At 36.6% G+C, this 56,883-nt stretch carries 69 protein-coding genes, 1 rRNA gene and 2 other annotated features (1 of these 72 only partly in view); of the genes, 69 read left to right on the top strand and 1 reads right to left on the bottom strand.

Going from position 1 to position 56,883, the window contains the following annotated elements; translation table 11 throughout:
• The 67 genes from gltX to B7R67_RS12025 form a co-directional block, all read left to right on the top strand.
• Positions 1–1,251, top strand: the 3' portion of a protein-coding gene (gltX, locus tag B7R67_RS12355; protein ID WP_088070840.1) for a glutamate--tRNA ligase. The gene continues 210 nt to the left of window position 1, outside the view; only the last 1,251 of its 1,461 coding nucleotides appear in the window; the start codon falls outside the window, past its left edge; its stop codon occupies positions 1,249–1,251.
• Positions 1,252–1,293: 42 nt separating this feature from the next.
• Positions 1,294–1,509, top strand: a binding site (T-box leader).
• 91 nt (positions 1,510–1,600) lie between these two features.
• Complete coding sequence (cysE, locus tag B7R67_RS12350; protein ID WP_088070838.1) at positions 1,601–2,239, top strand: serine O-acetyltransferase; 639 nt, start codon at positions 1,601–1,603, stop codon at positions 2,237–2,239.
• Positions 2,240–2,244: 5 nt separating this feature from the next.
• Positions 2,245–3,645, top strand: a complete 1,401-nt coding sequence (cysS, locus tag B7R67_RS12345) for a cysteine--tRNA ligase (protein ID WP_088070836.1) — start codon at positions 2,245–2,247, stop codon at positions 3,643–3,645.
• Positions 3,646–3,649: 4 nt separating this feature from the next.
• A complete protein-coding gene (locus B7R67_RS12340; protein WP_088070834.1) occupies positions 3,650–4,063 on the top strand; it encodes a Mini-ribonuclease 3 in 414 nt (137 codons plus the stop codon).
• A 1-nt stretch (position 4,064) separates the two neighbouring features.
• Positions 4,065–4,808: a 23S rRNA (guanosine(2251)-2'-O)-methyltransferase RlmB gene (gene rlmB / locus B7R67_RS12335; RefSeq protein WP_088070832.1), complete on the top strand. Its 744-nt coding sequence runs from the start codon at positions 4,065–4,067 to the stop codon at positions 4,806–4,808.
• A gap of 34 nt (positions 4,809–4,842) precedes the next feature.
• On the top strand, positions 4,843–5,322 hold the full coding sequence (locus tag B7R67_RS12330) for an NYN domain-containing protein (protein WP_088070866.1): 480 nt from the start codon (positions 4,843–4,845) through the stop codon (positions 5,320–5,322).
• Positions 5,323–5,386: 64 nt separating this feature from the next.
• Positions 5,387–6,037, top strand: coding sequence for an RNA polymerase sporulation sigma factor SigH (gene sigH, locus B7R67_RS12325; RefSeq protein ID WP_268876027.1), 651 nt, complete (start codon positions 5,387–5,389; stop codon positions 6,035–6,037).
• An 87-nt stretch (positions 6,038–6,124) separates the two neighbouring features.
• The gene (rpmG, locus tag B7R67_RS12320) at positions 6,125–6,271 is read left to right on the top strand and encodes a 50S ribosomal protein L33 (RefSeq protein WP_088070830.1); all 147 of its coding nucleotides are present in this window, start codon (positions 6,125–6,127) and stop codon (positions 6,269–6,271) included.
• A 78-nt stretch (positions 6,272–6,349) separates the two neighbouring features.
• Positions 6,350–6,532 (top strand): preprotein translocase subunit SecE, encoded by a 183-nt coding sequence (gene secE, locus B7R67_RS12315; protein ID WP_088070828.1) that lies wholly within the window; start codon positions 6,350–6,352, stop codon positions 6,530–6,532.
• 113 nt (positions 6,533–6,645) lie between these two features.
• The gene (nusG, locus tag B7R67_RS12310; RefSeq protein WP_088070826.1) at positions 6,646–7,179 is read left to right on the top strand and encodes a transcription termination/antitermination protein NusG; all 534 of its coding nucleotides are present in this window, start codon (positions 6,646–6,648) and stop codon (positions 7,177–7,179) included.
• 167 nt (positions 7,180–7,346) lie between these two features.
• On the top strand, positions 7,347–7,772 hold the full coding sequence (gene rplK, locus B7R67_RS12305; RefSeq protein ID WP_056467373.1) for a 50S ribosomal protein L11: 426 nt from the start codon (positions 7,347–7,349) through the stop codon (positions 7,770–7,772).
• Positions 7,773–7,887: 115 nt separating this feature from the next.
• Complete coding sequence (gene rplA / locus B7R67_RS12300) at positions 7,888–8,577, top strand: 50S ribosomal protein L1 (RefSeq protein ID WP_088070822.1); 690 nt, start codon at positions 7,888–7,890, stop codon at positions 8,575–8,577.
• 54 nt (positions 8,578–8,631) lie between these two features.
• Positions 8,632–8,767, top strand: a sequence feature (ribosomal protein L10 leader region).
• 44 nt (positions 8,768–8,811) lie between these two features.
• Positions 8,812–9,312 carry a 50S ribosomal protein L10 gene (rplJ, locus tag B7R67_RS12295; RefSeq protein ID WP_088070820.1) on the top strand — a complete coding sequence of 167 codons (501 nt, stop codon included), beginning with the start codon at positions 8,812–8,814 and terminating at the stop codon, positions 9,310–9,312.
• Positions 9,313–9,365: 53 nt separating this feature from the next.
• On the top strand, positions 9,366–9,728 hold the full coding sequence (rplL, locus tag B7R67_RS12290) for a 50S ribosomal protein L7/L12 (RefSeq protein ID WP_088070819.1): 363 nt from the start codon (positions 9,366–9,368) through the stop codon (positions 9,726–9,728).
• A gap of 112 nt (positions 9,729–9,840) precedes the next feature.
• Positions 9,841–10,440: a class I SAM-dependent methyltransferase gene (locus B7R67_RS12285; RefSeq protein ID WP_088070817.1), complete on the top strand. Its 600-nt coding sequence runs from the start codon at positions 9,841–9,843 to the stop codon at positions 10,438–10,440.
• Between the two features lie 247 nt (positions 10,441–10,687).
• Positions 10,688–14,221, top strand: coding sequence for a DNA-directed RNA polymerase subunit beta (gene rpoB, locus B7R67_RS12280; protein WP_088070862.1), 3,534 nt, complete (start codon positions 10,688–10,690; stop codon positions 14,219–14,221).
• 46 nt (positions 14,222–14,267) lie between these two features.
• On the top strand, positions 14,268–17,876 hold the full coding sequence (rpoC, locus tag B7R67_RS12275) for a DNA-directed RNA polymerase subunit beta' (protein ID WP_088070815.1): 3,609 nt from the start codon (positions 14,268–14,270) through the stop codon (positions 17,874–17,876).
• A gap of 250 nt (positions 17,877–18,126) precedes the next feature.
• The gene (gene rpsL / locus B7R67_RS12270; protein ID WP_056467392.1) at positions 18,127–18,549 is read left to right on the top strand and encodes a 30S ribosomal protein S12; all 423 of its coding nucleotides are present in this window, start codon (positions 18,127–18,129) and stop codon (positions 18,547–18,549) included.
• 32 nt (positions 18,550–18,581) lie between these two features.
• On the top strand, positions 18,582–19,052 hold the full coding sequence (gene rpsG / locus B7R67_RS12265) for a 30S ribosomal protein S7 (protein ID WP_088070814.1): 471 nt from the start codon (positions 18,582–18,584) through the stop codon (positions 19,050–19,052).
• 234 nt (positions 19,053–19,286) lie between these two features.
• Entirely contained in the window at positions 19,287–21,365 is a 2,079-nt protein-coding gene (gene fusA, locus B7R67_RS12260) for an elongation factor G (protein WP_088070812.1), read from the top strand.
• A gap of 121 nt (positions 21,366–21,486) precedes the next feature.
• The gene (gene tuf / locus B7R67_RS12255) at positions 21,487–22,674 is read left to right on the top strand and encodes an elongation factor Tu (protein ID WP_088070810.1); all 1,188 of its coding nucleotides are present in this window, start codon (positions 21,487–21,489) and stop codon (positions 22,672–22,674) included.
• A 333-nt stretch (positions 22,675–23,007) separates the two neighbouring features.
• A complete protein-coding gene (rpsJ, locus tag B7R67_RS12250; RefSeq protein ID WP_088003795.1) occupies positions 23,008–23,316 on the top strand; it encodes a 30S ribosomal protein S10 in 309 nt (102 codons plus the stop codon).
• A 33-nt stretch (positions 23,317–23,349) separates the two neighbouring features.
• A complete protein-coding gene (gene rplC, locus B7R67_RS12245) occupies positions 23,350–23,979 on the top strand; it encodes a 50S ribosomal protein L3 (protein ID WP_088070808.1) in 630 nt (209 codons plus the stop codon).
• 27 nt (positions 23,980–24,006) lie between these two features.
• A complete protein-coding gene (rplD, locus tag B7R67_RS12240) occupies positions 24,007–24,630 on the top strand; it encodes a 50S ribosomal protein L4 (protein ID WP_088070805.1) in 624 nt (207 codons plus the stop codon).
• Positions 24,630–24,920, top strand: coding sequence for a 50S ribosomal protein L23 (gene rplW, locus B7R67_RS12235; protein ID WP_088070803.1), 291 nt, complete (start codon positions 24,630–24,632; stop codon positions 24,918–24,920). Before rplD ends, rplW begins: the two co-directional genes overlap by 1 nt.
• Before the next feature lie 31 nt (positions 24,921–24,951).
• On the top strand, positions 24,952–25,782 hold the full coding sequence (gene rplB / locus B7R67_RS12230; RefSeq protein WP_088070801.1) for a 50S ribosomal protein L2: 831 nt from the start codon (positions 24,952–24,954) through the stop codon (positions 25,780–25,782).
• A gap of 57 nt (positions 25,783–25,839) precedes the next feature.
• Positions 25,840–26,118 (top strand): 30S ribosomal protein S19, encoded by a 279-nt coding sequence (gene rpsS, locus B7R67_RS12225; protein WP_088070799.1) that lies wholly within the window; start codon positions 25,840–25,842, stop codon positions 26,116–26,118.
• A gap of 17 nt (positions 26,119–26,135) precedes the next feature.
• Positions 26,136–26,477 carry a 50S ribosomal protein L22 gene (gene rplV / locus B7R67_RS12220; RefSeq protein WP_056467425.1) on the top strand — a complete coding sequence of 114 codons (342 nt, stop codon included), beginning with the start codon at positions 26,136–26,138 and terminating at the stop codon, positions 26,475–26,477.
• Positions 26,478–26,480: 3 nt separating this feature from the next.
• On the top strand, positions 26,481–27,140 hold the full coding sequence (gene rpsC, locus B7R67_RS12215; RefSeq protein ID WP_088014603.1) for a 30S ribosomal protein S3: 660 nt from the start codon (positions 26,481–26,483) through the stop codon (positions 27,138–27,140).
• Positions 27,141–27,142: 2 nt separating this feature from the next.
• Entirely contained in the window at positions 27,143–27,577 is a 435-nt protein-coding gene (rplP, locus tag B7R67_RS12210) for a 50S ribosomal protein L16 (protein ID WP_056467431.1), read from the top strand.
• Positions 27,567–27,767 (top strand): 50S ribosomal protein L29, encoded by a 201-nt coding sequence (gene rpmC / locus B7R67_RS12205; RefSeq protein WP_056467434.1) that lies wholly within the window; start codon positions 27,567–27,569, stop codon positions 27,765–27,767. The genes rplP and rpmC overlap by 11 nt, the downstream gene beginning before the upstream one ends.
• Before the next feature lie 21 nt (positions 27,768–27,788).
• Positions 27,789–28,052 (top strand): 30S ribosomal protein S17, encoded by a 264-nt coding sequence (gene rpsQ / locus B7R67_RS12200; RefSeq protein ID WP_056467437.1) that lies wholly within the window; start codon positions 27,789–27,791, stop codon positions 28,050–28,052.
• A 46-nt stretch (positions 28,053–28,098) separates the two neighbouring features.
• On the top strand, positions 28,099–28,467 hold the full coding sequence (rplN, locus tag B7R67_RS12195; RefSeq protein ID WP_088070797.1) for a 50S ribosomal protein L14: 369 nt from the start codon (positions 28,099–28,101) through the stop codon (positions 28,465–28,467).
• A 56-nt stretch (positions 28,468–28,523) separates the two neighbouring features.
• Positions 28,524–28,835: a 50S ribosomal protein L24 gene (gene rplX, locus B7R67_RS12190; protein WP_088070796.1), complete on the top strand. Its 312-nt coding sequence runs from the start codon at positions 28,524–28,526 to the stop codon at positions 28,833–28,835.
• 28 nt (positions 28,836–28,863) lie between these two features.
• A complete protein-coding gene (gene rplE, locus B7R67_RS12185; protein ID WP_088070794.1) occupies positions 28,864–29,403 on the top strand; it encodes a 50S ribosomal protein L5 in 540 nt (179 codons plus the stop codon).
• A gap of 34 nt (positions 29,404–29,437) precedes the next feature.
• Positions 29,438–29,623 carry a type Z 30S ribosomal protein S14 gene (locus B7R67_RS12180; RefSeq protein WP_056467450.1) on the top strand — a complete coding sequence of 62 codons (186 nt, stop codon included), beginning with the start codon at positions 29,438–29,440 and terminating at the stop codon, positions 29,621–29,623.
• 33 nt (positions 29,624–29,656) lie between these two features.
• Complete coding sequence (rpsH, locus tag B7R67_RS12175; RefSeq protein WP_088003819.1) at positions 29,657–30,055, top strand: 30S ribosomal protein S8; 399 nt, start codon at positions 29,657–29,659, stop codon at positions 30,053–30,055.
• A gap of 30 nt (positions 30,056–30,085) precedes the next feature.
• The gene (rplF, locus tag B7R67_RS12170; protein ID WP_088070792.1) at positions 30,086–30,622 is read left to right on the top strand and encodes a 50S ribosomal protein L6; all 537 of its coding nucleotides are present in this window, start codon (positions 30,086–30,088) and stop codon (positions 30,620–30,622) included.
• Positions 30,623–30,655: 33 nt separating this feature from the next.
• Positions 30,656–31,018 carry a 50S ribosomal protein L18 gene (gene rplR / locus B7R67_RS12165; RefSeq protein ID WP_056467459.1) on the top strand — a complete coding sequence of 121 codons (363 nt, stop codon included), beginning with the start codon at positions 30,656–30,658 and terminating at the stop codon, positions 31,016–31,018.
• A 20-nt stretch (positions 31,019–31,038) separates the two neighbouring features.
• Positions 31,039–31,539, top strand: a complete 501-nt coding sequence (gene rpsE / locus B7R67_RS12160) for a 30S ribosomal protein S5 (RefSeq protein WP_056467462.1) — start codon at positions 31,039–31,041, stop codon at positions 31,537–31,539.
• A gap of 15 nt (positions 31,540–31,554) precedes the next feature.
• Positions 31,555–31,737: a 50S ribosomal protein L30 gene (gene rpmD / locus B7R67_RS12155; RefSeq protein WP_088070790.1), complete on the top strand. Its 183-nt coding sequence runs from the start codon at positions 31,555–31,557 to the stop codon at positions 31,735–31,737.
• A gap of 30 nt (positions 31,738–31,767) precedes the next feature.
• A complete protein-coding gene (gene rplO, locus B7R67_RS12150) occupies positions 31,768–32,208 on the top strand; it encodes a 50S ribosomal protein L15 (RefSeq protein WP_088070788.1) in 441 nt (146 codons plus the stop codon).
• 1 nt (position 32,209) lies between these two features.
• Positions 32,210–33,508 (top strand): preprotein translocase subunit SecY, encoded by a 1,299-nt coding sequence (secY, locus tag B7R67_RS12145; protein ID WP_088070786.1) that lies wholly within the window; start codon positions 32,210–32,212, stop codon positions 33,506–33,508.
• A 60-nt stretch (positions 33,509–33,568) separates the two neighbouring features.
• Positions 33,569–34,219 carry an adenylate kinase gene (locus tag B7R67_RS12140; protein ID WP_088070784.1) on the top strand — a complete coding sequence of 217 codons (651 nt, stop codon included), beginning with the start codon at positions 33,569–33,571 and terminating at the stop codon, positions 34,217–34,219.
• Positions 34,220–34,439: 220 nt separating this feature from the next.
• Entirely contained in the window at positions 34,440–34,658 is a 219-nt protein-coding gene (gene infA, locus B7R67_RS12135) for a translation initiation factor IF-1 (protein WP_056467475.1), read from the top strand.
• A gap of 38 nt (positions 34,659–34,696) precedes the next feature.
• Positions 34,697–34,810 (top strand): 50S ribosomal protein L36, encoded by a 114-nt coding sequence (rpmJ, locus tag B7R67_RS12130; RefSeq protein WP_000868344.1) that lies wholly within the window; start codon positions 34,697–34,699, stop codon positions 34,808–34,810.
• Between the two features lie 21 nt (positions 34,811–34,831).
• On the top strand, positions 34,832–35,197 hold the full coding sequence (gene rpsM / locus B7R67_RS12125; protein ID WP_056467478.1) for a 30S ribosomal protein S13: 366 nt from the start codon (positions 34,832–34,834) through the stop codon (positions 35,195–35,197).
• Between the two features lie 29 nt (positions 35,198–35,226).
• Entirely contained in the window at positions 35,227–35,616 is a 390-nt protein-coding gene (rpsK, locus tag B7R67_RS12120; RefSeq protein WP_088070783.1) for a 30S ribosomal protein S11, read from the top strand.
• Between the two features lie 165 nt (positions 35,617–35,781).
• Positions 35,782–36,726, top strand: a complete 945-nt coding sequence (locus tag B7R67_RS12115) for a DNA-directed RNA polymerase subunit alpha (RefSeq protein WP_056467484.1) — start codon at positions 35,782–35,784, stop codon at positions 36,724–36,726.
• An 87-nt stretch (positions 36,727–36,813) separates the two neighbouring features.
• A complete protein-coding gene (gene rplQ, locus B7R67_RS12110; RefSeq protein ID WP_056467487.1) occupies positions 36,814–37,176 on the top strand; it encodes a 50S ribosomal protein L17 in 363 nt (120 codons plus the stop codon).
• 113 nt (positions 37,177–37,289) lie between these two features.
• On the top strand, positions 37,290–38,132 hold the full coding sequence (locus B7R67_RS12105; protein ID WP_088070781.1) for an energy-coupling factor ABC transporter ATP-binding protein: 843 nt from the start codon (positions 37,290–37,292) through the stop codon (positions 38,130–38,132).
• The gene (locus tag B7R67_RS12100) at positions 38,108–38,974 is read left to right on the top strand and encodes an energy-coupling factor ABC transporter ATP-binding protein (protein ID WP_088070779.1); all 867 of its coding nucleotides are present in this window, start codon (positions 38,108–38,110) and stop codon (positions 38,972–38,974) included. The genes B7R67_RS12105 and B7R67_RS12100 overlap by 25 nt, the downstream gene beginning before the upstream one ends.
• On the top strand, positions 38,971–39,765 hold the full coding sequence (gene cbiQ, locus B7R67_RS12095) for a cobalt ECF transporter T component CbiQ (RefSeq protein WP_088070778.1): 795 nt from the start codon (positions 38,971–38,973) through the stop codon (positions 39,763–39,765). The genes B7R67_RS12100 and cbiQ overlap by 4 nt, the downstream gene beginning before the upstream one ends.
• 12 nt (positions 39,766–39,777) lie before the next feature.
• Positions 39,778–40,521 carry a tRNA pseudouridine(38-40) synthase TruA gene (gene truA / locus B7R67_RS12090; protein WP_088070776.1) on the top strand — a complete coding sequence of 248 codons (744 nt, stop codon included), beginning with the start codon at positions 39,778–39,780 and terminating at the stop codon, positions 40,519–40,521.
• A 157-nt stretch (positions 40,522–40,678) separates the two neighbouring features.
• A complete protein-coding gene (gene rplM / locus B7R67_RS12085) occupies positions 40,679–41,116 on the top strand; it encodes a 50S ribosomal protein L13 (RefSeq protein ID WP_088070774.1) in 438 nt (145 codons plus the stop codon).
• 21 nt (positions 41,117–41,137) lie between these two features.
• Positions 41,138–41,530: a 30S ribosomal protein S9 gene (gene rpsI, locus B7R67_RS12080; protein WP_056467505.1), complete on the top strand. Its 393-nt coding sequence runs from the start codon at positions 41,138–41,140 to the stop codon at positions 41,528–41,530.
• A 218-nt stretch (positions 41,531–41,748) separates the two neighbouring features.
• Positions 41,749–43,020: a cation:dicarboxylate symporter family transporter gene (locus B7R67_RS12075; protein ID WP_088070772.1), complete on the top strand. Its 1,272-nt coding sequence runs from the start codon at positions 41,749–41,751 to the stop codon at positions 43,018–43,020.
• An 18-nt stretch (positions 43,021–43,038) separates the two neighbouring features.
• A complete protein-coding gene (gene aspA, locus B7R67_RS12070; protein ID WP_088070770.1) occupies positions 43,039–44,475 on the top strand; it encodes an aspartate ammonia-lyase in 1,437 nt (478 codons plus the stop codon).
• A 128-nt stretch (positions 44,476–44,603) separates the two neighbouring features.
• The gene (locus tag B7R67_RS12065) at positions 44,604–46,298 is read left to right on the top strand and encodes an NAD-dependent malic enzyme (protein WP_142289552.1); all 1,695 of its coding nucleotides are present in this window, start codon (positions 44,604–44,606) and stop codon (positions 46,296–46,298) included.
• A 117-nt stretch (positions 46,299–46,415) separates the two neighbouring features.
• Entirely contained in the window at positions 46,416–47,720 is a 1,305-nt protein-coding gene (locus tag B7R67_RS12060; RefSeq protein ID WP_088070860.1) for an ATP-binding protein, read from the top strand.
• A 4-nt stretch (positions 47,721–47,724) separates the two neighbouring features.
• Positions 47,725–48,654 carry a response regulator gene (locus B7R67_RS12055; RefSeq protein ID WP_088070766.1) on the top strand — a complete coding sequence of 310 codons (930 nt, stop codon included), beginning with the start codon at positions 47,725–47,727 and terminating at the stop codon, positions 48,652–48,654.
• Positions 48,655–48,879: 225 nt separating this feature from the next.
• The gene (locus B7R67_RS12050; protein WP_088070764.1) at positions 48,880–50,199 is read left to right on the top strand and encodes a phage portal protein; all 1,320 of its coding nucleotides are present in this window, start codon (positions 48,880–48,882) and stop codon (positions 50,197–50,199) included.
• A 154-nt stretch (positions 50,200–50,353) separates the two neighbouring features.
• Positions 50,354–51,622 (top strand): saccharopine dehydrogenase family protein, encoded by a 1,269-nt coding sequence (locus tag B7R67_RS12045; protein WP_088070762.1) that lies wholly within the window; start codon positions 50,354–50,356, stop codon positions 51,620–51,622.
• Positions 51,623–51,861: 239 nt separating this feature from the next.
• Positions 51,862–52,293 carry a DUF2521 family protein gene (locus tag B7R67_RS12040; protein ID WP_088070760.1) on the top strand — a complete coding sequence of 144 codons (432 nt, stop codon included), beginning with the start codon at positions 51,862–51,864 and terminating at the stop codon, positions 52,291–52,293.
• A 58-nt stretch (positions 52,294–52,351) separates the two neighbouring features.
• Entirely contained in the window at positions 52,352–53,062 is a 711-nt protein-coding gene (gene cwlD / locus B7R67_RS12035) for an N-acetylmuramoyl-L-alanine amidase CwlD (protein ID WP_088070758.1), read from the top strand.
• Positions 53,063–53,251: 189 nt separating this feature from the next.
• On the top strand, positions 53,252–54,319 hold the full coding sequence (locus tag B7R67_RS12030; RefSeq protein WP_088070756.1) for an Mrp/NBP35 family ATP-binding protein: 1,068 nt from the start codon (positions 53,252–53,254) through the stop codon (positions 54,317–54,319).
• A 191-nt stretch (positions 54,320–54,510) separates the two neighbouring features.
• Positions 54,511–55,098 (top strand): KinB-signaling pathway activation protein, encoded by a 588-nt coding sequence (locus B7R67_RS12025; RefSeq protein ID WP_088070754.1) that lies wholly within the window; start codon positions 54,511–54,513, stop codon positions 55,096–55,098.
• Between the two features lie 20 nt (positions 55,099–55,118).
• Here the strand turns inward: B7R67_RS12025 and pdaB are convergent, their stop codons facing one another.
• Positions 55,119–55,886: a polysaccharide deacetylase family sporulation protein PdaB gene (pdaB, locus tag B7R67_RS12020; protein ID WP_088070752.1), complete on the bottom strand. Its 768-nt coding sequence runs from the start codon at positions 55,884–55,886 to the stop codon at positions 55,119–55,121.
• Between the two features lie 157 nt (positions 55,887–56,043).
• Here pdaB and B7R67_RS22150 point away from each other — a divergent pair, with 157 nt between their 5' ends.
• Both B7R67_RS22150 and B7R67_RS12015 read left to right on the top strand, forming a co-directional pair.
• Complete coding sequence (locus B7R67_RS22150) at positions 56,044–56,220, top strand: hypothetical protein (protein WP_158095087.1); 177 nt, start codon at positions 56,044–56,046, stop codon at positions 56,218–56,220.
• 249 nt (positions 56,221–56,469) lie between these two features.
• A 16S ribosomal RNA gene (locus B7R67_RS12015) occupies positions 56,470–56,883 on the top strand; the annotation flags it as partial.

The following is a 56,883-nucleotide window of genomic DNA, read 5'->3' as shown; positions in this document are numbered from 1 at the left end:
AATGAAGGTCCAGATAAAGGCGGCAAATTCGGTCCTTATCGTCAATTAGAAAGATTAGACTTATACAAACAGTATGCAAATGAACTGATTGAAAAAGGACATGCATACAAATGTTATTGTACAGAGGAAGAACTAGCAGCGGAACGTGAAGCGCAGTTAGCTTCTGGACTTCCAACTACTCGCTATAACGGAAAATGCCGTCATTTATCAGCTGAAGAAAGAGCTGCAAAAGAATCTACAGGTGCGGAATATACAATTCGTTTTGCAGTACCAGCTAATGATACGTATGAGTGGGAAGACATCGTTCGTGGAAACATTAAATTCGAATCAAAAGACATTGGTGACTGGGTTCTTGTTAAAAAGAACGGTATTGCAACATACAATTATGCAGTAGTAGTTGATGATGCATTAATGGAAATTAGTCATGTCCTTCGTGGAGAAGAGCATATTTCAAACACGCCTAAACAAATAATGGTTTATCGTGCATTAAATTGGAATGCTCCAGATTTCGGTCATATGGCAGTTATTGTAAATGAAAACCGTAAAAAGCTTTCAAAACGTGACGAATCTGTATTACAATTTATTGAACAGTATCAAAATCTTGGTTATTTACCAGAAGCTTTATTCAACTTTATTGCTCTACTTGGTTGGTCACCTGTTGGTGAGGAAGAAATTTTCAGCAAGGATGAATTTATTAAAATTTTCGATCCTAGCCGATTAAGTTCTGCACCAGCTATGTTTGATAAACAAAAATTAACTTGGATTAACAACCGATACATTAAAGAACAACCATTAGAAAAGGTTGTAGAAATTTCATTACCTCATTTAATTAAAGCGGGTTATGTAAAGGAAGAGCGTACTGCAGAAGAAAATCTGTGGGTAACAAATCTAGTTGCTTTATACCAAGACCAAATGAGTTTTGGTGCTGAAATTGTAGAATTATCTAGCTTATTCTTCAAAGATGAATTATCATTTGGAGAAGAAGAGCAAGCTGTTATTTCTGAAGAGCAAGTGAAGGAAGTACTTTCGACATTAGTTGGAGAACTTAATGCTTCTGAGGAATTCACAGTTGATTCAATTAAAGCGGCAATGAAATCAGTTCAAAAAGCAACTGGTCAAAAAGGTAAAAAATTATTCATGCCAATTCGAGTTGCTACAACTGGCCAATGTCACGGTCCTGAATTACCAGCTGCAATGACTTTATTAGGAAAAGAAAAAGTAATTGCTCGTTTACAACAAATAATTGGTTAACATTTTGAAACAATTGTAATATATATAAGTAATATTCATACAGGTAAAATGTTGATAGGGAAAAGTACATGGATACTCGTTACTCAGAGAGAATCACATTGGTGGAAGTGATTTTAACGATAGTCATGGAAGTGCCCCCTTGAGTCCTTAGCCGAATGTTTTAGTAGGCTAGGGCGGTGGAAACCGTTACATTACATGAGTTGAGATAATGCAAAATTATCTAAACAGAGTGGAACCGCGCATCAAAGCGTCTCTGTGTATTTATTACACAGGGACGCTTTTTATTTTTAGACAGAGATAAAGATTAGCAAGAATCAATTTTTAATAAATTCTTTAAGGGGAAATGAAGATGCTAAGGTACATGAAGGAAGATGTAGCGACGATATTTGAACGCGATCCAGCCGCTACTAGCTATTTAGAAGTTATTCTTACGTATGCCGGCTTACATGCATTATGGCTTTATCGATTTGCACATTATTTCTATCGAAAAAAATGGTACTTTATTGCAAGAAGTATTTCACAGTTTGCTCGATTCTTAACAGGTATTGAGATCCATCCTGGCGCAAAAATTGGGAGAAGATTTTTTATTGATCACGGTGCAGGGGTTGTTATTGGAGAAACTTGTGAAATAGGCGACGATGTTACAATTTATCAAGGAGTAACATTAGGCGGAACGGGGAAGGAAAAAGGTAAGCGACATCCAACGTTATTAAGTGGTGTACTAGTTGCTACTGGAGCAAAAGTACTAGGGTCAATTACAATCGGAGAAAATGCAAAAATCGGTGCAAATTCAGTTGTACTAAAAGATGTCCCAAATAATACGACCGTTGTTGGTATACCTGGTAAGATAGTTGTTCAAGATGGAATTAGAGTAAATAATCAATTTGATCACTGCGATTTACCTGACCCAGTAGCGGATCGATTACTTCAACTAGAAGCAGAGTTAGAAGAACTAAGAAGTTTAATGAGTATAACTGAAAGGAAGTAAATCAAATGGCAATTCAAATTTATAATACGTTAACAAGGAATAAAGAAGATTTTAAACCTTTAGAAGAAGGTAAAGTGAAAATGTATGTCTGTGGTCCTACCGTTTATAATTATATCCACATTGGAAATGCAAGACCTGCTATCGTATTTGATACAGTAAGACGCTATTTTGAATACAGAGGTTATGAAGTAAACTACGTTTCAAATTTCACGGATGTAGATGATAAGTTAATTAAAGCTGCAAATGAATTAGCTTCAGATGTACCTACGATTGCAGATCGATTTATTAATGCTTATTTTGAAGACGTTCAAGCTTTAGGTTGCAAAACAGCAACAAATCATCCTCGTGTGATGGATAATATGGATATCATCATTGAATTTATCGATGAATTAATTAAAAAAGGGTATGCATATGAGTCTGAGGGCGATGTTTACTATAAAACAAAGGAATTTAATGGTTACGGAAAACTTTCTCATCAATCAATAGAAGACCTTCGTATAGGTGAAAGAATTGAAGTTGGTGAAAAGAAAGAAGATCCATTAGATTTTGCATTATGGAAAGCTGCGAAGCCAGGCGAGATTTTCTGGGAAAGCCCATGGGGTAAAGGTAGACCAGGATGGCATATTGAGTGCTCAGCAATGGCTAAAAAGTATCTTGGTGAAACAATTGATATTCATGCAGGTGGTCAAGATCTATCTTTCCCACACCATGAGAATGAAATTGCTCAATCAGAAGCTTTAAGTGGTAAAACATTTTCTAACTACTGGATGCATAATGGTTATATTAATATCGACAATGAGAAAATGTCTAAGTCACTTGGGAATTTTGTTTTAGTACATGACATTATTAAGTTAATTGATCCAATGCTTTTACGTTTCTTTATGTTATCTGTACACTACCGTCACCCGATTAACTATAGTGAAGAACTTTTACAAGAAGCTCGTAATGGATTTGACCGAATTAAGACTGCTTATCAAAATCTTAAGCACCGTCTAGAAAGTAGTACGAATTTAACAGAAGATGACAATAAGTGGATAAAAGAAATTGAAGATGAAAAAGCTGTTTTCAAAAAGGTAATGGACGATGATTTTAATACAGCTAATGCGATTTCAGTATTGTATCAATTAGCGAAATCAGCTAATCAGTACTTATTGGAAACACACACTTCTACTAATGTGATCAATCAATTTTTAGGTGCTTTTGATGAATTATCTAGTGTACTTGGCATTACGCTAGTTAAAGAAGAAGCGATTTTGGATGATGAAATTGAAGCGTTAATTCAAAAGCGTACAGAAGCTCGAAAAAATCGCGATTTTGCTTTAGCTGACCAAATTCGTGATCAATTAAAAGAGTTGAATATTATCATTGAAGATACTCCACAAGGTATTCGTTGGAAAAGAGGATAACTTCATGATTGAAAGTAGTCATAATATTGATGTTAAACAACTTAATAGTTTAGCACTTGCTTATATTGGTGATGCTGTGTATGAAATTTATGTACGCCATCACCTCCTTGAAAAAGGAACGGTTAGACCAAATCAACTTCATAGAGCAGCAACGAGATTTGTTTCTGCGAAAGGACAAGCTAAAGTAATCAGAGAAATGCTTTCAGCGGATTTTTTAACAGAAGAAGAAATTGCTGTTGTAAAAAGAGGGCGTAATGCGAAATCGGGAACAATCCCAAAAAATACTGATGTTCAAACGTATCGATATGCGACCGCAGTTGAAGCGTTAATCGGTTATCATTATTTATTAAAAAATGAAGAAAGACTCAATATAATTGTCCAGTATGCTATTCAATTTATTGAGAATGAAGGAGTATAACATGTCTGAGGAATTTATTATTGGGCGTAATCCTGTTATGGAAGCAATACGTTCAGGTCGAGATATTAATAAAATTTGGGTAAGTGAAGGCGCAAATAAGGGACAAATCCATAAGTTGCTAGAAATGGCAAACCAAAATAAGGTTCTTGTCCAAACAGCTCCAAATAAGAAGTTAGATGGAATGGTTAAGGGGAATCACCAAGGTGTTATTGCTCAAGTAGCTGCATATGAATATGCGGAAATTGACGATTTATTTGAAATTGCAAATAGTCGTAATGAGCAACCATTCTTTTTAATTCTTGATGAAATTGAAGATCCGCATAATTTAGGTTCAATTATGCGAACTGCCGATGCAGTTGGTGCTCACGGTATTATTATTCCAAAAAGAAGAGCAGTTGGTTTAACTTCAGCAGTTGCTAAATCTTCGACTGGTGCAATCGAATACATCCCAGTTGCACGAGTAACGAACTTAGCTAGAACAGTTGATGATCTAAAACAAAGAGGAGTTTGGATTTTTGGTACAGATGCAAAAGGTGCAGATGACTATCGAAACATGGATGGCCAAATCTCACTAGGGTTAATTATTGGTAGTGAAGGTAAAGGTATGAGCAGGATACTAAAAGAAAAATGTGATTTCCTTATAAAGCTACCAATGGTTGGTAAAGTTACATCATTAAATGCTTCAGTTGCGGCTAGTTTATTAATGTACGAAATCCATCGAAAGAGACATCCGCTTGGATCATAAAAAGAAAGAAATCCTAATCGTTGATGGTTATAACATGATTGGAGCTTGGCCGAATTTAAGAAAACTTCGAGAAATTGATTTTGATAAATCTCGAGATTATCTTATTACACTGCTTGCTGAATATAAGGCTTATACAGGGATGTATATTATCGTTGTATTTGATGCTCATTTTGTAAATGGGATTGAGAAAGTTGATAAACTTTCTAAGGTAGAAGTGATTTTTACAAGGAAAAATCAAACGGCTGATGAAAAAATAGAAAAGCTTGCAATCGAGCTTCGTCATGTTAATCATCAAATTTATGTCGCGACATCGGATTTTACTGAGCAATGGCAAATTTTTGGACAAGGTGCACTACGTATACCTGCTATGGAGCTATATCGATCGGTGACACAAAATAAAAAAGTGATAAGTCACCAAATTAATGAAATACCTGACCAAAGACTGACAATTAGCAAAACTTTAAATTCAAAACAAACAGAAATTTTAGAAAAATGGCGAAGAGGGGAACGATGACTTATTGTTTCCTTTTTCTTTGTGCGTTATAATTGAATAAATTGTATGGTCGGGGGTGCTAATTTTGAACGTTGAGCAGGAATTGAAGCTAATGGTAGAATATGGTCCTTTAGAAGATGAAGTAATTCTCGAATATGTTCGAGAAGGTGATCAAGAAGCACTAACATTTTTAATCCAAAAGTACCGCAATTTCGTAAAAGCAAAATCTAGATCTTATTTCCTAATTGGTGCTGACCGCGAGGATATTATTCAAGAAGGTATGATTGGATTATACAAGGCAATTCGTGACTACAAAGAAGATAAGCTTTCGTCCTTTAAGGCGTTCGCAGAATTATGCATTACCAGGCAAATAATTACAGCAATTAAAACCGCAACAAGACAAAAACATATACCACTAAACTCATATGTTTCGTTGGACAAGCCTATTTATGATGAAGAGTCTGACCGAACATTATTGGATGTGTTAACAGAAACAAAAAATATGGATCCAGAAGAACTTGTTATTAATCAAGAAGAGAATGTGGACATAGAGCTTAAAATGTCTGAATTATTGAGCGATTTAGAAAGAAAAGTATTATCACTCTATTTAGACGGCCGTTCTTACCAAGAAATTTCTGAAGAGTTGAATCGACATGTAAAATCGATTGATAATGCATTGCAAAGGGTAAAAAGAAAACTTGAAAGATATATGGAGATAAGAGAATTATCAGTATGAAGCCAATAGAGAATTCAGTTTGACAGTTCAATGCACACATGGTACATTTTTAATGGATAATTATAGATGAAATAGGTTGGTGTCACCATGAGAAAAAAAGTTGTCCTGTCGTGCACTAATTGCAATAATAGAAACTACTCCACGATGAAGAACTCCTCTTCTATAGAACGTTTGGAGATGAAAAAATTTTGTAAAACGTGCAATGAGCATACTACGCATAAAGAAACGAAGTAATTGAAGTAAGATAAATGCGGACAAAAGATGGGCTGGTACGCGTTTCTCTGAACAAGTATATATATGGGGGTTGCATCAGTGGGTCGTATCGGTAAGTTTTTTCGTGAAATAAAAAGTGAAATGAAAAAAGTTTCATGGCCTAAAAGAAAAGAATTAGTTAATTCAACAATTACAGTAATAGCTACAGTATTTTTCTTTGTAGTGTTTTTCGCTGTACTTGACACAGGGATTTCTAATTTAATTCGACTTATTCTTGAATAAGTTAAATCTAATTGTGCTATAATGAGTGATAATGTTTAAAAAAAGCCCGGTGACGGGTTTTTTAATTTGCAAAGAAAGTTGACCGGGGAGGGAAGGACGAGTAGTCCTCTAACATGGAAAAAAGATGGTATGTAGTTCATACTTACTCAGGATATGAGAATAAAGTAAAAGCGAATTTAGAAAAACGTGTAGAAACAATGGGAATGCAGGATAAAATTTTCCGCGTAATTGTTCCAGAAGAATCTGAAGTAGAAATGAAGAACGGTAAAGAGAAAGTTACGAAACGTAAAGTGTTTCCAGGTTATGTACTAGTTGAATTAGTTATGACAGATGATTCTTGGTACGTTGTTCGTAATACACCTGGTGTAACTGGTTTCGTTGGTTCAGCAGGATCTGGTTCAAAACCGACACCACTTTTAGAAGAAGAAATTACGCACATTCTAAAACACATGGGTCTTGATGAGCAAATAATTGATGTTGATTTAGAAGTGAACGAAGTTGTTCGTTTAAAAGAAGGACCGTTTGCAAACTATACTGGATCAATTAAAGAAATTGATTTCGAAAAGAAAAAAGTTACTGTATTAGTAGAATTCTTTAACAAAGAAACTCCTGTTGAGTTGGATTTACATCTTGTTGAAAAATTATAATACTAGACCTTGCATTTTTATTTTGAAAGTGTTAGACTTTTAAAGGTCAATATGCATCGAATAGATGGTATTAACTTCTGTATAAGAATATGCATGAGAATGCAAAACGATATGAGTGGGAGGGGAATCCCCTATTACCACATCACGGACTTAAGGAGGTGTGTCTCGTGGCTAAAAAAGTAATTAAAATGGTAAAATTGCAAATTCCTGCAGGTAAAGCAAACCCAGCACCACCAGTTGGTCCTGCATTAGGACAAGCAGGTGTTAACATCATGGGATTCTGTAAAGAGTTCAACGCTCGTACAGCTGACCAAGCTGGTCTAATCATTCCTGTTGAAATCACTGTATTCGAAGATCGTTCGTTTACATTTATTACGAAAACTCCTCCTGCTGCTGTACTTCTTAAAGTAGCGGCTGGTATCGAGTCTGGTTCAGGTGAACCAAATCGTAAGAAAGTAGCAACAGTAAAACGCGACAAAGTGCGTGAGATTGCTGAACAAAAAATGCCTGACTTAAATGCTGCTTCTGTAGAAGCTGCTATGCGTATGGTTGAAGGTACTGCACGTAGTATGGGTATCGTTATTGAAGACTAATCCCATCTTCAATAAGGTGTGATTGAGGAGGTTGCGAACATCTTTTGATGTATTTTATCGCAACCTTTATTCGTGGGAGGAAAATCCGTTAAAACCACATTAGGAGGAATAAAACATGGCTAACAAAGGTAAAAAATACCAAGAAGCTATTAAATTAGTAGATCGTACAGCAGTTTATGCAGTAAACGAAGCTGTAGAACTTGTTAAAAAAACTACAACTGTTAACTTCGATGCAACAGTTGAAGTAGCGTTCCGTTTAGGAGTAGATCCAAAGAAAGCTGACCAACAAATTCGTGGTGCAGTAGTTCTTCCACACGGTACTGGTAAAGTACAACGTGTATTAGTATTCGCTAAAGGTGAAAAAGCTAAAGAAGCTGAAGCTGCTGGTGCTGATTTCGTAGGCGATGCTGACATGATCAACAAAATCCAACAAGGTTGGTTCGACTTTGATGTAGTAGTAGCAACTCCAGACATGATGGCTGAAGTTGGTAAATTAGGACGTGTATTAGGACCTAAAGGTTTAATGCCAAACCCTAAAACAGGTACAGTTACATTTGATGTAACAAAAGCTGTTAACGAAATCAAAGCTGGTAAAGTTGAATACCGTGTTGATAAAGCTGGTAACATTCACGTACCAATCGGTAAAGTATCTTTCGAAAACGAAAAGTTAGTAGAAAACTTTACAACAATCTTTGAAACAATGTTAAAAGTTAAACCTGCTGCTGCTAAAGGAACATACATGAAGAACGTAGCAATTACTTCAACTATGGGCCCTGGTATCAAAGTAGATACAGCTAGTTTCTAAGATAAAAACAAAACTTGACAATTCGACAAGAACTCTCTATAATGGAGATTGTCTTGCTAATTAAATAGACTACCGTAGACAGTAGGTGCTTTTGCTTAATATCCTACCGAGGTGTATAACTGATAAATTCGTGCATATACAACCTCCATGTCTTTTTTTGAAAAATTCGTGGAGGTTTTGTTATGGGTTACACTTTTGCGGTATACACACTAAAATCCACAGGAGGTGTAATAAATGAGCGCAGTATTAGAAGCAAAAAAACAAGTTGTATCTGAAGTAGCTGCTAAATTACGTGATAGCAAATCAACAGTAGTTGTTGACTACCGTGGTTTAAATGTTGCTGAGGTAACTGAATTACGTAAGCAATTACGTGAAGCTGGCGTTGAGTTCAAAGTTTACAAAAACACTTTAACTCGTCGTGCTGCTGAAGAAGCTGGTTTAGCTGGTTTAAACGAATCATTAACTGGTCCAAACGCAATCGCGTTTAGTATGGAGGATGTAATTGCTCCTGCTAAAGTAATCAACGATTTCGCTAAAAAACATGATGCTTTAGAAATTAAAGCTGGTGTAATTGAAGGAAACGTTGCTACAGTTGAAGAAGTTAAAGCTCTTGCTGAACTTCCATCTCGCGAAGGTTTACTTTCTATGTTGCTTAGCGTGCTACAAGCACCAATCCGCAACTTCGCTCTTGCAACTAAAGCAGTTGCAGAACAAAAAGAAGAACAAGGCGCTTAATGCCAAGATCGCTTAAAATATATTATAAGGTATAAACAAGGAGGAAATTTACAATGACTAAAGAACAAATCATTGAAGCAGTTAAAAACATGACTGTATTAGAATTAAATGACTTAGTAAAAGCAATCGAAGAAGAGTTTGGCGTAACTGCTGCTGCTCCTATGGCTATGATGGCTGGTGGCGGTGCTGAAGCTGCTGCTGAACAAACTGAATTTGATGTAGTGTTAGCTGGCGCTGGCGACCAAAAAATCAAAGTTATCAAAGTAGTTCGTGAATTAACTGGTTTAGGATTAAAAGAAGCTAAAGAATTAGTTGACAACACTCCTAAAGCTCTTAAAGAAGGAATCAGCAAAGAAGACGCTGAAGAAATGAAAGCTAAACTTGAAGAAGTTGGCGCTTCTGTAGAAGTTAAGTAATTTCGAAATACTTTTTTAAAAAAGCTCGCATTTATGCGAGCTTTTTTTGTACATATAGAATTACTTTTGGGAAAACTATGGATAAGAAGTATATATGGAAGAAGGATTTATAATGGCAGATCATTATTTTACAAATCAACCAAATAGTAAGACTGATAAAAAAATATTTTCATTTACTTTGAGAGGTAATGATTTAAAGTTTCAGTCAGATTCGGGTGTCTTTTCGAGAAATGAAGTTGATTTTGGGTCAAGAGTACTGATAAATGTATTTACATTCCCGGAAATTGAAGGGAATATTTTAGATGTTGGTTGTGGTTATGGTCCAATTGGTTTGTCGATCGCCAAAGACGATCCTGATCGTACAGTCGAAATGATTGATGTAAACTTAAGAGCGATCGAATTAGCGAAAGATAACGCTAAAGTGAATAAGATTGAAAACGTGAATATCTATGAAAGTAGTATTTATGAAAATGTAACTGGTAAATATGCGGCTATTTTAACAAATCCGCCAATTCGAGCTGGGAAAAGTGTTGTTCATGAAATTTTAAGAGGTGCACATGAAAAATTGCTTCCAGGAGGAGAACTTTGGGTAGTAATTCAAAAGAAACAAGGGGCGCCTTCAGCAATCGATTTAATGAATGAGATCTATGATGAAGTAGAGGTCGTAAAAAAAGATAAAGGGTATTATATCATAAAAAGTAAAAAAGATTGACTCTAAATTTCCCTTGTGATAGTATTATTAAATGCCAATATATATTTATTTTCAAAAATGAATTTTTTGGAAATGGGTATATTTCTATATTCTTTGGAAATGATAGTAAAATGACTGTCGTTTGAGTTTAATAAATGGTTTTCATTTTGAAACCATTTTATTTTTTGTTTAACAAGTGAGTAGTTTTTGTACTTATTTGTTACTATTTTTTTGTTTTAAATACTCTTGATTTAAGGGGTGAAATATGTTGACAGGTCAACTAGTTCAATATGGACGACACCGCCAACGCAGAAGTTATGCTCGTATCAGTGAAGTTTTAGAGTTACCTAACTTAATTGAAATCCAAACTGCATCTTACCAATGGTTCTTAGATGAAGGTTTGAGAGAAATGTTCCAAGACATTTCACCAATTGAGGACTTTACAGGTAATCTATCATTAGAATTCATTGATTACAGTTTAGGTGAGCCGAAGTATGTTGTAGAAGAATCAAAAGAGCGTGACGTAAACTACGCTGCTCCACTTCGAGTAAAAGTTCGCCTATTAAATAAGGAAACTGGCGAAGTTAAAGAGCAAGATGTTTTCATGGGAGATTTCCCATTAATGACGGACACTGGTACATTCATTATTAATGGTGCTGAACGTGTTATCGTTTCACAATTAGTACGTTCTCCAAGTGTGTACTATAGTGGAAAGATTGACAAAAATGGTAAAAAAGGTTATACGGCTACAGTTATTCCAAACCGTGGTGCTTGGTTAGAGTACGAAACGGATGCGAAAGACGTAGTATATGTACGTATTGACCGAACTAGAAAATTACCTGTTACTGTCTTACTTCGTTCGCTTGGGTTTGGAACGGACCAAGAGATTCTAGACTTACTAGGCGAGAATGAGTACCTACGTAATACACTTGAAAAAGATAACACAGATAGCACTGAAAAAGCGCTTCTTGAAATCTATGAAAGATTACGTCCAGGGGAACCACCTACAGTAGAAAATGCTAAGAACTTATTAATTACTCGCTTCTTTGATCCGAAGCGTTATGATTTAGCTAGCGTAGGTCGCTACAAAATCAATAAAAAATTACACATTAAAAACCGATTATTTAATCAACGTATCGCTGAAACACTAGTAGATCCTGAAACAGGTGAAATTATTGTTGAGAAGGGGACAACTCTTGATCGTCGTACGTTAGATCGCATTCTTCCGTTCTTAGAGAAGAATATCGGTGAAAAAGTAGCTCAACCAGCTGGTGGCGTTTTAGAAGATGAGATTACATTACAATCTATTAAAATCTACGCTCCTGTTGAAGGTGATGGCGAACAAGTTATTCAAGTTATCGGAAATGCGAATGTAAGTAAAAGTGTGAAAAACATTTCACCTGCTGACATTATCGCTTCTATTTCTTACTTCTTTAACCTGCTACATAATGTAGGTGACACAGACGATATCGATCATTTAGGAAATCGTCGTTTACGTTCAGTTGGAGAATTACTTCAAAACCAATTCCGTATCGGTTTATCTCGTATGGAACGTGTTGTTCGTGAACGTATGTCAATTCAAGATACAAATGCAGTTACTCCACAGGCGTTAATTAATATCCGCCCAGTAATTGCTTCAATTAAAGAATTTTTCGGTAGCTCACAGCTATCTCAATTCATGGACCAAACAAACCCACTAGCAGAACTTACTCATAAACGAAGACTATCAGCGCTAGGACCAGGTGGTTTAACACGTGAACGTGCAGGATTCGAAGTACGTGACGTACACTACTCTCACTATGGTCGTATGTGTCCGATTGAGACACCTGAGGGACCGAACATCGGATTAATTAACTCACTTTCTTCTTATGCAAAAGTTAATCAATTTGGTTTCATTGAAACACCTTATCGTCGTGTAGACCCTGATACAGGTCGTCTAACAGATAAAATTGATTATTTAACAGCTGATGAAGAAGATAACTACGTTGTAGCCCAAGCGAATGCTCGTTTAGGCGAAGATGGTAGCTTCTTAGATGAAGATGTAGTAGCTCGTTTCCGTGGAGACAACACTGTTGTTAAACGTGAACGTATTGACTACATGGATGTATCTCCAAAACAAGTAGTATCAGCTGCGACAGCATGTATTCCTTTCTTAGAGAACGATGACTCGAACCGTGCCCTAATGGGAGCGAACATGCAACGTCAAGCAGTTCCATTATTAAATCCTGAATCACCAATCGTTGGTACAGGTATGGAATACGTTTCAGCAAAAGACTCAGGTGCTGCGGTTATTTGTAAACACCCTGGTATTGTTGAGCGTGTTGAAGCGAAAGAAGTTTGGGTTCGTCGTTACTTAGATGTAGATGGACAAAAAGTTAAAGGTGACCTTGATAAATATCGTATGTTAAAATTCGTACGTTCTAACCAAGGTACTTGTTATAACCAACGCCCGATTGTAAGTGTTGGTGACGAGGTTGTAAGAGGTGAAATTCTTGCAGATGGACCTTCAATGGAAAAAGGTGAATTAGCACTAGGACGTAACGTATTAGTTGCATTCATGACATGGGATGGTTACAACTACGAGGATGCGATCATTATGAGTCGCCGTCTTGTTAAAGAAGATGTTTACACTTCAGTTCATATTGAAGAATATGAATCAGAAGCTCGTGATACAAAATTAGGACCTGAAGAAATCACTCGTGATATTCCAAACGTTGGTGAAGATGCGCTTAAGAATCTTGATGAGCGTGGAATTATCCGAATTGGTGCAGAAGTAAAAGATGGAGACTTATTAGTTGGTAAAGTAACACCTAAAGGGGTTACTGAGTTAACTGCTGAAGAACGTCTTCTACATGCAATCTTCGGTGAAAAAGCTCGTGAAGTTCGTGATACATCTTTACGTGTTCCACACGGTGGAGGCGGAATTATTCTTGATGTTAAAGTATTCACTCGTGAAAACGGTGATGAATTACCACCAGGAGTAAACCAACTTGTTCGTGTTTACATCGTTCAGAAACGTAAAATCTCTGAAGGGGATAAAATGGCTGGACGACATGGTAATAAAGGGGTTATTTCTCGAATATTACCAGAAGAAGATATGCCATTCTTACCTGATGGAACGCCAGTTGATATCATGTTAAATCCTTTAGGGGTACCTTCTCGTATGAACATCGGTCAGGTATTAGAGCTACACTTAGGTATGGCTGCAAGATATCTTGGCATTCATGTTGCTTCTCCAGTATTTGACGGAGCGCGTGAGGAAGATGTTTGGGGAACAATTGAAGAAGCTGGTATGGCAAGAGACGCGAAAACTGTACTTTATGATGGACGTACAGGTGAGCCATTCGATAACCGTGTATCTGTAGGTGTCATGTATATGATCAAACTTGCGCACATGGTAGACGATAAGTTACATGCTCGTTCAACAGGACCATACTCACTTGTTACGCAACAACCGCTTGGTGGTAAAGCACAATTCGGTGGACAACGTTTCGGTGAGATGGAGGTATGGGCACTTGAAGCATACGGTGCTGCTTACACATTACAAGAGATCTTAACAGTTAAATCTGATGACGTAGTTGGACGTGTGAAAACATATGAAGCAATCGTTAAAGGTGAAAACGTACCGGAACCAGGTGTTCCTGAATCATTCAAAGTATTAATTAAAGAATTACAGTCACTTGGTATGGATGTTAAGATGATGTCTGCTACAGATGAAGAAATTGAAATGCGCGATACTGAAGATGATGATGATCAAGCTTCAGAGCATTTAGCAATGGATATGGAATACGTAAAAGAATAAGTATTATATAGGGTAAAACCTTAGGACAGAAAGGGAGGTAGGCCCCTTGATAGATGTAAATAATTTCGAGTATATGAAGATCGGACTTGCATCGCCTGACAAAATTCGCTCGTGGTCATACGGGGAAATTAAAAAACCTGAAACAATTAACTACCGTACATTAAAACCTGAAAAAGATGGTCTTTTCTGTGAACGCATTTTCGGTCCTACGAAAGATTGGGAATGTCATTGCGGTAAGTATAAACGTGTACGTTATAAAGGTGTAGTTTGTGATCGTTGTGGAGTTGAAGTAACTCGTGCTAAAGTACGTCGTGAACGTATGGGTCACATTGAATTAGCTGCACCAGTATCACATATTTGGTATTTCAAAGGTATTCCAAGCCGAATGGGACTTGTTTTAGACATGTCCCCTCGTGCCCTGGAAGAAGTAATCTACTTTGCTTCTTACGTAGTAACTGAAGCAGGAGATACTCCTTTAGAAAAGAAACAATTGCTTTCTGAGAAAGAATTCCGTGCTTATCGTGAGCGCTACGGTCAATCTTTCCAAGCATCTATGGGTGCAGAAGCGATTAAAAAATTATTAAGCGATATTAATCTTGAGAAAGATGTTGATTCTTTAAAAGAAGAATTAAAAACTGCTCAAGGTCAACGTCGTACAAGAGCAATTAAACGTTTAGAAGTTTTAGAAGCATTCCGTAACTCTGGAAACGAGCCTTCTTGGATGATCCTAGATGTGCTTCCAGTAATTCCACCTGAATTACGCCCAATGGTTCAATTAGATGGTGGACGTTTTGCAACTTCAGATCTAAATGATTTATATCGTCGTGTAATTAACCGTAACAACCGTTTAAAACGTTTATTAGACCTTGGTGCACCAAGCATTATCGTACAAAACGAAAAACGTATGCTTCAAGAAGCTGTTGATGCGTTAATTGACAATGGTCGTCGTGGCCGTCCAGTTACTGGACCAGGTAACCGTCCATTAAAATCTCTTTCTCACATGCTTAAAGGTAAGCAAGGACGTTTCCGTCAAAACTTACTTGGTAAACGTGTTGACTACTCTGGTCGTTCGGTTATCGTTGTAGGACCAAACTTACAGATGTATCAATGTGGATTACCTAAAGAAATGGCGATTGAGTTATTCAAACCATTCGTGATGAAAGAATTAGTAGAGCGTGGATTAGCACACAACATTAAATCTGCGAAACGTAAAATTGAACGTTTACACCCAGAAATTTGGGATGTATTAGAGTCAGTAATTCGTGAGCATCCAGTGTTACTTAACCGTGCCCCAACTCTACACAGACTTGGTATTCAGGCGTTTGAACCTACATTAGTAGAAGGTCGTGCGATTCGTCTACATCCGCTTGTATGTACTGCATACAATGCCGATTTTGACGGTGACCAAATGGCCGTTCACGTTCCGTTATCAAGTGAAGCTCAAGCAGAAGCTCGTATTCTAATGCTTGCAGCACAGAACATCCTGAATCCGAAAGATGGTAAACCAGTAGTTACACCATCTCAAGATATGGTATTAGGTAACTATTACTTAACACTTGAGCGTGCAGGCGCTGTCGGTGAAGGTATGGTATTTAAAGATATCAATGAAGCTTTAGTTGCTTACCAAAACGGATATGTACACTTACATTCACGTATTGCTGTAGCAGCTGGAACATTAAATAACGAAACATTCACTGAAGAACAAAATAATTCATTACTAATAACAACAGTTGGTAAGCTTGTCTTTAACGAAATCTTACCTACATCGTTCCCTTATATTAATGAACCAACTCAAAGCAATCTTGAAAAAGAAACGCCTAAGATGTACTTTGTTTCAAAAGGTGCGAATGTTAAAGAAATTATTGAAAGCAGAGAAGAAATTGCTCCTTTCAAAAAGAAAATCCTAGGAAATATTATTGCTGAAGTATTTAAACGTTTCAAAATTACTGAAACATCTAAAATGCTAGACCGCATGAAAGATCTTGGATTTAAATACTCTACTAAAGCTGGTATTACGGTTGGTGTATCCGATATCATCGTATTACCTGAAAAGCAATTAATTATTGATGAAGCTCAAGAAAAAGTAGATAAAGTATTAAAACAATTCCGTCGTGGTTTAATTACAGAAGATGAGCGTTACGATCGTGTAATTGCAATTTGGAGTGACGCGAAGGATGTAATTCAAGGAAAGCTGATGGCTTCCCTAAACAAACGTAACCCTATCTTTATGATGAGTGACTCTGGTGCCCGTGGTAACGCATCGAACTTCACTCAGCTTGCAGGTATGCGTGGTCTGATGGCCAACCCGGCTGGACGTATTATTGAGTTACCGATTAAATCTTCATTCCGTGAAGGTCTGACGGTACTTGAATACTTCATCTCTACACACGGTGCACGTAAAGGTCTTGCCGATACAGCACTTAAAACAGCCGATTCAGGTTACTTAACTCGTCGTCTAGTTGACGTTGCACAAGATGTAATCGTTCGTCAAGATGATTGTGGTACTGACCGTGGATTACATGTTAAAGCAATTAAAGAAGGTAACGAAATTATTGAAGGATTATATGATCGTCTAGTTGGTCGTCATTTACGTTCAACTCTACGTCACCCAGAAACTGGTGTATTACTTGCACAAGAGAACGATTTAATTACAGAAGACTTAGCTCGTGAAATCATCGATGCAGGTATTGAAGAAGTTAATATCCGATCTGCGTTTACATGTAATACTCACCATGGAGTATGTAAAAAATGTTATGGCCGTAACTTAGCTACGGGTGCTGAGGTAGAAGTTGGTGAAGCAGTTGGTATTATCGCTGCTCAATCAATCGGTGAACCAGGTACACAGTTAACGATGCGTACATTCCATACAGGTGGGGTAGCGGGAGACGATATCACTCAAGGTTTACCTCGTATTCAAGAGCTATTTGAAGCGCGTAACCCTAAAGGTCAAGCGGTTATTTCGGAAATCGATGGTATTATTTCTATTTCTACTGACGCGAAAGATAAACAAGAGATTGTTGTTCAAGGCTCAGTTGAATCTAGAAGCTATCCAGTTCCTTATGGCGCAAGACTTAAAGTTCAAGAAGGTGAAGCGATTGAACGCGGTCAAGTAATGACTGAGGGTTCAATTGATCCGAAAGAACTTTTAAAAGTAAAAGGTACAAATGCTGTTCAAGAATACTTACTGCGTGAAGTTCAAAAAGTATACCGTATGCAAGGGGTAGAAATTGGAGATAAACACGTAGAGGTTATGGTACGTCAAATGCTGAAGAAAGTTCGTGTAATGGATGCTGGTGAAACTGATTTATTACCAGGTACATTACTAGAATTACATCAATTTACTGAAGCGAATAAAGAAGCTTTATTTGCAGGTAAACAACCAGCAACTGCTCGTCCATTATTACTAGGTATTACAAAAGCATCATTAGAAACAGACTCATTCCTATCTGCTGCATCATTCCAAGAAACGACGCGTGTATTAACAGACGCGGCAATAAAAGGAAAACGCGATGAGTTGCTAGGATTAAAAGAGAATGTTATTATAGGTAAGTTGGTTCCAGCTGGTACGGGTATGAACAGATACCGTAAAGTAGATCTTGTTAAAGATTTAAACGAATCAGTTGAAATGAATGAAGAAGTATTAGTTGAAAAATAAACTTAAAATATTTTAAAACTTGAGTTGACATCATTTGATGAAAAATGATAAGATATTCAAGGTTGCTCCTAGACAATAGCACTGCTAATCTTTGGCAGGTTAGATCCGGGGCTAATTTAGGAATATACAGTTAAAACTGTTTTTGTGAGAAGGAAGATACCTTTCTTCCTTCTTGCAAAAACTTTGTTTTCAACTAATTATGAACCACCTGGATGTGTGGTCTTATAAATATTTGAAGGGAGGAAAACTCATGCCTACTATTAACCAGTTAGTGCGTAATGGACGTACTTCTAAAGTATGGAAATCAAAATCACCAGCATTAAACAAAGGTTTCAACTCATTAAAGAAAAAATCAACAGATTTATCAGCTCCACAAAAACGTGGTGTTTGTACTCGTGTTGGTACAATGACTCCAAAGAAACCGAACTCAGCATTACGTAAATATGCTCGTGTACGTTTAACTAACCAAATCGAAGTAACTGCTTATATCCCAGGTATCGGACACAACTTACAAGAGCACAGTGTTGTTCTTATCCGTGGTGGACGTGTAAAAGACTTACCGGGGGTACGTTACCATATCGTTCGTGGTGCTTTAGATACTGCAGGTGTTGACAAGCGTATGCAAGGTCGTTCTAAATACGGAACTAAGAGACCAAAAGCAGCTAAGAAGTAATAGATAACAACTACTCGAAAGGAGGAAAACACATGCCACGTAAAGGTCCTGTTGCAAAAAGAGATGTATTACCAGATCCACTTTATAACTCAAAATTAGTTTCTCGTTTAATCAACAAAATGATGATTGACGGAAAAAGAGGTAAATCTCAAGCTATCTTATACGGAGCATTTGAATTAATCCAAGAACGTTCTGGTAAAGAACCAATGGAAGTATTCGAAGCAGCTCTTAAAAATATCATGCCAGTTCTAGAAGTTAGAGCTCGTCGTGTTGGTGGTTCTAACTACCAAGTACCAGTTGAGGTGCGCCCTGAGCGTCGTACAACTTTAGGTCTTCGTTGGTTAGTAAACTATGCTCGTCTTCGTGGAGAAAAAACGATGGAAGAGCGTTTAGCTAATGAAATTCTTGATGCAGCTAACAACTCAGGTGCTGCAGTTAAGAAACGTGAAGATACTCACAAAATGGCGGAAGCGAACAAAGCGTTTGCTCACTACCGTTGGTAAGATTAAAAGCAATTTAGTTATTTCTGCACATAATGAATGTTGGTTAAGTCGTTCACCTATTTATTATTTAGCTTGCTAGATTAAATAGGTGAACGTCGGATTACATAAATTAGGATGACATAATATTTCCTTGCATGTAGTGATTGCTTAACTTAATAACATGAAGTATGTACAGGAATAACTTTTTCTTGTACTAAAAAACCTAACTATTACTGGAAGGGAGAAAGAACCCTGATGACTAGAGAGTTCTCCTTAAATAACACTCGTAATATCGGGATTATGGCTCATATTGATGCTGGTAAAACAACAACAACAGAGCGTATCCTTTACTACACAGGTCGTATTCACAAAATTGGTGAAACTCATGAAGGAGCTTCACAAATGGACTGGATGGAGCAAGAGCAAGAGCGTGGTATCACAATCACATCTGCTGCTACAACAGCTCAATGGAATAACCACCGTGTAAATATCATTGATACTCCAGGTCACGTAGACTTCACTGTGGAAGTTGAACGTTCTTTACGTGTACTTGATGGCGCAGTAGCAGTACTTGATGCACAATCAGGTGTTGAACCTCAAACTGAAACAGTTTGGCGTCAAGCAACTACTTACGGAGTTCCACGTGTAGTATTCGTTAACAAAATGGATAAAATCGGCGCGGATTTCTTATACTCTGTAGGTACATTACATGATCGTTTACAAGCTAACGCTCACCCAATCCAATTAGCGATGGGTGCTGAAGATAACTTCTGGGGTATTGTTGACCTTGTTGAAATGAAAGCTATTAAGTACAACAACGACTTAGGAACTGACATTGAAACAATCGAAATTCCAGAAGAATACAAAGAACAAGCTGAAGAATACCGTGGTCGTTTAATCGAAGCAGTAGCTGAGCTTGATGAAGAATTAATGATGAAATATCTTGAAGGTGAAGAAATCACAATTCCTGAATTAAAAGCTGCTATTCGTACAGCTACATGTTCAGTACAATTCTACCCAGTAGTATGTGGTTCTGCTTTCAAAAACAAAGGTGTTCAATTAATGCTTGATGCTGTAATTGACTACTTACCATCACCTTTAGATGTACCAGCAATTAAAGGTACATTACCTGATACTGATGAAGAGAAAGTAGTTCCTTCAAGTGATGAAGAGCCTTTCGCTGCATTAGCATTCAAAATCATGACTGACCCTTATGTTGGTAAATTAACGTTCTTCCGTGTATACGCTGGTACGTTAGAATCAGGTTCATACGTTCAAAACTCTACAAAAGGTAAGCGTGAGCGTGTAGGACGTATCCTACAAATGCATGCTAACTCTCGTCAAGAGATTTCGAAAGTATACGCTGGGGATATCGCTGCTGCTGTAGGTCTTAAAGATACTACAACTGGTGATACTTTATGTGACGAAAAGAATTTAGTAATTCTTGAATCAATGGAGTTCCCTGATCCAGTTATCTCAATTGCGATCGAACCAAAATCTAAAGCTGACCAAGATAAAATGGGTCAAGCATTAGTAAAATTAACTGAAGAAGATCCAACATTCCGTGCACATACTGACCAAGAAACTGGTCAAGTAATCATCGCTGGTATGGGTGAACTTCACCTTGATATCATCGTTGACCGTATGCGTCGTGAATTCAAAGTAGAAGCTAACGTTGGTGCTCCTCAAGTAGCATACCGTGAAACTTTCCGTTCTTCTGCACAAGTAGAAGGTAAATTCGTTCGTCAATCAGGTGGACGTGGACAATTCGGACACGTTTGGATTGAATTCTCACCAAACGAAGAAGGAAAAGGCTTCGAATTTGAAAATGCAATCGTTGGTGGTGTTGTTCCTCGTGAATACATCCCAGCTGTAGCTGCAGGTCTTGAAGATTCACTTAAAAATGGTGTATTAGCTGGTTTCCCACTAATCGACATTAAAGCGAAATTATTCGATGGATCTTACCATGATGTTGACTCGAATGAGATGGCGTTTAAAGTAGCTGCTTCATTAGCTCTTAAAAACGCTGTTAAGAAATGTAACCCAGTTCTACTTGAACCAATCATGAAAGTAGAAGTTGTTATCCCTGAAGAATATTTAGGAGATATCATGGGTGATGTTACTTCTCGTCGTGGACGCGTTGAAGGTATGGAAGCACGCGGTAACGCTCAAGTTGTTCGTGCTATGGTACCACTTTCAGAAATGTTTGGTTATGCAACTTCATTACGTTCTAACACTCAAGGTCGTGGAACGTTCTCAATGGTATTTGACCATTATGAAGATGTACCAAAATCAATTTCTGAAGAAATCGTTAAAAAATTTAAGGGTGAGTAATTGATTTATTAATTCTCATCATGTATAACTATTTATGTTAGCTGTGAAGGGGACTTGCCCCTTTGCGGCATAATAATAAAAACTAAAATTAATTTTCTTAATTATAAGGAGGATTTTTACAATGGGTAAAGCTAAATTCGAACGTGTAAAACCACACGTTAACATTGGTACAATCGGACACGTTGACCATGGTAAAACTACATTAACTGCTGCTATTACAACTGTATTAGCTAAAGTAGGTGGAGCTGAAGCTCGCGCTTACGATCAAATTGACGGTGCTCCAGAAGAAAGAGAACGTGGTATCACAATCTCTACTGCACACGTTGAGTACGAAACAGAAACTCGTCACTATGCACACGTTGACTGCCCAGGTCACGCTGACTATGTTAAAAACATGATCACTGGTGCTGCTCAAATGGACGGCGGTATCTTAGTAGTATCTGCTGCTGATGGTCCAATGCCTCAAACTCGTGAGCACATTCTTTTATCTCGTCAAGTAGGTGTACCTTACATCGTAGTATTCATGAACAAATGTGACATGGTTGACGACGAAGAGTTACTTGAATTAGTTGAAATGGAAATCCGTGATCTATTATCAGAATACGAATTCCCTGGCGATGACATTCCAGTAATCAAAGGTTCTGCACTTAAAGCTCTTGAAGGAGATGCTGAGTGGGAAGCTAAAATCCATGAATTAATGGCTGAAGTTGATTCTTACATCCCAACACCAGCTCGTGAAACTGACAAGCCTTTCTTAATGCCAGTTGAGGACGTATTCTCAATCACTGGTCGTGGAACAGTTGCTACTGGTCGTGTTGAGCGTGGTATCGTTAAAGTTGGTGACGTAGTAGAAATCATCGGTCTTGTTGAAGAACCAAAATCAACTACTGTAACAGGTGTTGAAATGTTCCGTAAACTTCTTGACCAAGCAGAAGCTGGAGACAACATTGGTGCACTTCTTCGTGGGGTTGCTCGTGATGACATCCAACGTGGTCAAGTATTAGCTAAACCAGGTTCAGTTAAACAACACACTAAGTTCAAAGCTGAAGTTTACGTTTTATCTAAAGAAGAAGGTGGACGTCACACTCCATTCTTCGCTAACTACCGTCCACAATTCTATTTCCGTACTACTGACGTAACTGGAATCATCCAATTACCAGAAGGCGTTGAAATGGTTATGCCTGGCGACAACATCGAAATGACTGTTGAGTTAATCAACGCAATCGCTGTTGAAGAAGGAACTAAGTTCTCTATCCGTGAGGGTGGACGTACTGTAGGCGCTGGCGTAGTTGCTACAATCGTTGAATAATTAAACTTAAAAGCTTAGAAGATCATCTCTTCTAAGCTTTTTTTATTAATTGGAAATAATTTTTAATTAGAAGTTCACCTATTCTTGCTTGATTTTAATAGATGATAATAATATAATTACAAAGTACTTAAGACGACAAAAACATTATTTCAATTAAACTAATAACTAATGCTTGCAATAGCATTATTTTTTATGTATAATAGATGATGTTGGTCTTTGACTGCGTAGAAATGGAAGGTTGCTGATACACCCGGCCGCTTTGCCATGGCGAGTGTAAGGAAATTTCCATGGAGTATGTCTATTATTTAAATAGGCGAAAAAGGAGGGAAAATTATGGCAAAAGAAAAAATTCGTATTCGTTTAAAAGCTTATGATCACCGTATTTTAGATCAATCTGCAGAGAAAATCGTTGAAACTGCGAAACGTTCTGGTGCGTCTGTATCTGGTCCGATTCCATTACCAACTGAGAAATCAATTTACACGATTCTTCGTGCGGTTCATAAATACAAAGATTCTCGTGAGCAATTCGAAATGCGCACTCACAAACGTTTAATCGATATCGTGAATCCAACTCCACAAACAGTTGATTCATTAATGAGACTAGATTTACCATCTGGCGTTGATATTGAAATCAAACTTTAATAACTATATATATAAATTCAGGAGGTGTGACTTATGACTAAAGGAATCTTAGGGAAAAAGATCGGTATGACACAAGTATTTGCTGAAAACGGCGAGTTAATTCCAGTAACTGTAATCGAAGCTACTCCAAACGTGGTTTTACAAAAGAAAACTACTGAAACTGACGGTTATGAAGCAATCCAAATCGGATTCGCTGACAAACGTGAGAAATTAGCTAACAAACCAGAAAAAGGGCACTCTGCTAAAGCAAACACTGCACCTAAGCGCTTCGTTCGTGAACTTCGCAACGCTGACGTATCAGCTTATGAAGTTGGTCAAGAAGTCAAAGTAGATATTTTTGCAAATGGTGACATCGTTGATGTGACTGGAACTTCAAAAGGTAAAGGATTCCAAGGTAGCATTAAGCGCCACGGACAATCTCGTGGACCAATGTCTCACGGTTCTCGTTACCACCGTCGTCCAGGTTCAATGGGTCCTGTTGCTCCGAACCGTGTATTCAAAAACAAAGCTCTTCCAGGTCAAATGGGTGGAGAAAAAGTAACTGTACAAAACCTACAAATCGTTAAAGTTGACGTTGAACGTAACTTACTTTTAGTAAAAGGTAATGTACCAGGTTCTAAAAAATCTTACGTAACAATCCGTTCTGCGGTTAAATCTAAATAATTAATTTAGAAGAAAGGAGGAAACGAAATGCCTAAAGTTACTATGTTTAACCAAACAGGTGCTCAAGTAGGAGAAATCGAATTAGCAGATGCAGTATTCGGAATCGCTCCAAACGAACACGTTTTATTTGATGCTGTAATGATGCAACGTGCGTCTTTACGTCAAGGAACTCACAAAGTAAAAACACGTTCTGAAGTACGTGGTGGTGGTCGTAAACCATGGAGACAAAAAGGAACTGGCCGTGCGCGTCAAGGTTCAATCCGTTCTCCACAATGGCGTGGTGGTGGTATCGTATTCGGTCCAGCTCCAAGATCATATTCATATAAATTACCTAAAAAGGTACGTCGCTTAGCGATTAAATCTGCTTTATCTACTAAAGTATTAGAGCAAAGCATGTTAGTGCTTGAAGATTTAGCGTTAAACGCACCAAAAACAAAAGAAATGGTTGCTGTATTAACTAACTTATCTGTTGCTAAGAAAGTTTTAATCGTAACAGCTGACCTAAATGAAAACGTAGCTTTATCAGCTCGCAATATCCCTGGAATCACAGTTCTTGCTGCTAATGAAGTAAACGTAATCGACGTTTTACATCATGATACATTAATCATGACTAAAGCTGCGGTGGAAAAAGTAGAGGAGGTGCTTGCGTAATGAAGGATCCTCGTGATATTATCAAACGCCCAGTTATCACTGAAGCTTCTATGGAAGCAATCGCTGAGAAAAAATACACTTTTGAAGTTGATGTAAAAGCTAACAAAACTGAAGTTAAAGATGCTGTTGAAGCAATCTTCGGTGTTAAAGTAGAAAAAGTTAACGTAATGAACTACAAAGGTAAGTTTAAACGTATGGGTAAACATGCTGGTTACACTAACCGTCGTAGAAAAGCAATCGTTAAATTAACTGCTGATAGCCAAGACATTCAATTATTCGAAGGCGTTTAATACTAACTACTAGAAAAGGAGGGAAATTACGATGGGAATCAAAAAGTATAAACCAACCACTAACGGTCGCCGTGGTATGACTTCTAATGATTTTGCTGAGATCACTACTGATAAACCAGAAAAATCGTTATTAGCACCACTTAACAAAAAAGCTGGCCGTAATAACCAAGGTAAAATTACTGTTCGTCACCAAGGTGGTGGACACAAACGTCAATACCGTATCATCGATTTCAAACGAGATAAAGATGGTATACCAGGACGCGTTGCTACAATCGAGTATGATCCAAACCGTTCTGCAAACATTGCGTTAATTAACTACGCTGATGGAGAAAAACGTTACATCCTAGCTCCTAAAAACTTAGTAGTAGGAATGGAAATCGTTTCAGGTCCTGAAGCTGATATTAAAGTAGGTAACGCTTTACCACTTGTTAACATTCCAGTAGGTACAACAATCCACAACATCGAATTAAAACCAGGTCGTGGAGGACAATTAGTACGTTCTGCTGGTACTTCAGCTCAAGTATTAGGTAAAGAAGACCGTTATGTACTTGTTCGTTTAAACTCTGGTGAAGTACGTATGGTATTAGCTACATGCCGCGCGACTGTAGGTCAAGTAGGTAATGAGCACCACGAACTTGTTAACATCGGTAAAGCAGGTCGTTCTCGTTGGATGGGTAAACGCCCAACTGTACGTGGATCTGTAATGAACCCAGTTGATCACCCACACGGTGGTGGTGAAGGACGCTCTCCAATCGGACGTAAATCACCAATGTCTCCATGGGGTAAACCAACTCTTGGTTACAAAACTCGTAAGAAAAACAAAGCGTCAGACAAGTTTATCGTACGTCGTCGTAAAAAATAACGCGGTTGTACTACGGTTCACTAGAACCGTAGGCCAATCACGAAGGGAGGTACCACAATGGGACGCAGCCTAAAAAAAGGTCCATTTATTGATGATCACTTATTAAGTAAAGTGGAAAAATTAAACGAAACTGAATCAAAACAAGTTGTAAAAACTTGGTCTCGTCGTTCAACAATTTTCCCACAATTTATCGGACATACTATTGCAGTGTACGATGGTCGTAAACACGTACCTGTTTATGTAACAGAAGATATGGTAGGTCACAAACTTGGTGAATTTGCTCCAACTCGTACTTATAAAGGTCACGATGCGGATGACAAGAAAACTAGAAGATAATGAGAGGAGGCACTCCAATGCAAGCTAAAGCCGTACTGAGAACAGTTCGAATCGCTCCTCGTAAAGTTCGTCTAGTAGTCGATTTAATCCGAGGTAAACAAGTTGGCGAAGCGATCGCAATCCTTCGACACACACCAAAAACTGCTTCTCCTGTTGTAGAAAAATTATTAAAATCAGCTATTGCTAACGCAGAGCATAACTATGATATGGATGTAAACAACTTATACATCGAAAAAGTATTCGTTGATGAAGGTGCTACTTTAAAACGTTTCCGCCCTCGTGCGCAAGGACGTGCTAGCGCAATCAACAAACGCACAAGCCACATTACAATCGTGGTATCAGAGAAGAAGGAGGGATAATCGATGGGACAAAAGGTAAATCCAGTCGGACTTCGTGTTGGTATTATTAAAGATTGGGAATCTAAATGGTACGCTGAAAAAGATTACGCTGATCTTTTACACGAAGATATTAAAATTCGTGAGTACATTAGCACACGCTTAAAAGATTCTGCTGTATCTAAAGTAGAAATCGAAAGAGCTGCTAACCGTGTAAACATTACTGTTCACACAGCTAAACCTGGTATGGTAATCGGTAAAGGTGGTTCAGAAGTTGAAGCTTTACGTAAAGCTTTAAACAACTTAACTGGCAAACGTGTTCATATCAACATCATCGAAATTAAAAGAGCAGATCTTGATGCTAAATTAGTAGCAGAAAACATCGCTCGTCAATTAGAAAACCGTGTTTCTTTCCGTCGTGCTCAAAAGCAAGTACTTCAACGTGCTATGCGTGCTGGTGCATTAGGTATTAAAACACAAGTTTCTGGTCGTCTTGGCGGAGCTGATATTGCTCGTGCAGAATCATATAGTGAAGGTACAGTGCCACTTCATACATTACGCGCGGATATCGATTATGCAACTGCAGAAGCAGATACAACATACGGTAAACTTGGCGTAAAAGTATGGATTTACAAAGGTGAAGTTCTTCCTACAAAAAAGAAAGCTTCTGAGGAAGGAGGAAATTAATTATGTTAATGCCTAAACGTGTTAAATATAGAAGAGAACATCGTGGAAAAATGCGTGGACGTGCCAAAGGTGGTACTGAAATTGCATTCGGTGAATTCGGTTTACAATCAACTGAAGCTTCTTGGATTACTAACCGTCAAATTGAAGCAGCGCGTCGTGCAATGACTCGTTACATGAAACGTGGCGGTAAAGTATGGATTAAAATCTTCCCTTCTAAGCCTTACACAGCTAAACCTCTTGAGGTTCGTATGGGTAGCGGTAAAGGTGCTCCAGAAGGTTGGGTAGCAGTCGTTAAACCAGGAAAAATTATGTTCGAAATCGCTGGTGTATCTGAAGAAGTAGCTCGTGAAGCACTACGCTTAGCAGCTCACAAATTACCAGTTAAATGTAAGTTTGTAAAACGTGAAGACAATGGTGGTGATTCTAATGAAAACTAATGAGATTCGCGATCTTACCACTGCTGAAATTGAATTAAAAGTGAAATCTCTTAAAGAAGAGTTATTCAACCTTCGTTTCCAATTAGCTACAGGACAATTAGAGAACACTGCTCGTATCCGCGAGGTTCGTAAAGCAATTGCTCGTATGAAAACTGTAGTACGTGAAAGAGAAATTAACTCTAATAATTAATCATGAGGGGAGGTTTGCACAGTGAGCGAACGTAACCAACGTAAAGTTTACACAGGACGTGTAGTTTCTGATAAGATGGATAAGACAATTACTGTTGTAGTTGAGACTTATAAAACACATAAACTATACGGAAAACGCGTTAAATATTCTAAAAAATATAAAGCGCACGATGAGCTAAACACTGCAAAAGTTGGCGATATCGTAAAAATCATGGAGACTCGTCCATTATCAGCTACAAAACGTTTCCGTTTAGTTGAAATCGTAGAAGAAGCTGTTATTATCTAATAGATGATCGGATATCACTCTTAATCCGAAAGGAGGTCAATTTGACATGATCCAACAAGAAACTCGTTTAAAAGTTGCTGACAATTCAGGCGCACGTGAATTACTTACTATTAAAGTATTAGGTGGTTCAGGCCGTAAAACTGCAAACATCGGTGATATCATCGTATGTTCAGTAAAACAAGCAACACCAGGTGGCGTTGTTAAAAAAGGTGATGTAGTTAAAGCCGTTATCGTTCGTACGAAACGTGGCGTTCGTCGTCCAGATGGTACTTACATCCGTTTTGATGAAAACGCAGCTGTTATCATTAAAGATGATAAGAGCCCACGTGGTACTCGTATTTTCGGACCAGTTGCACGTGAATTACGTGATAGCAACTTCATGAAAATCGTATCATTAGCTCCAGAAGTACTTTAATTAATGTACTTTAATAAATACTTCAGAAAGCCTTATTAAGGAGGTGCACGAAGAAGATGCATGTAAAAAAAGGTGATAAAGTTCAAGTTATCTCTGGTAAAGACAAAGGAAAACAAGGTGTTGTCCTTGCTGCTTTTCCAAAGAAAAACCGCGTACTTGTTGAGGGTGTAAACATCATTAAAAAACACTCAAAACCTACTCAAGCTAACCCACAAGGTGGCATCATCGAGAAAGAAGCACCAATCCATGTTTCTAATGTTATGGCATTAGATCCAAAAACTGGAGTACCTACACGTGTAGGTTACCAATTAGTGGATGGTAAAAAAGTACGTATTGCAAAAAAATCAGGCGAATTACTTGATAAATAATAGAAATTTATGAAAGGAGGTCTACTGAATGAACCGCCTAGTCGAGAAATATCAAAATGAAATCACTCCTGCTCTAGTGAGCAAGTTTAACTATAAATCAGTTATGCAAGTGCCAAAAATTGAAAAGATCGTCATCAACATGGGTGTTGGTGAGGCTGTTTCAAATTCAAAAGCATTGGATACTGCTGTTGAGGAATTAACTTTAATCGCAGGTCAAAAACCTGTTGTAACTAGAGCTAAAAAATCAATCGCTCAATTCCGTCTTCGTGAAGGAATGCCTATCGGTGCTAAAGTTACATTACGCGGTGAGCGTATGTACGAATTCTTTGAAAAATTAATTGCTGTAACTTTACCTCGTGTACGTGACTTCCGTGGAATCTCTAAAAAGTCATTCGATGGCCGTGGAAACTACACTTTAGGTGTTAAAGAGCAATTAATCTTCCCAGAGATCGATTATGATAAAGTAAACAAAGTACGTGGTATGGACATCGTTATTGTAACTACTGCAAATACTGATGAAGAAGCTCGTGAAATGCTAACATTATTCGGAATGCCTTTTCAAAAATAATGAAAGCCAGCGCTAAAGAAGAGGAGGCGAAAACGTGGCTAAAAAATCAATGATTGCGAAACAAAAACGTGCTCAGAAATTTAAAGTACAAGAGTATACACGTTGCGAACGTTGCGGACGTCCACACTCAGTATTACGTAAATTTAAACTTTGCCGTATTTGTTTCCGTGAACTTGCTTACAAAGGACAAATCCCTGGCGTTAAAAAAGCTAGTTGGTAATTCTATAGATATTAGGAAGGAGGTTATCTGAACATGGTCATGACAGATCCTATTGCAGATATGCTTACTCGCATTCGTAATGCGAACATGGTACGTCACGAGAAATTAGAATTCCCAGGTTCTAACCTAAAGAAAGAAGTTGCTGAAATTCTAAAACGTGAAGGTTTCATCCGTGACGTTGAGTACATTGAAGATGATAAACAAGGTATCATCCGTATTTTCTTAAAATATGGTGTGAACAACGAACGTGTTATCACTGGATTAAAAAGAATCTCTAAGCCTGGCTTACGCGTTTACGCTAAAGCTGACGAAGTACCTCGCGTACTTAACGGTTTAGGTGTTGCAATTCTTTCAACATCTAAAGGTGTAATGACAGATAAAGAAGCTCGTCAAGCTAAAACTGGTGGCGAAATCTTAGCATACGTTTGGTAATAAAACACAGAGAGAATGGAGGTGTAGTGAATGTCTCGTGTTGGTAAAAAAGAACTTGTAATTCCAGCTGGAGTTACTCTTACTAATAACAACAATACTATTACAGTAAAAGGACCTAAAGGCGAGTTAACTCGTACTTTTAGCCCTGATATGACAATCGAAGTTAACGAGAACGTATTAACAGTTGCACGTCCAACTGATAATAAAGAGCACCGTGCTCTTCATGGTACAACTCGTGCTATCTTAGGAAACATGGTTGAAGGTGTAACTAATGGTTATACTCGTAACCTTGAACTAGTTGGGGTAGGTTACCGTGCTACTAAAACAGGTGATAAACTTGTTCTAGCTGTTGGTTATTCTCACCCAGTTGAGATCACTCCTGAAAATGGTGTTGAAATCGAAGTACCTTCTAACACTAAAATCAGTGTTAAAGGTATCGACAAAGAACGTGTAGGCGCTCTTGCAGCTTACATCCGTCAAGTACGTCCACCAGAGCCTTACAAAGGTAAAGGTATCCGTTACGAAGGCGAAATGGTTCGTCGTAAAGAAGGTAAAACTGCGAAGTAATCTATAACTAGATAAGAGAAAGGAGTGACCAAGATGATCTTTAAGGCTGATAAAAATGCAGTACGTAAAAAAAGACATGCTCGTGTTCGTACTAAATTATCTGGTACTCAAGAACGTCCACGTTTAAACGTTTATCGTTCAAACAACCATATCTATGCTCAAATCATTGATGATGTTAATGGTGTAACATTAGCAAGTGCATCAACTTTAGATAAAGAATTAACTTTAAATGGTACTGGTAATATCGATGCAGCAACATTAGTTGGTAGTTTAGTTGCAAAACGCGCTACTGAAAAAGGTGTTACTGAAGTTGTATTCGACCGCGGTGGTTACTTATATCATGGTCGCGTAAAAGCTTTAGCTGAAGCTGCTCGTGAAGCTGGTTTACAATTTTAATAAAAGAAGGAGGGACATACATGCGTCGCATTGATCCTAATAAATTAGAGCTTGAAGAACGCTTAGTTACGATCAACCGTGTTGCTAAAGTTGTAAAAGGTGGTCGTCGTTTCCGCTTTGCAGCATTAGTAGTTGTTGGTGACAAAAACGGTCATGTAGGTTTTGGTACTGGTAAAGCTCAAGAAGTACCAGATGCTATCCGTAAAGCTGTTGAAGATGCTAAGAAAAACCTAATTAATGTACCAATCGTTGGAACTACAATTCCTCACGTAATTACTGGTCGTTTTGGAGCTGGTGAAGTATTCTTAAAACCTGCTTCTGAAGGTACTGGAGTTATCGCAGGAGGTCCTGTTCGTGCGGTATTAGAACTTGCTGGAGTACATGATATTTTATCTAAATCTCTTGGTTCAAACACACCGGTAAACATTGTACGTGCTACTATCGAAGGTTTAAGTAACTTAAAACGTGCGGATGAAGTTGCTAAATTACGTGGTAAATCTGTAGAAGAATTACTAGGTTAATAAGGAGGGATAACGATGGCTAAACAGTTAGAAATTACCCTTACTCGTAGTGTTATTGGTCGTAAACAAGATCAAATCGCAACAGTTCGTGCTTTAGGTATAACTAAAACAAACCAAACTGTTGTTAAAGAAGATAACGCTGCAATGCGTGGGATGATTAACAAAGTTTCTCACCTTGTATCTGTAAAAGAAATTTAATGAAACATGAATAAGTAAGGAGGTGCCCTAATGAAACTTCATGAATTAAAACCTACAGAAGGTTCTCGTAAAGTATCGAAACGTATCGGTCGTGGTATTGGTTCTGGTACTGGTAAAACTGCTGGTAAAGGTCATAAAGGACAAAACGCTCGTTCAGGTGGCGGTGTTCGTCTTGGATTTGAAGGTGGTCAAACTCCTTTATTCCGTCGTTTACCAAAACGTGGTTTTACTAACATCAACCGTAAAGAATACGCAATCGTTAATGTTGAAACGTTAAATCGCTTCGAAAACGGAACTGAAGTAACTCCTGAGTTACTAATCGAAACTGGTATTGTTCGTAAAGAACTAGCTGGTATTAAGATTTTAGGTAAAGGTAAGTTAGAAGTTAAACTTACTGTTAAAGCTCACAAGTTCTCATCTTCTGCAGTAGAGGCAATCGAAGCAGCTGGTGGAAATGCTGAGGTGATCTAATATGTTCCGGACAATCTCCAACTTTATGCGCGTTGCAGATATTAGAAAGAAGATTTTCTTCACGTTATTAATGTTAATTGTATTTCGTATAGGGACGTTTATACCTGTTCCAAACGTCAACGCTGATGTGCTTGCCTCTCAAGACAGCTCAATGAGCGTCTTTGGAGTACTAAATACATTCGGTGGAGGAGCTCTCAAACAGTTCTCGATTTTTGCAATGGGTATAATGCCTTACATTACAGCTTCAATTATCATTCAGTTACTTCAAATGGACGTAGTTCCTAAATTAACTGAATGGTCGAAGCAAGGTGAGATTGGTCGACGTAAACTAACTCAACTGACTAGATACATCACAATTATTCTTGGTTTTGTAGAAGCAATTGGGTTATCGATCAGTATGAACAATGTTACTGGCGGAATGTTAATTGAAAATCCAGGTTGGTCAACCTATTTATATATAGCTGTTGTACTTACAGCTGGAACATCTTTCTTGTTGTGGTTAGGTGAGCAGATTACTGCTAAAGGTGTAGGGAACGGTATATCTATTATCATCTTTGGCGGTATAGTTGCTGCTATACCTAATACACTTCATCAAGTCTACCAGCAACAATTCAAAGATGCTGGAGATGCGCTATTCTTAAATATTGTAAAAGTTGGCTTAGTGTTTTTAGTTTTACTTTTAGTAATCGTTGCTGTAATTTACATCCAACAAGCTACTCGTAAAATTCCAATTCAATATGCTAAACGTAACAATGGAAATAATAGCTATGTCGGAGGACAATCTACTCACTTGCCGTTAAAAGTAAATGGTGCTGGGGTTATTCCGGTAATCTTCGCTGTTTCATTTTTAATTACTCCATCAACAATTGCATCGTTCTTACCAAGTAACAATGTAACTGAGTGGATTAAAACGCACTTTACGTATAATAATCCGTGGGGTATGGCATTTTATTTAATCTTGATCATTGCTTTCTCGTACTTTTACACGTTTGTTCAGGCTAATCCGGAACAAATGGCTGAAAATCTACAAAAGCAAGGTGGCTACATCCCAGGCATCCGCCCAGGTAAGAGCACTCAAGAATATATCATTAAAGTTTTATATCGTTTAACTTTCGTAGGATCAATATTCTTAGCTGTAATTGCATTATTACCAATTGTATTTGGTAAATTTGCGAACTTACCACCTTCAGCTCAAATTGGAGGAACAAGTTTACTAATCGTTGTCGGAGTTGCGCTTGAAACAATGAAACAATTAGAAAGTCAGCTTGTGAAGAGAAACTACAAAGGCTTTATAAAATAACGAGCGTTAGGGAATTCGTATATTTCCCTTTTGCTCATCTAATTTTGAGGAGGATCAACCATGAATTTAATATTAATGGGACTTCCTGGTGCAGGCAAAGGCACACAAGCTGAGAAAATTGTCGAAAAATACGGCATTCCTCATATATCTACTGGTGATATGTTCCGTGCAGCTATTAAAGATGGCACAGAACTAGGTCTTAAAGCAAAATCGTTTATGGATCAAGGTCATCTTGTTCCTGATGAGGTAACAATTGGTATTGTACGTGAACGATTAGCTAAAGATGATTGCCAAAACGGTTTTTTATTGGATGGCTTTCCTAGAACAGTTGCGCAGGCTGAAGCACTAGAAGAGACACTGAAAATAATGAATCGAAAAATTGACTTCGTGTTAAACATTCATGTAGACCAACAACTTTTAATTGAACGTTTAACAGGTCGTCGTATTTGCAAAGAGTGTGGAGCAACATACCACTTAATTTTCAACCCTCCAACTGAAGAAGGTATTTGCCCTAAATGTGGTGGAGAACTTTATCAACGTGCGGATGATAATGAAGAAACTGTTGCAAACCGCCTTGAAGTAAATATCAAACAAACTCAACCTTTACTTGATTTTTACAATAACCTTGGTTATGTAAAAACAATCGAAGGTGACCAAGAGATTAACAAAGTCTTTACCGACATTGATAATCTATTAAAAGAGTTAGTTTAAAATGAACGATAAGATCGTCGTTCCACGTGTATGACGTTTTGTCGTTTCGTCAAAACTGATACTATGATAAAAGCTAACATAGCTTTGCTTGGAACGAATGATATAAAAGGTCTTTTCTAGACCTATTAATCTCCAACATATCAGAGCACTTTGGCTTCATGTTCCTAAGCATATGTTTGCCTCAAGCAAGCTACTGATTTGAAGAAAGGAGAATGCCCTAATGGCGAAAGATGATGTAATTGAAATTGAAGGTACCGTTACGGAAACACTTCCGAATGCTATGTTCAAAGTTGAATTAGAAAATGGTCATGTTGTTCTAGCACATGTTTCTGGTAAAATACGCATGAACTTCATTCGTATTCTTCCAGGTGACAAGGTAACTGTTGAACTATCTCCATATGATTTAACTCGTGGACGTATTACGTACCGTTTTAAATAATAATTATGCACTCCGTAATCTACAAGGAGGTTTAAATCATGAAAGTGAGACCATCAGTAAAACCAATCTGTGAAAAATGTAAAGTTATCCGCAGACGTGGTAAAGTAATGGTAATTTGTGAAAATCCAAAACATAAACAAAAACAAGGTTAATAAAGAAGGAGGTGCACTAGAATGGCTCGTATTGCTGGTGTAGATATTCCTCGCGACAAACGCGTGGTTGTTTCTTTAACTTATGTATACGGAATCGGTCGTGCAACTTCTGAAAAAATCTTAGCTGAAGCTGGTATTTCAGAAGACACTCGTGTGCGTGATTTAACAGAAGAAGAATTAGGTAAAATTCGTGAATTAATTGACAAGTTAAAAGTTGAAGGGGATCTTCGTCGTGAAGTTTCTTTAAACATTAAACGTTTAATCGAAATCGGTTCATATCGTGGTATTCGCCACCGTCGTAGCTTACCTGTTCGTGGTCAAAACACTAAAAACAATGCTCGTACTCGTAAAGGCCCACGCCGCACAGTAGCGAACAAGAAGAAATAATAATATTTAAGTAAAGGAGGGTATTCAACATGGCACGTAAAACAAACGTACGTAAACGTCGTGTGAAAAAGAATATTGAAGCTGGTACAGCTCATATTCGTTCAACTTTCAATAACACAATCGTAACAATTACTGATGTTCATGGTAACGCAATTTCTTGGTCAAGTGCTGGTGCATTAGGTTTCAGAGGTTCTCGTAAATCTACACCTTTTGCTGCTCAAATGGCTGCTGAAACTGCTGCTAAAGCTTCAATGGAACACGGTTTAAAATCTCTTGACGTAACAGTTAAAGGTCCTGGTGCTGGTCGTGAGGCTGCTATCCGTGCTCTTCAAGCTGCTGGTCTTGAAGTAACTGCTATCAGAGACGTTACTCCAGTTCCACATAACGGATGCCGTCCACCAAAACGTCGTCGTGTATAATTTGTCTGTATAAATTTTCAAAAATTGTCTATAATGGATTATGATATATGTTTGGCAAATATTAACAGACATCTCTTGTTGTGCACAATTAGGAACTGCCTAATGGGGACTTTCGGTTAGCGCTGCTAACCGAGGGTTTCGACGTTTTGAAGGAGGGTTTAAAAAATGATTGAAATCGAAAAGCCGAAAATCGAAACGGTTGAGATCAGTGACGATTCCAAATATGGTAAATTCGTTATTGAACCACTTGAGCGTGGATATGGTACAACGCTAGGTAACTCCTTACGTCGTATCCTTTTATCCTCACTTCCTGGTGCCGCTGTAACTGCTATTCAAATTGATGGCGTGTTACATGAGTTTTCTACAGTTGAAGGAGTTGTAGAAGACGTTACAACAATTATCTTAAATGTTAAAAAGCTTGCTCTGAAAATTTATTCAGATGAAGAAAAAACATTAGAAATTGATGTACGCGGTGAAGGACCAATTACTGCAGCTGACATTACGCATGATAGTGATGTTGAAGTTCTAAATCCAGATCTTCACATTGCAACTCTTGCTAAAGATGCTCATCTTCGTATGCGTCTAACTGCTAGACGTGGTCGTGGATACATCCCTGCAGACGGTAATAAAAGAGAGGATCAAGCAATAGGTGTTATTCCTATCGACTCGATTTACACTCCAGTGTCTCGTGTCACATACCAAGTAGAAAATACACGTGTGGGACAGGTTTCAAATTTCGATAAGTTAACACTTGATGTTTGGACTGACGGAAGCATTGGACCAAAAGATGCAATCGCACTAGGTTCAAAAATTCTTACTGAACACTTAAACATTTTTGTAGGTTTAACTGACGAAGCTAAAAATGCAGAAATCATGGTCGAAAAAGAAGAAGATCAAAAAGATAAAGTCCTTGAAATGACGATTGAAGAACTTGATCTTTCTGTTCGTTCATATAACTGTTTAAAACGAGCTGGTATTAATACAGTACAAGAGCTTGCTAATAAGACAGAAGAAGACATGATGAAAGTACGTAACTTAGGTCGTAAGTCTTTAGAAGAAGTGAAACATAAGTTAGAAGAATTAGGTTTAGGCCTACGTAAAGAAGACTGACTGTTGCTTTTATAAAGGGAGAGGCGTTCTCTTCATCTAGTCTATATGACCCAATTTTGATACTACCTACAAAGGAGGGAACTAGAAATGGGATACAGAAAATTAGGACGTACTAGTTCACAACGTAAAGCTATGTTACGTGACTTAGCTACTGACTTAATCATTAACGAACGTATTCAAACAACTGAAACTCGTGCGAAAGAATTACGTTCTGTTGTAGAAAAAATGATCACATTAGGTAAACGTGGAGACTTACACGCTCGTCGTTTAGCTGCTGCTTACATCCGTAATGAAGTTGCTAATGCTGAGAACGGTCAAGACGCTTTACAAAAATTATTCGCTGACATTGCTCCTCGTTACACTGAGCGCCAAGGTGGATACACTCGTATCGCTAAAATTGGTCCTCGTCGTGGAGACGCAGCACCAATGGTTGTTATCGAATTAGTTTAATATTCGAATGCAAAAGGGCTCGACGTTTATTGTAAACATGTCGTTGCCCTTTTTTTCTATTTACTTTTAGACTATTATATATCTATAAACAAAGAAAAATTATAGGTGAAAAGATGAGAAAAGATAGTATTAAAGTAGATAACATATCTTTTAAATACCCACAGGCACAGTCTAATGCTGTACATTCTGTGTCGTTTAATATTAAAGAAAACGAATGGATTGCGATTGTTGGTAGAAATGGGTCTGGTAAATCAACATTAGCAAAACTATTAAATGGTTTAATATTACCTGAAGAGGGCGAAATCATTATTGATGAAGAAGTTAGCCTATCGGAAGAAACAATATGGGAAGTCCGAAAAAAAATAGCAATGGTCTTTCAAAATCCAGATAATCAGTTTGTTGGTACTACCGTAATTGATGATATAGCATTCGGTTTAGAAAATCATGGAATCAAAAAAGAAGAGATGGATCGACGAATTGAATCGGTTCTAGACATCGTTAATATGTGCGATTTTAAACTTCATGAGCCACACTCTCTTTCTGGTGGGCAAAAACAAAGAGTAGCAATTGCTGGTGCTTTAGCAATTCAACCAAGTATATTAATCTTAGATGAAGCGACATCGATGTTAGATCCTTTTGGCCGAAAAGAAGTTATCGAAACCATTCGTAACTTACATAAAGGTATTAATATGACTGTTATTTCAATTACACATGATATAGAAGAGGCAATACACGCAGACCGAATTTTAATTATGCATGATGGTCATTTAATTCAAAGTGTTACTCCAGAAGAACTTTTGAAAACAGAGTATTCTTTAGAGTCACTTGGATTAGCATCTCCTTTTACAAATAACCTTTCTAATTTATTAATCGAAAAAGGTTTACCTTTGAAGCAAGACCATCTAGAGCAAGAAAGCTTGGTGAACGAATTATGCAAATTACTTTTGAAAAAGTAGGATACACTTATCAGCCAAATACACCGTTTGAACATCGTGCTCTGCACGATATCGATGTAACGATCCCTGCTGGGGCTTACTATGCTGTAATTGGTCACACAGGCTCAGGTAAATCTACTTTTCTACAACATTTAAATGGCCTCTTACAACCAACTGAAGGAATCGCCAAAATTGACGATATTACCCTCGTTTCAGATAAGAAAAATAAAAAATTAAAGTCATTAAGAAAAAAAGTCGGTTTAGTTTTTCAGTTTCCTGAACAGCAGTTATTTGAAGAAACGGTTGAGAAGGATATTTGTTTTGGACCGATGAATTTTGGTGTATCCGAAGAAGAAGCAAAGAAACGGGCTAAAGATTTAATCGAAAAAGTTGGCTTAAGTGAAGAATATTTATTGAAATCACCATTTGAATTAAGTGGTGGTCAAATGAGAAGAATTGCAATTGCTGGAGTATTAGCTATGGAGCCAGAAGTGCTAGTATTGGATGAACCTACTGCAGGATTGGATCCAAGTGGTCAAAAAGCCTTAATGGATATGTTTTATCAATTACATAAAGAAAAAGGACTTACGATCATTCTAGTGACACATAGCATGGAAGATGCTGCTAGGTATGCTGATACAATTCACGTGCTTCAAAAAGGTACTACCTATTTAAAAGGTAGTCCATTAGAGGTATTTTCATTTGAAAAGGAATTAGAGGAAATTGGGTTGCAGCTTCCTCTAGCTTTAAAATTCCATCAAGAATTAAATCAAAAATTAGGGATTAACGAGAAAGCTACAAGTTTAACAATTGAACAACTTGCTGACTATATAGCTAATCTTTATAATGGGGAAACAAAATGAATAGTCTAATTATCGGTAGATATATACCAATCGATTCACTTATTCATCGACTAGATGCTAGAGCAAAACTTCTAACAATGTTCATCTTTATTTTTATCGTATTCTTTGCAAATAACTTTATGACATATGGTATTTTACTACTATTTACGATCGTAACCGTATTACTATCAAGAGTACCTTTTAATTATTATTTAAAAGGATTAAAAACAATCTGGTTATTAGCATTATTTACATTTTTATTGCATGTTTTTACGAATAAAGAAGGACCACTAATTTATCACTATGGTTGGATTGAAATTCATAAAGGAGGAATTATCCAAGGGATTTACATCTCAGTTAGATTTCTTCTTTTAGTTTCTATTACAACCTTACTAACGCTAACAACTAACCCAATTGAAATTACAGATGGACTTGAATCCTTATTTAATCCATTTAAAAGATTTGGCCTACCAGTCCACGAAATGGCGTTAATGATGTCAATTTCATTGCGTTTTATTCCAACGCTTATGGAAGAAACTGAAAAGATTATGAAGGCACAATCATCTAGGGGAGTAGATTTCTCTTCTGGTCCTATAAAAGAAAGATTAAAAGCCCTAGTCTCATTACTCGTTCCGCTATTTATTCATTCGTTTAAACGTGCTGAGGATTTAGCAATTGCGATGGAAGCGAGAGGATATCAAGGTGGGGATGGAAGATCAAAATTTCGCGTAATGAAATGGCATATACGCGATACAGCATGTTTAGTTACTTTGCTGATATTATTTTTATTATTATTGTTTTTACGCAATTGATGGAGAATAGATATGAATCGAATTAAATGTATTATTTCATATGATGGTACACTGTTTAATGGATATCAAGTACAACCTAACCAAAGAACAGTACAAACAGATATCGAAACCGTCCTAACTAGGATGCACAAAGGTAATACAAAACGGATCCATGCCTCTGGTAGAACTGATACTGGCGTACATGCTGTAGGACAGGTTATTCATTTTGATAGTGAGTATAATCTTGCACCAGATCAATGGAAAAAAGCGTTAAATGCGCAATTACCTAAAGATATTTATATTAAATCGGTAGAAATCGTCGAACCAAACTTTCACGCAAGATTTGATGTTGTTCGAAAAGAATATCGATATTTTATTTGGAATGAAAAAGATGAAAATGTTTTTTCAAGAAACCAACATTATTTTTTTCCATTTGAACTCGATCTTGTTAAAATGCAGGAAGCACTTAACTGTCTATTAGGTACGCATGATTTTAGTTCATTTTGTGCATCAAATACGGATGTAAAGGACAAAGTACGTACGATTTACAAAGGAACAATTAATAAAACCGAACAAGGAATTGTCATTGCCCTCGAAGGAAATGGTTTTCTTTATAATATGGTAAGAATAATTGTTGGAACTTTAATTGAAGTAGGTCAAGGAAAGCGTGATATTTTAAGTGTAAAAAACGCATTAGTAGCACGTGATCGAGCTACGGCTGGCAAGACTTCACCGGCTAATGGATTATTTTTATGGAAAGTAGATTATAACAACTAATCCTGGTGTAACATTTGCTTGACATTAGAGAGTAGAAAGTTTAATATTAAATACGGTATTGTTTTAAGAACCACGATTAGCCCCGGAACCAGTCGTGTTAAAGATAAACAATAAAAACAATTTTACTTTATGTATATTGTATTAGGAGGAAAATAGAATGCGCACAACTTATATGGCAAAAGCTAGCGAAGTTGAACGTAAGTGGTTCGTTGTAGACGCTCAAGGTAAAACTTTAGGTCGTCTTGCAACTGAAGTAGCTACTTTACTTCGTGGTAAACACAAACCAACTTTCACACCACACGTTGATACAGGTGATAACGTAATCATCATCAACGCTGAGAAAGTTGAATTAACAGGAAACAAATTAAACGACAAAATTTACTACCGTCATACTATGTATGCTGGTGGTTTAAAAGAGCGTACTGCTTTAGAAATGCGTACTAACTACCCAGTTAAAATGCTTGAGTTAGCTGTTAAAGGTATGCTTCCAAAAGGACGTCTTGGACGTGCTCAAATTAAAAAGTTACACGTGTATGCTGGTAATGAGCATCCACACCAAGCACAAAAACCAGAAGTTTACGAACTTCGCGGATAATTATAAAAGGAGGGCATTCACATGGCACAAGTACAATACTATGGCACAGGACGTCGTAAAAGCTCAGTAGCTCGTGTACGTTTAGTTCCTGGCGAAGGACGCGTTATCATTAACGGTCGTGATTTTGAAGATTACATCCCATTCGCTGCATTAAGAGAAGTTGTTAAACAACCACTTGTTGCAACTGAAACTTTAGGTAGCTATGATATTCTAGTAAACGTTAACGGTGGTGGATACACTGGTCAAGCTGGTGCAATCCGTCACGGTATCTCAAGAGCTTTATTACAAGTTGATCCTGAGTACCGCGGAACATTAAAACGTGCTGGATTATTAACTCGTGATGCACGTATGAAAGAGCGTAAAAAATACGGTCTTAAAGGTGCACGTAGAGCTCCTCAGTTCTCAAAACGTTAATTTTTGTACGTTCAAAAATCCTTTCCATTATGGAAAGGATTTTTTTTATTTCCAAAACATATAACCCCCCTTCCCTTAGTCTTTCCTAACCTTAACTGATCTTTTTAAAATTTTTTAGAATAAATTTGTAGGTTTTTGTATTGTTTTGTAGGTTTGCCTATACAATTGGGGAGTATTTTTACCAAATGTTTGAAAGCGTTAACAAAAGGGGGATTTTTATGAAAAAATTTGGATTAGCTACGCAAATTTTTATTGCTTTAATATTAGGAATTGGGGTTGGAGCTTTAGTTTACGGGAATGACACTGCAATTTCTTATATACAGCCAATTGGTGATATATTTATACATTTAATTAAAATGATTGTTATGCCAATTGTAATATCGGCACTTATTGTTGCAGTTGCTGGTGTAGGCGATATGAAGAAATTAGGTAAGCTTGGAGGTAAAACTCTACTTTACTTTGAAATTATAACTACACTCGCACTTGGTATTGGTTTACTTGCAGCAAATCTATTCCATCCAGGTAAAGGAGTAGACATGAATCATCTGCAAAAAGGTGATATTTCTGCTTACCAACAAACAGCGGAAGCTACACAGCAAGGTGGCTTTGCAGAGACGATTGTTCATATCTTCCCAAAAAATGTGTTTGAATCAATGTCGCAAGGTGATCTTTTACCGATTATTTTCTTCTCTGTTTTATTCGGTCTTGGTGTTGCTGCAATTGGAGAAAAAGGAAAGCCTGTTCTTGGATTTTTTGAAGGTGTATTAGAGGCTATGTTCTGGGTGACAAATCAAGTAATGAAAACTGCACCAATTGGAGTATTTGCATTAATTGCTGTAACGGTTGCAAAATTCGGTGTAGGTACATTATTACCACTTGGTAAGCTTGTATTAGCTGTTTATGTAACAGTAGTATTTTTTGCTATTGTAATTCTAGGTATAAATGCTAAAATGACAGGGACAAATATTTTTACGCTTATTAAAATTTTAAAGGAAGAACTTATACTTTCTTTTACAACAGCAAGTTCGGAAGCAGTTCTTCCAAACATTATGAAAAAAATGGAACAATTAGGTTGTCCAAAAGCAATTGTTTCATTCGTTATACCAACTGGGTACACATTTAATTTAACAGGATCTGCAATTTATCAAGCTCTTGCTGCATTATTTGTTGCACAGATGTATAATGTCAAAATGTCCTTTATGGAACAAATCACATTATTATTTGTTCTAATGCTTACTTCAAAAGGTATGGCAGGCGTTCCTGGTGCATCGTTCGTAGTTGTACTGGCAACACTAGGTTCAATGGGATTACCTATAGAAGGAATCGCTTTAATTGCGGGTATTGACCGTATTTTAGATATGGTTCGCTCTTCTGTAAATGTATTAGGTAACTCATTAGCTGCTATTACTATGGCAAAGTGGGAAGGCGAATTCGATCAAGATAAAGCGCAGCGATATATCGATTCTATAAAGGAATCAAAAGCTGCGTAATAAAAGGGAGAGAATAAAATGGCAGCGACTGAAATTAAACCAAACATACGAATTGAAAAAGATTTTTTAGGGGAAAAAGAAATTCCTGCAGATGCTTATTATGGTGTTCAAACATTACGAGCAGTTGAAAATTTTCCAATCACTGGATACAAAATTCACGAAGAACTTATTAAAGCTTTAGCAGTTGTAAAAAAAGCTGCTGCACTTGCCAATGTTGAGACAAAACGTCTTTATGAAGGAAATGGTAAAGCGATTGCAGAGGCTGCTCAAGAAATTATAGATGGTAAATGGCATGATCAGTTTATTGTTGACCCTATTCAAGGTGGAGCAGGTACATCAATGAACATGAATGCAAATGAAGTTATCGCTAACCGTGCGCTTGAATTGCTTGGTAAAGAAAAAGGTGACTACTTCTGTATTAGTCCAAATACCCATGTAAATATGTCGCAGTCTACAAATGATGCATTTCCAACTGCTATCCATATTGCGACTTTAAATATGTTAGAAAAATTATTAAATACAATGGAATATATGCATGATGTATTCGAGATGAAGGCAAAAGAGTTTGACCATGTTATTAAAATGGGTCGTACTCACTTACAGGATGCAGTACCGATTCGTTTAGGTCAAGAGTTTGAGGCTTATTCAAGAGTCCTTGCACGCGATATAAAGCGTATTAAACAATCACGTCAGCACTTATATGAAGTAAACATGGGTGCTACTGCAGTCGGAACAGGATTAAACGCTGATCCTCGATATATTGAACTTGTCGTTAAACAGCTTGCTGAAATTAGTGGATTATCACTTGTTGGTGCTGAGCATCTAGTTGATGCTACTCAAAACACAGATGCTTACACAGAAGTATCAGCAGCTCTTAAAGTATGTATGATGAATATGTCTAAAATTGCAAATGATTTACGTTTAATGGCTTCTGGCCCACGAGCAGGACTTGGTGAAATTACATTACCTGCGCGCCAACCTGGTTCATCAATTATGCCAGGTAAAGTTAATCCTGTAATGGCGGAAGTTATTAACCAGGTTGCATTCCAAGTAATTGGTAATGACAATACAATTTGCTTAGCTTCTGAAGCTGGACAGTTAGAATTAAACGTAATGGAGCCTGTTCTTGTATTCAATTTACTACAATCAATTAACATTATGAATAATGCATTCCGTGCATTTACAGATAACTGTTTAAAAGGTATTGAAGCTAATGAAGATCGAATGAAAGAATATGTTGAAAAGAGCGTGGGCCTTATTACAGCGGTTAATCCACATATTGGTTATGAAGTTGCTGCAAGAATTGCGAGAGAAGCGATTCTTACTGGACAACCAATTCGTGAATTATGCTTAAAATATGATGTGTTATCAGAGGAAGAACTTGATTTAATATTAGATCCTTTTGAAATGACTCACCCAGGTATTGCTGGTGCAGTTTTATTAGATAGACAGTAAAATAACTGTCAGAGAATCTGATATATAGGACTTTATTTACACACTAAAAGAGGGCATAGAAGCCCTCTTTTGCTTAACTTGAAATTTTTAAAAAGTAGAAAATGAATAGAAAAAAGGATGGAGATTATATGCATAAATTCAGGGTAGATTCGAATGGTGAAGTGGAGACTACCTTGCGAGGTGCCGAATTAATGGCTATACCATTGTTAAATAAAGGTGTCGCATTTACTCAAGAAGAGCGTGAGGATTTAGGATTAACAGGTTTGTTACCACCTGCAGTTCTAACACTTGAAGAACAAGCGCGACGAGCTTATGAGCAATTCTCTTCTCAACCTACTGATTTGCATAAAAATGTTACACTATCGGCATTACATGACAGAAATGAGATATTATTTTACCGAGTATTAACTGATCACTTACCAGAAATGCTTCCAATCGTATACACTCCAACTGTTGGTGTAGCTATTCAACGTTATAGCAATGAATATAGAAGACCACGCGGAATGTATTTATCAATTAATGATGCTGATAGTATTGAACAAGCATTTGATAATTTCAGAGCAAATTCAGATGAAATTGATCTAATTGTTATTACTGATGGAGAAGGTATATTAGGAATTGGCGACTGGGGAGTTGGAGGTATTAATATCGCAATTGGTAAATTAGCGGTATACACAGCAGCTGCTGGTATTGATCCTGCACGTGTAATGCCTGTAATTTTAGATGTAGGTACTGATCGTGAAGAGCTATTAAACAACCCGTTTTACATTGGAAATCGTCATCCTCGTATACGTGATAGTCGCTATGATGCATTTATTGATAAGTTTGTAAGTACAGCTGTGAAAAAATTCCCTAATGCATTACTTCATTGGGAAGATTTTGGCTCTCAAAATGCGCGAAGAATATTAGATAAGTATCGATATGAAGTATGTACATTTAACGATGATATACAAGGTACTGGAGCTGTTTCACTTGCAGCTGTGCTAGCGGCAGTTCGTGCTTCAGGAATCCCGTTAAGTGAACATCGTGTTGTAGTATTTGGAGCGGGAACAGCTGGTATTGGGATTGCTGACCAGGTTCGAGATGCAATGGTACGTGAAGGACTTTCTTTTGAAGCAGCGAATCGTAGATTTTGGTGTATTGACCGAAATGGTTTGTTAGCAAGTGATATGGAAGGACTGTATGACTTCCAAGTGCCTTATGCACGTCCAGTTGAAGAAAATAATTCAGGTGCAAGTTTAGCTGAAGTTGTAAATCAGGTTCACCCAACGATTCTAATTGGTACTTCAACTGTTGCAGGTGCTTTTACAGAAGAGATTGTAAAAGACATGGCAGCACATGTTGAAAGACCTGTGATTTTACCGATGTCGAACCCAACACCGCTTGCAGAAGCAAAACCTGCTGATTTAATAAAATGGACAGAAGGAAGAGCGTTAGTTGCAACTGGTAGTCCTTTTGCTCCAGTAACATATAACAAAACAGTTTATGTAATCGGGCAATCAAATAATGCGCTTATTTTCCCTGGTTTAGGTCTTGGAACGAACGTTTCTCGTGCAAGTATTATTACTGATGGAATGTTTGCAGCGGCAGCAGAAGCTGTAGCAGACATGATCGATGTAAGTAAACTTGGTGCACCTTTACTTCCACAAGTAGAGAATCTTCGTATGATTTCAGAAGTAGTTGCAATTGAAGTAGCAAAGGCTGCAGTTGCTGATGGCGTGGCAAGAATTGTGCCTGATGACATTGAGCAAGCTGTTCGAAATGCAATGTGGGAACCAGCATACCGAACGATAAAATCTGCTAAAGAAACTGTAACTAGATAATGATAAAAATACAGCTTGTTAATAAACAAGCTGTATTTTCTTATGATACCTAGTTGTATGTGGAGGAACATTGTGTTAATAACTACAAGAAGATATACTAGTAGCAAAAATCAGGAAGTGGCGGATTTGAACTTTAAAGAACTGCAATATAAAGATTTCTGGATCGTTATTGCACTTATGGTAATTATCCCGATTGCGGGTGAGTTGAACTTTCATCCATTTGACAATATATTTCGGGTTAGTTTCGGAACGCCAATTTTCTTCTTTTCTTTATTATACTTTAGGAAAATTCCTTCTGCAGTTTTAGGGCTATTTGTCGGAGCTTCAGTATTTATATTTCGTGTTGGATTAGACTGGCTAGTTGCAACAGATTTTAATTTTTCTTCATCACTAACGGTTAGATTTCCTACATTTTTATATTATTTCTCGTATGCCCTATTATTTTATTTGATGAAGGTTAATCGATTTCAACACCCTATGCTGATTGGGATTTTTGGCATTACGATTGAAATCACTTCAAGTTTAATCGAACTAATCCTTCAACTTTATGGAATGGGATCTGCACTTACAGTGGATGAATTAAACAAAATCATTATAATTGCAGTGTTTCGAAGCTTTTTTGTATTAGCATTTATCAACATGATGAAACTTTACGAGCTTAGGTTGAAGGAGTCACAAACTCGGAAAGAAAATGAGAATATGTTAATGCATCTTTCTAATTTATATGTAGAGTCCGTTTATTTGAAAAAAACTTTACAAAATGCTGAAACAATCACAAAAGAATCCTACAATCTTTATCGAAATATGAATGACCATAAACAAGATCAAATGGTTCCAACTGAAGAATGGGGAAGAAAAGCATTACGTATAGCCGGTGAGGTACATGAAATAAAAAAAGATAACCAAAGAATTTTTGCTGGTCTTTCTAGGCTTATTTCAAGTGAAAGTTTACCGGAATATATGAGTGTAAATGATTTATCTAAGATGATCATTCGAATCAACCAAAAATATGCAGCTATGTTAGGGAAGGAAATTGAATTCGTATCAAGAATCAGTGGTCAACATCCAAAATATCATATCTATTTACTGTTATCTTTTATTAATAATTTAGTTGCAAATGCAGTAGAAGCAATTGAAAACATTGGCACCATCATTATTTCAATCGAAAAAGATGAAGAGTGGATAGAATGTAAAGTGATTGATAATGGACCTGGGGTTCCTACAAAATATACAAAACTAATTTTTAAACCCGGTTTTACTTCAAAATATAGTGAAGATGGTACGCCTTCTACTGGTATCGGCTTATCTTATATAAAAGAAATGGCAGAGGAATTAGATGGTGAAGTAATACTTACTCAGAAAGAGCATGAATGCATATTCACAATTCGACTGCCGATTCAAAGACTTGTCGAGAAAGGGTGAGATTATGCGATTTTATATTACAGATGATGATGAAGTCTTTCGATCAATGTTGTCTCAAATTATAGAAGATGAAGACCTTGGGGAAGTTGTTGGTGAGGCAGAAGATGGTTCTTTTTTAGATTCATATACGCTAGAAACAAATCATATCGATATTTTATTCATCGATTTATTAATGCCTATACAAGACGGTATTGAAACGATTAGAAGAGTAGCACCATCATTTAAAGGGAAAATGGTTATGATTTCTCAAGTAGAGTCGAAAGAATTGATTGGCGAGGCTTATTCTCTTGGTATCGAATATTACATTACGAAACCATTAAATAAAATCGAAGTAATTGCAGTAGTAAAAAAGGTGATGGAACGAATTAGACTAGAGCGATCGATACGAGATATACAAAAATCTTTGAGCAATGTTTTTGATTGGAATACTGCTATTGAACCTACCCTTATATCCGATCAAAAGAAAATTACGGATTGGGGACAAGTTCTATTATCGGAACTTGGCATAGCTGGAGAAAACGGAAGCAAGGATTTACTGGATATCATCAATTACTTATATGAATATGAAACAGAATATGGATTTGAAGCAGGTTTTCCTATTTTAAAGGATATTTACACTCACATTAGCATTAAGAAGCTAGGTAAGGTAAAATCACAGGAAGATATTGAAAGAGAAAGGAAATCGTCAGAACAACGCGTTCGACGTGCAATCTTTCAATCTTTAAACCATATAGCTTCAATTGGCCTCACGGACTTTGCCAATCCAAAGTTTGAAAATTATGCTTCTAAGTTTTTTGACTTTGAGACAGTTAGACAACGAATGACCGAATTGAAACAAGCATCGATCACTACATCTACACATACTCGTATAAACGCTAAAAAGTTTATACACAATTTGTATTTTGAATCAAAACTGCTTATGGCTGAAAGATAATCTAGTTAAATCCAATATACTGATAAATACCTTACCGTTCTAGTTGGTGAGGTATTTTTTTATTAATGATAAAGGAATAAACGATTCTTTGATATCATATTTTAAAGTGATGAAAATTAAAACTTTCTAATAATTTGTCATCAACATATTGCATACATGATAGTTAAAAGACCGAAAACTTATCCCTGCACAAATTGTGGCAAACTATGTTGGGAGTGACGAAAGATGGGTTTTATCGATTGGATATTAGGAAAAATGAATTTTCAATCGAACACTAATAGTTTTGAGCTACTAATAGACGAAGGTAATGGAGATTTTACATTAGGAAATAAATTATTTAAAAACGATATTATTAGGGCATGCATTAGACCTAAAGCTAGAGCAATCGGTAAACTGAAGGTAACTCACGTAAGAGAGAATAGCAAAGAATGTAAAATTAACCCGGATCCATGGGTTTTTAATGTTCTTCAGGAACCAAATCAATTTATGTCAATGCAATTACTTCTAGAGAAATTAGTAACTCAGTTAGATTTAAATAGTAATGCGTTTGCATTTATTAAACGGAATGATTTTGGATATCCAATTGCAATATATCCAATTCCTTGTACTAAAGTTGAAGTACTTGAAAACAATCAAGGTGTAATCCTTTTAAAATTTACGTTTAAAACAAAGAACGTACTGGTATTACCATACAGTGATATCATTCATTTAAGACAAGATTTTAATGATAATGATATATTTGGGAATCCCCCATATGACCCGTTACTCCCATTGTTAGATGTGGTCGACTCGATTGATGACAGTATTGTACAAAACGTTAGTAATAGTCGTTTCGCAAACTGGTTATTAAACTTCAAAGAAGTTTTAACTGAGGAAGATATGATAAAGAATACTAATGATTTTGTTAATCATTATATGATATATACAGGTGATAGTGTTAAAGCTGGTTTTTCAGAGCCAATCTATAGCTTGCAACAAATTCCCTCAAATAATTACGCTCCAGAACCGCAACGAACAATTGACGCAATTAAACGGATCTATGCATTTTTTAATACAAATGAAGCAATCGTTCATAGTGCGTATAATGAAAATGAGTGGAATACGTATTACGAGGCAGTAATCAATCCGCTAGTCATCCAGTTAAATAGTGAATTTACACGTAAATTTTTTACTCCAGCGGAAAGAAGCAAAGGGAATCGTATCGTTTTTGAAACATCCAATTTAGAATTTGCAACAATAGCTACAAAGTTAGCTTTTTCAATAATGGTAGAAAGAGCATCCTTAACACCTAATGAATGGCGCTCAATGATGGGGATGGGTCCAATTGAAAGAGGAAATGTACCACTTTTGAAAACAGACACTGAACCAATCGACGAAAAAGAAAGAGCTTTAGAATTGGAAATACGACGGCAACGTTTAATGAAACGAGAAGAAGAAATCGCAAAATGTAGGGAAGAACGTAGAGAAGAATGCAAAGAAATATGTAAAGCAGAGTGTATGAGGTTTGCAGAGAAACCAGAAACACGAACTGAAGAACAAAAATAAATCTAATGTCTAGAGCTTTTAACTAATTAGTTAAAGCTTTTTTTTTTTGAAAGTATCGATAAATTTCATATGAGTTACTTGTCCAAACACTTTCCTAACTTTTTCATATAGTAAATATTAGAAAAAATTAATTAAAATTGTTGGAGTTGTTTATATGCTTGAAAAAGATACGATAATTACCTTTTTAGGTAGTTCTGGTGGAGTAGCAAAAGCCGTACTTTCAATTTTTAATAAAGCAGCTCAGGATACGAATGATCCAATCCACCAAATTATTAAAAACGCCAGGTTTCATTTGATAGATCTGAAACAAAAAGATAGATCATATTTTAAAAGCGTCATTCCATGTTTAATTGAACAAGTTACTTTTTATGAGATGGATGTTAATAACGATAGGATGTTTAGAAGGCATCTTGTAGACACAAAAACAGTACTTGTAATTGATGTCTCTAGAGCGGATTCTGTTGAAATGATGAGATGTTGTAATGAACTTGGTATAAAATATGTTAATACAGCTTTAGAGAGTGAAGTAGTAGATGAAGACGAAAGTATAAATTCCGGTTTTATACTAAAAGAACGTTTAAGAATTTTTGAGGAAAACAAAAATAAATTTAAAAATACTACTGCGATTATCGGTTCAGGGATGAATCCAGGGATTGTCCAGTGGATGGCAATCGATTTAATGAACCAATTCCCTTCTGAAAAACCTCTTGCATGTTATATTGTTGAACATGATAATTCTTTTTATGAAAATCCTTCGATCGCTCAAAAAGAAACCATATATACTACTTGGTCCCCGGATTGTTTTCTAGAAGAAGCTGTCACGAGCTTTCCTTTGTTTGTTAAACAAAATATTCCTATCTTTCTGCATGACGATGTTTATTCAATCGAATTTAAAGTTAGATTAGGTGAGAAAGTTTTTTACGGTTGCCTAATGCCTCATGAAGAAGTATTTATTATCGGTAAATTATTTAATTTAGAAAGTGGTTTTGTTTATCGTGTGAATGAGCATACAACAAATTTAATTAGGGACAACTTGAAAAACAAGGAAAAAATAATGGATTTTGATAAAAAGCTTCTAGATCCTTCAACAGCTCCATTAATAGGAGAAGATTTAGTAGGAGTTTTACTTGTCTATGAAGATAAAGAAAGATTTATTTACAATGTTATGAACAATAAAGAATCTTATGAGCAGTATGGAACGAATGCAACATATCTACAAGTAGCTTGTGGAGTTTATGCAGGAGTCGCTAGTTTATTTCTGGATAAGGTGGAACAAGGAGCCTATTTTGTAGACGAGTTATTATTAAGTACAAAGAGTCAATATGGTAAGTATTTAAAGTATCATATGTCTGATTTCATATATGGAGAAAATCAAAGCAGTGATGGATTACTTTTACAAAGAATGAAATCATATAATAATTAAGAAAGTTTAGTAAGAGCCAATCATTTTAGTTGAAATTGGCTCTTTAAATTTTTGTTTTTTACTTTTAGACGTAACCTATCTATTCGTCTAACAACCGAGATTTAATTCATAATTTTTCATTTACTAAAATCAGTGTTTTTTATGAAAATTATTACTTTGTTTTGGAAGAAATTAAGTAAGCGGTTTTTGAATGAAGCAACCCTTTTCGTCTTAGACTATGGCTACGGGGAGGTTTCAATATGAATGTAATAACAAACTTTCGAGAAAAAAGAAGAGCAAAACAAATTAAATTCGAAAAATGTTTATTAAAAGAATTAAAAATAATGCAGTTGAGAGCCCAATTAAAGGATTCATTTTCCTACTTTATAGAAGCAGATAGTAATCAAAGAAAAGCACGGGAGGATTACTGCTTAGAATTAGCAGTCGAAACTTACCTACTCGGTGCAAGATATAGTCGCTTTGGCTTTTATGGTGAACCAATTGAAAATGTGCAAAGACGTTCTGCAAAGGAGTCTGAATGGTTAGCCTACTTATTTTATTCTTCAGTTTTTGGTCGAAAAGATGATATCCAAAGTGAGCCGTTTAATCAATGCAAATCCTTTTTGTATAGCTGGTGGTTAGATGGATATGTAAAAGGAGAAAGAAGACACAGACTTCGTTTATCAAAGTAAGTCATATTCTTCCTAGTTGTCCCATATATTTTTTATAGGACAATCAGGGGGAGAAAAAATGAAAAGATGGCATCTGATTATTATCATTGTAACTTTTGTTTTTTTGATTTTGAGTATACCTTTATTGCAAAAAACCTCAAGGACATGGAATTTTAATGGACTACCTTTAGATGGAAAAGTAATCGTTTTAGACGCTGGACATGGTGGACCTGATGGAGGGGCTTCTGGTGGTGACGTTATTGAAAAGGTAGTCGCATTATCAATAACAAACAAATTAAGAGATTATTTACAAGGCCAAGGTGCAACAGTCATTATGACCAGGAATGGTGACTATGATTTAGCTGAGGATGGAATGAAAGGATATAGTAGAAGAAAAAGTGTTGATTTAAGAAAAAGAGTGGAAATAATTAATGGATCAAACGCGGACTTATACATATCAATTCATTTAAATTCTTTACCAAGGACTTCTTCTAAAGGAGCGCAAACCTTCTATTACGGTTCGTTAATTGAAAACGAAAGGTTTGCAAAATATGTTCAGGCAGAGCTTAGAGAAAGTTTGAATAATACTCATCGCTTAGCAAAAATAATTAACCATGTTTATTTAATGAAATATTCAAAAGTACCAGGTGCCCTTGTTGAAGTAGGATTTTTATCAAATTATGAAGAAAGCCAACAGCTACGTGACGAAGAGTATCAGGACAAACTTGCCGCAGCTATTTATAGAGGGGTAATTAGATATTATACAGACAAAAAAGAACCACCGAATTAATCGCGTTTAAACGTTTGGAAAAGCGATTTCGTTTCTTCTGAAGAAAATGGTTTAGAGAATTTGTCTTTACAATATGGACCACCGAATTAATCGGTGGTTTTCATTTTTTTTAACTTAATCATGTTACTTAAGACTATCTATGTTTCATGTGTTATACTATTTGGTATATTAAGATAACGAGGTGTAAATATGCTTAACAATGATCAAGTATTATCACTTTTAGGTACAATTAATGAACCATTTCTAAATAAATCACTGGTAGAATTAGATGCTGTTAAAGAAATTTCGATAAAAGCTGAAAAGAAACATGTAAGCGTTAAAATTGCATTATTAAAAACAGGAACAGCTGAACAAATGCAGATTCAAACACAAATTGTTCAATTACTGAAACAAAATGGTGCTGAGACGGTAGGGATTCGATTTACTGAGTTTACAGAAGAAGAGAAAAGTCAGTTCGTTCAAACGGAAGATGGACAAGATCAATCAACTTTATCACTTTTAGACAATAAAAAAGTACAATTTTTAGCGATCGCAAGTGGTAAAGGTGGAGTAGGTAAATCAACTGTTTCGGTAAACCTTGCTGTTGCTTTAGCAAGATTAGGTAAAAAAGTCGGGATTATTGACGCGGATATTTATGGTTTTAGCGTACCTGATATGATGGGGATTACAACAAGACCTGTAATTAGAGGAGAGCGTATAATACCAGTTGATCGTTTTGGAGTAAAAGTTATTTCAATGGGATTTTTTGTTGAAGATAATTCACCAATTATTTGGAGAGGTCCAATGCTTGGTAAAATGCTACAACAATTCTTCACAGAAGTTGAATGGGGCGATTTAGATTATTTATTACTAGATCTTCCACCAGGAACTGGAGATGTAGCGTTAGATGTTCATAGTATGTTACCATCTTGTAAGGAAATTATTGTAACAACTCCACACCCAACAGCATCAATTGTTGCAGCTAGAGCGGGTGTTATGGCATTAAAAACAGACCACGAAATTATTGGTGTTGTAGAAAACATGAGTTACTTTGAAAGTAAAAAAACTGGCGAAAAAGAGTATGTTTTTGGTAAAGGTGGAGGAGAAAGGCTTGCAAAAGAGCTTCAAACTACTCTATTAGGACAATTACCTTTACAACAGCCTGATTGGGATGAAGAAGACTTTGCACCTTCGATTTATGATAAAGAACACCCAACTGGTAAAATCTATACGTCGATTGCTAAACAAGTAGTCGAGAAAATCGTATTAAATAAATAATAAACAATACCCTTTTAATTTGTATGCTTGTTTTAGTTAGTTTTGGTTATGCATCTAACCATATCTACTATTTAGACATGAAATAAGTTATAAGGGTATTTATGTTGGATAAGTAGTTAATAAAGTTTTATATGAATCAGTTAAATTATTAAAGAAAAGCAGAATTGAGAATATGGGGGATCAAGGATAGAATGACGAGTCGGAAATGGGTTCGATTATTTTTAACAACCTTACTAGTTGGTGGGATCGTAACAATTATTACAGGAATTGTTTATGGGTATAAAGAATACTTAAGTTATGTTCAAGATGCCAGATTTCTAAAATTGCTTGTAGAGGTTTCATTTTTATTTATTTTAGGATTAGTATTCAGTGCAGTAAGCCAAATGGGTTTCTTTGCATATTTGACGGTACATCGTTTCGGATTGGGCTTGTTTAAATCGTTATGGAATACAGTTCAGGTTATCTTAATTGTGTTATCGTTATTTGATTTAGCATATTTTCGATTCAAGGAATATGCAAATGGAGAGTCTTTTACGGGATATTTGATTTTTCCGGTAGTCATCTTACTATTTAGTCTGATCGTTGCCTATATAAAAAGTAAAGAAACAAATAAAGGAGCATTTATTCCGGCGTTATTTTTTATGATCGTCGTTACAATAGTTGAATGGTTCCCTGCATTAAGACAAAACGATCTTTCTTGGTTAATCCTAATGCTAGTTCCTTTATTTGTTTGTAATCTGTATCAATTATTAACTTTACACAAAATAGTTAAAAGCTAAGAGAAAAATCTCTTAGCTTTTTAATTTACAATTTTTATGCTTGTTTTAGTATTCGATATCATTTCAGAGACTGTTACATTTTTATATCCTTTATCTTTTAAATAGGACCAAATTAAAGGGATTGCTTTAGGTGTCTGTAAAGCTGAGTCACTGGCATGTAGTAAAATAATGTCACCTCGGTCGGTATTATTTTTCACGCTTTTAACAATTTTATTTGTTCCGGGATTTCGCCAGTCTTCTGTGTTGATACTCCAATGAATAACAGAAAGATTGTTACGAGCTGCGATTTTGATTACTTCTTTGGTATATTCACCATTTGGCGGTCTAAACAATTTTACATCCTTTACACCTAGACGATTAAATACTTCAGCTGAGTTATTCAGATCCCTTTGCATTTCAATAGGAGTCAATTGAGTATAGCTTTTATAGCGATATCCAAGCGTTCCTATTTCATGACCTTGCTTAACAATCGTTTCTACAATTTCTGGATGCCTCTCTGCCCAGGACGCAGATAAGAAAAAAGTAGCGTTCGTAATTTTTTGATTTCGTAATACATCTAATACTTTTATTACATTTTCATCACCCCAACTAATATCAAAAGTAAGAGCGATATTTTTTTGTGAGACATCGCCTTTGTATATAGCCATAGGACCTTTATTTGTTGAAAAAGTTGAAAATGATTTTGGGGCTTGTATATAAACTAAGCAGGCTGTGAAAAATGCAATAATAGTGATTAGGGATAATTGCTTTAATTTTCTTTTAGAAGTTATGTAAAAGTAAAAAAGCATAAATTCGCCCTCTTTCTTGTCCAAGTTCTTAATCTAAGGATATGAGATTTGTTAGGCTTGTATGCTAGAAAACAAAATTATTAAATGTTTAAAGTATTTGAAAAAAATTGATAGGAACAAACTAAACCGATGAAATCGAGTAATTTTGGAGGGGTATATGTTCGGAGTTTTACTGAAAAGGGAGCATGTATTAGAAATTGAGTCTCTCATAATACGATCATTAAATGAACTAGATAATGAGTTAGTGACACAAAATTTAAGTGAAGGATTGAAAAGAGAGTTGCTTAATAAGAAGAATGTATTGAATGAAATTTATATAAGATTACCTTTATGAAAAAAAGTTTCGAAAATGTATTGACGATTTGTTTTGTAGCATGTTATATTATTATTCGTCGTCAACGACAACTTAACTTGAAAGATTGATTCCAAAATAAGTTGAAAAACATGTTGACAAGATATATTTGAAAATGTTACTATAAGAAAGTCGCTAATGACGCGGCAAAGTGAACTTTGAAAACTAAACAAAACATGAAGTAAACGTCAATTATTAGTTTTTTGAGCAATACAAGATTTAAACTTAACTTTTATGGAGAGTTTGATCCTGGCTCAGGACGAACGCTGGCGGCGTGCCTAATACATGCAAGTCGAGCGGACTAATTGGAGCTTGCTCCAATTAGTTAGCGGCGGACGGGTGAGTAACACGTGGGCAACCTACCTATAAGACTGGGATAACTTCGGGAAACCGGAGCTAATACCGGATGACATAAAGGAACTCCTGTTCCTTTATTGAAAGATGGCTTCGGCTATCACTTATAGATGGGCCCGCGGCGCATTAGCTAGTTGGTGAGGTAACGGCTCACCAAGGCGACGATGCGTAGCCGACCTGAGAGGGTGATCGGCCACACTGGGACTGAGACACGGCCCAGACTCCTACGGGAGGCAGCAGTAGGGAATCTTCCGCAATGGACGAAAGTCTGACGGAGCAACGCCGCGTGAG

It is taken from the genome of Gottfriedia luciferensis (assembly GCF_002156865.1).
GTDB lineage: Bacteria > Bacillota > Bacilli > Bacillales > Bacillaceae_G > Gottfriedia > Gottfriedia luciferensis.
The sequence above is the reverse complement of the archived record's forward strand: the minus strand, read 5'-3'. Positions and strand labels throughout refer to the sequence as shown.

Excerpts from the sequence above, each read along its gene's own strand:
- cysE (WP_088070838.1), top strand. The coding sequence starts at position 1,601 with ATGCTAAGGTACATGAAGGAAGATGTAGCGACGATATTTGAACGCGAT.
- cysS (WP_088070836.1), top strand. The coding sequence starts at position 2,245 with ATGGCAATTCAAATTTATAATACGTTAACAAGGAATAAAGAAGATTTT.
- B7R67_RS12340 (WP_088070834.1), top strand. The coding sequence starts at position 3,650 with ATGATTGAAAGTAGTCATAATATTGATGTTAAACAACTTAATAGTTTA.
- rlmB (WP_088070832.1), top strand. The coding sequence starts at position 4,065 with ATGTCTGAGGAATTTATTATTGGGCGTAATCCTGTTATGGAAGCAATA.
- B7R67_RS12330 (WP_088070866.1), top strand. The coding sequence starts at position 4,843 with ATGATTGGAGCTTGGCCGAATTTAAGAAAACTTCGAGAAATTGATTTT.
- rpmG (WP_088070830.1), top strand. The coding sequence starts at position 6,125 with ATGAGAAAAAAAGTTGTCCTGTCGTGCACTAATTGCAATAATAGAAAC.
- nusG (WP_088070826.1), top strand. The coding sequence starts at position 6,646 with ATGGAAAAAAGATGGTATGTAGTTCATACTTACTCAGGATATGAGAAT.
- rplA (WP_088070822.1), top strand. The coding sequence starts at position 7,888 with ATGGCTAACAAAGGTAAAAAATACCAAGAAGCTATTAAATTAGTAGAT.
- rplJ (WP_088070820.1), top strand. The coding sequence starts at position 8,812 with ATGAGCGCAGTATTAGAAGCAAAAAAACAAGTTGTATCTGAAGTAGCT.
- rplL (WP_088070819.1), top strand. The coding sequence starts at position 9,366 with ATGACTAAAGAACAAATCATTGAAGCAGTTAAAAACATGACTGTATTA.
- B7R67_RS12285 (WP_088070817.1), top strand. The coding sequence starts at position 9,841 with ATGGCAGATCATTATTTTACAAATCAACCAAATAGTAAGACTGATAAA.
- rpsL (WP_056467392.1), top strand. The coding sequence starts at position 18,127 with ATGCCTACTATTAACCAGTTAGTGCGTAATGGACGTACTTCTAAAGTA.
- rpsG (WP_088070814.1), top strand. The coding sequence starts at position 18,582 with ATGCCACGTAAAGGTCCTGTTGCAAAAAGAGATGTATTACCAGATCCA.
- fusA (WP_088070812.1), top strand. The coding sequence starts at position 19,287 with ATGACTAGAGAGTTCTCCTTAAATAACACTCGTAATATCGGGATTATG.
- tuf (WP_088070810.1), top strand. The coding sequence starts at position 21,487 with ATGGGTAAAGCTAAATTCGAACGTGTAAAACCACACGTTAACATTGGT.
- rpsJ (WP_088003795.1), top strand. The coding sequence starts at position 23,008 with ATGGCAAAAGAAAAAATTCGTATTCGTTTAAAAGCTTATGATCACCGT.
- rplC (WP_088070808.1), top strand. The coding sequence starts at position 23,350 with ATGACTAAAGGAATCTTAGGGAAAAAGATCGGTATGACACAAGTATTT.
- rplD (WP_088070805.1), top strand. The coding sequence starts at position 24,007 with ATGCCTAAAGTTACTATGTTTAACCAAACAGGTGCTCAAGTAGGAGAA.
- rplW (WP_088070803.1), top strand. The coding sequence starts at position 24,630 with ATGAAGGATCCTCGTGATATTATCAAACGCCCAGTTATCACTGAAGCT.
- rplB (WP_088070801.1), top strand. The coding sequence starts at position 24,952 with ATGGGAATCAAAAAGTATAAACCAACCACTAACGGTCGCCGTGGTATG.
- rpsS (WP_088070799.1), top strand. The coding sequence starts at position 25,840 with ATGGGACGCAGCCTAAAAAAAGGTCCATTTATTGATGATCACTTATTA.
- rplV (WP_056467425.1), top strand. The coding sequence starts at position 26,136 with ATGCAAGCTAAAGCCGTACTGAGAACAGTTCGAATCGCTCCTCGTAAA.
- rpsC (WP_088014603.1), top strand. The coding sequence starts at position 26,481 with ATGGGACAAAAGGTAAATCCAGTCGGACTTCGTGTTGGTATTATTAAA.
- rplP (WP_056467431.1), top strand. The coding sequence starts at position 27,143 with ATGTTAATGCCTAAACGTGTTAAATATAGAAGAGAACATCGTGGAAAA.
- rpmC (WP_056467434.1), top strand. The coding sequence starts at position 27,567 with ATGAAAACTAATGAGATTCGCGATCTTACCACTGCTGAAATTGAATTA.
- rplN (WP_088070797.1), top strand. The coding sequence starts at position 28,099 with ATGATCCAACAAGAAACTCGTTTAAAAGTTGCTGACAATTCAGGCGCA.
- rplX (WP_088070796.1), top strand. The coding sequence starts at position 28,524 with ATGCATGTAAAAAAAGGTGATAAAGTTCAAGTTATCTCTGGTAAAGAC.
- rplE (WP_088070794.1), top strand. The coding sequence starts at position 28,864 with ATGAACCGCCTAGTCGAGAAATATCAAAATGAAATCACTCCTGCTCTA.
- rpsH (WP_088003819.1), top strand. The coding sequence starts at position 29,657 with ATGGTCATGACAGATCCTATTGCAGATATGCTTACTCGCATTCGTAAT.
- rplF (WP_088070792.1), top strand. The coding sequence starts at position 30,086 with ATGTCTCGTGTTGGTAAAAAAGAACTTGTAATTCCAGCTGGAGTTACT.
- rplR (WP_056467459.1), top strand. The coding sequence starts at position 30,656 with ATGATCTTTAAGGCTGATAAAAATGCAGTACGTAAAAAAAGACATGCT.
- rpsE (WP_056467462.1), top strand. The coding sequence starts at position 31,039 with ATGCGTCGCATTGATCCTAATAAATTAGAGCTTGAAGAACGCTTAGTT.
- rpmD (WP_088070790.1), top strand. The coding sequence starts at position 31,555 with ATGGCTAAACAGTTAGAAATTACCCTTACTCGTAGTGTTATTGGTCGT.
- rplO (WP_088070788.1), top strand. The coding sequence starts at position 31,768 with ATGAAACTTCATGAATTAAAACCTACAGAAGGTTCTCGTAAAGTATCG.
- secY (WP_088070786.1), top strand. The coding sequence starts at position 32,210 with ATGTTCCGGACAATCTCCAACTTTATGCGCGTTGCAGATATTAGAAAG.
- B7R67_RS12140 (WP_088070784.1), top strand. The coding sequence starts at position 33,569 with ATGAATTTAATATTAATGGGACTTCCTGGTGCAGGCAAAGGCACACAA.
- infA (WP_056467475.1), top strand. The coding sequence starts at position 34,440 with ATGGCGAAAGATGATGTAATTGAAATTGAAGGTACCGTTACGGAAACA.
- rpmJ (WP_000868344.1), top strand. The coding sequence starts at position 34,697 with ATGAAAGTGAGACCATCAGTAAAACCAATCTGTGAAAAATGTAAAGTT.
- rpsM (WP_056467478.1), top strand. The coding sequence starts at position 34,832 with ATGGCTCGTATTGCTGGTGTAGATATTCCTCGCGACAAACGCGTGGTT.
- rpsK (WP_088070783.1), top strand. The coding sequence starts at position 35,227 with ATGGCACGTAAAACAAACGTACGTAAACGTCGTGTGAAAAAGAATATT.
- B7R67_RS12115 (WP_056467484.1), top strand. The coding sequence starts at position 35,782 with ATGATTGAAATCGAAAAGCCGAAAATCGAAACGGTTGAGATCAGTGAC.
- rplQ (WP_056467487.1), top strand. The coding sequence starts at position 36,814 with ATGGGATACAGAAAATTAGGACGTACTAGTTCACAACGTAAAGCTATG.
- B7R67_RS12105 (WP_088070781.1), top strand. The coding sequence starts at position 37,290 with ATGAGAAAAGATAGTATTAAAGTAGATAACATATCTTTTAAATACCCA.
- B7R67_RS12100 (WP_088070779.1), top strand. The coding sequence starts at position 38,108 with ATGCAAATTACTTTTGAAAAAGTAGGATACACTTATCAGCCAAATACA.
- cbiQ (WP_088070778.1), top strand. The coding sequence starts at position 38,971 with ATGAATAGTCTAATTATCGGTAGATATATACCAATCGATTCACTTATT.
- truA (WP_088070776.1), top strand. The coding sequence starts at position 39,778 with ATGAATCGAATTAAATGTATTATTTCATATGATGGTACACTGTTTAAT.
- rplM (WP_088070774.1), top strand. The coding sequence starts at position 40,679 with ATGCGCACAACTTATATGGCAAAAGCTAGCGAAGTTGAACGTAAGTGG.
- rpsI (WP_056467505.1), top strand. The coding sequence starts at position 41,138 with ATGGCACAAGTACAATACTATGGCACAGGACGTCGTAAAAGCTCAGTA.
- B7R67_RS12075 (WP_088070772.1), top strand. The coding sequence starts at position 41,749 with ATGAAAAAATTTGGATTAGCTACGCAAATTTTTATTGCTTTAATATTA.
- aspA (WP_088070770.1), top strand. The coding sequence starts at position 43,039 with ATGGCAGCGACTGAAATTAAACCAAACATACGAATTGAAAAAGATTTT.
- B7R67_RS12065 (WP_142289552.1), top strand. The coding sequence starts at position 44,604 with ATGCATAAATTCAGGGTAGATTCGAATGGTGAAGTGGAGACTACCTTG.
- B7R67_RS12055 (WP_088070766.1), top strand. The coding sequence starts at position 47,725 with ATGCGATTTTATATTACAGATGATGATGAAGTCTTTCGATCAATGTTG.
- B7R67_RS12050 (WP_088070764.1), top strand. The coding sequence starts at position 48,880 with ATGGGTTTTATCGATTGGATATTAGGAAAAATGAATTTTCAATCGAAC.
- B7R67_RS12045 (WP_088070762.1), top strand. The coding sequence starts at position 50,354 with ATGCTTGAAAAAGATACGATAATTACCTTTTTAGGTAGTTCTGGTGGA.
- B7R67_RS12040 (WP_088070760.1), top strand. The coding sequence starts at position 51,862 with ATGAATGTAATAACAAACTTTCGAGAAAAAAGAAGAGCAAAACAAATT.
- cwlD (WP_088070758.1), top strand. The coding sequence starts at position 52,352 with ATGAAAAGATGGCATCTGATTATTATCATTGTAACTTTTGTTTTTTTG.
- B7R67_RS12030 (WP_088070756.1), top strand. The coding sequence starts at position 53,252 with ATGCTTAACAATGATCAAGTATTATCACTTTTAGGTACAATTAATGAA.
- B7R67_RS12025 (WP_088070754.1), top strand. The coding sequence starts at position 54,511 with ATGACGAGTCGGAAATGGGTTCGATTATTTTTAACAACCTTACTAGTT.
- pdaB (WP_088070752.1), bottom strand. The coding sequence starts at position 55,886 with ATGCTTTTTTACTTTTACATAACTTCTAAAAGAAAATTAAAGCAATTA.
- B7R67_RS22150 (WP_158095087.1), top strand. The coding sequence starts at position 56,044 with ATGTTCGGAGTTTTACTGAAAAGGGAGCATGTATTAGAAATTGAGTCT.